Annotated in this window: 51 protein-coding genes and 2 tRNA genes (2 of these 53 only partly in view); 25 read left to right on the top strand and 28 right to left on the bottom strand. The window is 30.2% G+C overall.

Annotation, left to right across the window (positions count from 1 at the left end):
* The 6 genes in view from MHN29_RS01795 to MHN29_RS01770 are tightly spaced (at most 56 nt apart) and all read left to right on the top strand, a layout consistent with a single transcriptional unit that may run on beyond the window.
* Positions 1 to 451, top strand: the 3' portion of a protein-coding gene (locus MHN29_RS01795) for a TIGR02452 family protein (protein ID WP_235273311.1). 392 nt of this gene lie to the left of the window's left edge; 451 of the gene's 843 nt are visible here — the last part of the coding sequence; the start codon falls outside the window, past its left edge; the stop codon is at positions 449 to 451.
* Positions 448 to 954 carry an O-acetyl-ADP-ribose deacetylase gene (locus MHN29_RS01790; RefSeq protein WP_235273313.1) on the top strand — a complete coding sequence of 169 codons (507 nt, stop codon included), beginning with the start codon at positions 448 to 450 and terminating at the stop codon, positions 952 to 954. The genes MHN29_RS01795 and MHN29_RS01790 overlap by 4 nt, the downstream gene beginning before the upstream one ends.
* 1 nt (position 955) lies before the next feature.
* On the top strand, positions 956 to 1,423 hold the full coding sequence (locus tag MHN29_RS01785) for a macro domain-containing protein (RefSeq protein WP_235273660.1): 468 nt from the start codon (positions 956 to 958) through the stop codon (positions 1,421 to 1,423).
* 12 nt (positions 1,424 to 1,435) lie between these two features.
* The gene (locus tag MHN29_RS01780; RefSeq protein WP_235273315.1) at positions 1,436 to 1,987 is read left to right on the top strand and encodes an RNA 2'-phosphotransferase; all 552 of its coding nucleotides are present in this window, start codon (positions 1,436 to 1,438) and stop codon (positions 1,985 to 1,987) included.
* A 5-nt stretch (positions 1,988 to 1,992) separates the two neighbouring features.
* The gene (locus MHN29_RS01775) at positions 1,993 to 2,724 is read left to right on the top strand and encodes a metallophosphoesterase (protein WP_235273316.1); all 732 of its coding nucleotides are present in this window, start codon (positions 1,993 to 1,995) and stop codon (positions 2,722 to 2,724) included.
* Positions 2,725 to 2,780: 56 nt separating this feature from the next.
* The gene (locus tag MHN29_RS01770; protein WP_235273317.1) at positions 2,781 to 4,256 is read left to right on the top strand and encodes a nicotinate phosphoribosyltransferase; all 1,476 of its coding nucleotides are present in this window, start codon (positions 2,781 to 2,783) and stop codon (positions 4,254 to 4,256) included.
* 46 nt (positions 4,257 to 4,302) lie between these two features.
* Here MHN29_RS01770 and MHN29_RS01765 read toward each other — a convergent pair whose 3' ends face one another.
* The 3 genes from MHN29_RS01765 to MHN29_RS01755 all read right to left on the bottom strand — a co-directional run bounded on the left by MHN29_RS01765 (position 4,303) and on the right by MHN29_RS01755 (position 8,265).
* Positions 4,303 to 5,010 carry a hemopexin repeat-containing protein gene (locus tag MHN29_RS01765; RefSeq protein WP_235273318.1) on the bottom strand — a complete coding sequence of 236 codons (708 nt, stop codon included), beginning with the start codon at positions 5,008 to 5,010 and terminating at the stop codon, positions 4,303 to 4,305.
* A 250-nt stretch (positions 5,011 to 5,260) separates the two neighbouring features.
* Positions 5,261 to 6,223, bottom strand: coding sequence for a hypothetical protein (locus MHN29_RS01760; RefSeq protein ID WP_235273319.1), 963 nt, complete (start codon positions 6,221 to 6,223; stop codon positions 5,261 to 5,263).
* Between the two features lie 68 nt (positions 6,224 to 6,291).
* Positions 6,292 to 8,265, bottom strand: coding sequence for a YgiQ family radical SAM protein (locus tag MHN29_RS01755; protein WP_235273320.1), 1,974 nt, complete (start codon positions 8,263 to 8,265; stop codon positions 6,292 to 6,294).
* A 122-nt stretch (positions 8,266 to 8,387) separates the two neighbouring features.
* On the opposite strand from MHN29_RS01755, the gene MHN29_RS01750 reads away from it, so the two are divergent.
* Together MHN29_RS01750 and MHN29_RS01745 are read left to right on the top strand one after the other, a co-directional pair.
* Positions 8,388 to 10,247: a peptidase M61 gene (locus tag MHN29_RS01750; RefSeq protein ID WP_235273321.1), complete on the top strand. Its 1,860-nt coding sequence runs from the start codon at positions 8,388 to 8,390 to the stop codon at positions 10,245 to 10,247.
* Positions 10,248 to 10,331: 84 nt separating this feature from the next.
* Positions 10,332 to 10,892 (top strand): hypothetical protein, encoded by a 561-nt coding sequence (locus MHN29_RS01745; RefSeq protein WP_235273322.1) that lies wholly within the window; start codon positions 10,332 to 10,334, stop codon positions 10,890 to 10,892.
* A gap of 31 nt (positions 10,893 to 10,923) precedes the next feature.
* Here MHN29_RS01745 and MHN29_RS01740 read toward each other — a convergent pair whose 3' ends face one another.
* Complete coding sequence (locus MHN29_RS01740; protein WP_150900508.1) at positions 10,924 to 11,664, bottom strand: DJ-1/PfpI family protein; 741 nt, start codon at positions 11,662 to 11,664, stop codon at positions 10,924 to 10,926.
* 89 nt (positions 11,665 to 11,753) lie between these two features.
* Between MHN29_RS01740 and MHN29_RS01735 the strand changes: the two genes are divergently transcribed.
* Together MHN29_RS01735 and MHN29_RS01730 are read left to right on the top strand one after the other, a co-directional pair.
* Positions 11,754 to 13,682 carry a CocE/NonD family hydrolase gene (locus MHN29_RS01735; RefSeq protein ID WP_235273323.1) on the top strand — a complete coding sequence of 643 codons (1,929 nt, stop codon included), beginning with the start codon at positions 11,754 to 11,756 and terminating at the stop codon, positions 13,680 to 13,682.
* A gap of 2 nt (positions 13,683 to 13,684) precedes the next feature.
* Positions 13,685 to 14,539, top strand: coding sequence for a DUF3667 domain-containing protein (locus tag MHN29_RS01730; RefSeq protein WP_235273324.1), 855 nt, complete (start codon positions 13,685 to 13,687; stop codon positions 14,537 to 14,539).
* Between the two features lie 13 nt (positions 14,540 to 14,552).
* On the opposite strand, the gene aat is transcribed toward MHN29_RS01730, so the two are convergent.
* Together aat and MHN29_RS01720 are read right to left on the bottom strand one after the other, a co-directional pair.
* Positions 14,553 to 15,179, bottom strand: coding sequence for a leucyl/phenylalanyl-tRNA--protein transferase (gene aat / locus MHN29_RS01725; protein WP_235273325.1), 627 nt, complete (start codon positions 15,177 to 15,179; stop codon positions 14,553 to 14,555).
* A gap of 1 nt (position 15,180) precedes the next feature.
* Positions 15,181 to 16,560 (bottom strand): short-chain fatty acid transporter, encoded by a 1,380-nt coding sequence (locus MHN29_RS01720; protein WP_235273326.1) that lies wholly within the window; start codon positions 16,558 to 16,560, stop codon positions 15,181 to 15,183.
* 157 nt (positions 16,561 to 16,717) lie between these two features.
* On the opposite strand from MHN29_RS01720, the gene MHN29_RS01715 reads away from it, so the two are divergent.
* The 3 genes from MHN29_RS01715 to MHN29_RS01705 all read left to right on the top strand — a co-directional run bounded on the left by MHN29_RS01715 (position 16,718) and on the right by MHN29_RS01705 (position 19,242).
* Positions 16,718 to 18,274, top strand: a complete 1,557-nt coding sequence (locus tag MHN29_RS01715; RefSeq protein WP_235273327.1) for an NAD(P)/FAD-dependent oxidoreductase — start codon at positions 16,718 to 16,720, stop codon at positions 18,272 to 18,274.
* An 83-nt stretch (positions 18,275 to 18,357) separates the two neighbouring features.
* Positions 18,358 to 18,981, top strand: a complete 624-nt coding sequence (locus tag MHN29_RS01710) for a YqaA family protein (RefSeq protein ID WP_150900514.1) — start codon at positions 18,358 to 18,360, stop codon at positions 18,979 to 18,981.
* Positions 18,982 to 18,999: 18 nt separating this feature from the next.
* A complete protein-coding gene (locus tag MHN29_RS01705) occupies positions 19,000 to 19,242 on the top strand; it encodes a DUF1456 family protein (protein ID WP_150900515.1) in 243 nt (80 codons plus the stop codon).
* A gap of 254 nt (positions 19,243 to 19,496) precedes the next feature.
* Here MHN29_RS01705 and MHN29_RS01700 read toward each other — a convergent pair whose 3' ends face one another.
* The 4 genes from MHN29_RS01700 to MHN29_RS01685 are packed head-to-tail and all read right to left on the bottom strand — an operon-like array spanning position 19,497 to position 30,864.
* Complete coding sequence (locus MHN29_RS01700; RefSeq protein ID WP_235273328.1) at positions 19,497 to 28,253, bottom strand: LamG-like jellyroll fold domain-containing protein; 8,757 nt, start codon at positions 28,251 to 28,253, stop codon at positions 19,497 to 19,499.
* Positions 28,254 to 28,263: 10 nt separating this feature from the next.
* On the bottom strand, positions 28,264 to 28,812 hold the full coding sequence (locus MHN29_RS01695) for a hypothetical protein (protein ID WP_235273329.1): 549 nt from the start codon (positions 28,810 to 28,812) through the stop codon (positions 28,264 to 28,266).
* A gap of 5 nt (positions 28,813 to 28,817) precedes the next feature.
* A complete protein-coding gene (locus MHN29_RS01690; RefSeq protein WP_235273330.1) occupies positions 28,818 to 29,807 on the bottom strand; it encodes a hypothetical protein in 990 nt (329 codons plus the stop codon).
* Between the two features lie 7 nt (positions 29,808 to 29,814).
* The gene (locus MHN29_RS01685; protein WP_235273331.1) at positions 29,815 to 30,864 is read right to left on the bottom strand and encodes a hypothetical protein; all 1,050 of its coding nucleotides are present in this window, start codon (positions 30,862 to 30,864) and stop codon (positions 29,815 to 29,817) included.
* A gap of 535 nt (positions 30,865 to 31,399) precedes the next feature.
* On the opposite strand from MHN29_RS01685, the gene MHN29_RS01680 reads away from it, so the two are divergent.
* Entirely contained in the window at positions 31,400 to 32,014 is a 615-nt protein-coding gene (locus MHN29_RS01680; RefSeq protein WP_235273332.1) for a Crp/Fnr family transcriptional regulator, read from the top strand.
* A gap of 154 nt (positions 32,015 to 32,168) precedes the next feature.
* Entirely contained in the window at positions 32,169 to 32,780 is a 612-nt protein-coding gene (locus MHN29_RS01675; RefSeq protein ID WP_235273333.1) for a Crp/Fnr family transcriptional regulator, read from the top strand.
* Positions 32,781 to 32,854: 74 nt separating this feature from the next.
* Here MHN29_RS01675 and MHN29_RS01670 read toward each other — a convergent pair whose 3' ends face one another.
* Both MHN29_RS01670 and MHN29_RS01665 read right to left on the bottom strand, forming a co-directional pair.
* Positions 32,855 to 33,220, bottom strand: coding sequence for a DUF3127 domain-containing protein (locus MHN29_RS01670; RefSeq protein ID WP_150900522.1), 366 nt, complete (start codon positions 33,218 to 33,220; stop codon positions 32,855 to 32,857).
* An 8-nt stretch (positions 33,221 to 33,228) separates the two neighbouring features.
* Entirely contained in the window at positions 33,229 to 34,089 is an 861-nt protein-coding gene (locus tag MHN29_RS01665; protein WP_235273334.1) for a flavin reductase family protein, read from the bottom strand.
* 78 nt (positions 34,090 to 34,167) lie between these two features.
* Here MHN29_RS01665 and MHN29_RS01660 point away from each other — a divergent pair, with 78 nt between their 5' ends.
* The gene (locus MHN29_RS01660; protein ID WP_235273336.1) at positions 34,168 to 35,316 is read left to right on the top strand and encodes a HAMP domain-containing sensor histidine kinase; all 1,149 of its coding nucleotides are present in this window, start codon (positions 34,168 to 34,170) and stop codon (positions 35,314 to 35,316) included.
* A 7-nt stretch (positions 35,317 to 35,323) separates the two neighbouring features.
* On the opposite strand, the gene MHN29_RS01655 is transcribed toward MHN29_RS01660, so the two are convergent.
* The 3 genes from MHN29_RS01655 to greA form a co-directional block, all read right to left on the bottom strand.
* The gene (locus tag MHN29_RS01655; protein WP_235273338.1) at positions 35,324 to 35,512 is read right to left on the bottom strand and encodes a hypothetical protein; all 189 of its coding nucleotides are present in this window, start codon (positions 35,510 to 35,512) and stop codon (positions 35,324 to 35,326) included.
* Positions 35,513 to 35,528: 16 nt separating this feature from the next.
* A complete protein-coding gene (locus MHN29_RS01650) occupies positions 35,529 to 35,921 on the bottom strand; it encodes an HIT family protein (RefSeq protein ID WP_235273340.1) in 393 nt (130 codons plus the stop codon).
* A gap of 83 nt (positions 35,922 to 36,004) precedes the next feature.
* Complete coding sequence (gene greA, locus MHN29_RS01645) at positions 36,005 to 36,478, bottom strand: transcription elongation factor GreA (RefSeq protein ID WP_235273342.1); 474 nt, start codon at positions 36,476 to 36,478, stop codon at positions 36,005 to 36,007.
* Between the two features lie 107 nt (positions 36,479 to 36,585).
* Here greA and MHN29_RS01640 point away from each other — a divergent pair, with 107 nt between their 5' ends.
* From MHN29_RS01640 to MHN29_RS01620, 5 genes are all read left to right on the top strand, one after another.
* Entirely contained in the window at positions 36,586 to 36,996 is a 411-nt protein-coding gene (locus MHN29_RS01640; RefSeq protein WP_235273343.1) for a hypothetical protein, read from the top strand.
* Between the two features lie 65 nt (positions 36,997 to 37,061).
* Positions 37,062 to 38,219, top strand: a complete 1,158-nt coding sequence (locus tag MHN29_RS01635) for a 5-(carboxyamino)imidazole ribonucleotide synthase (protein ID WP_235273344.1) — start codon at positions 37,062 to 37,064, stop codon at positions 38,217 to 38,219.
* A gap of 2 nt (positions 38,220 to 38,221) precedes the next feature.
* On the top strand, positions 38,222 to 38,701 hold the full coding sequence (purE, locus tag MHN29_RS01630; protein ID WP_150900529.1) for a 5-(carboxyamino)imidazole ribonucleotide mutase: 480 nt from the start codon (positions 38,222 to 38,224) through the stop codon (positions 38,699 to 38,701).
* A gap of 81 nt (positions 38,702 to 38,782) precedes the next feature.
* Complete coding sequence (locus MHN29_RS01625) at positions 38,783 to 40,807, top strand: M3 family metallopeptidase (RefSeq protein WP_235273345.1); 2,025 nt, start codon at positions 38,783 to 38,785, stop codon at positions 40,805 to 40,807.
* A gap of 65 nt (positions 40,808 to 40,872) precedes the next feature.
* Positions 40,873 to 42,093 (top strand): carboxypeptidase-like regulatory domain-containing protein, encoded by a 1,221-nt coding sequence (locus MHN29_RS01620; RefSeq protein WP_235273346.1) that lies wholly within the window; start codon positions 40,873 to 40,875, stop codon positions 42,091 to 42,093.
* Here MHN29_RS01620 and MHN29_RS01615 read toward each other — a convergent pair.
* Positions 42,090 to 43,322, bottom strand: a complete 1,233-nt coding sequence (locus MHN29_RS01615; RefSeq protein ID WP_235273347.1) for a glycosyltransferase — start codon at positions 43,320 to 43,322, stop codon at positions 42,090 to 42,092. The genes MHN29_RS01620 and MHN29_RS01615 overlap by 4 nt on opposite strands.
* Before the next feature lie 114 nt (positions 43,323 to 43,436).
* Between MHN29_RS01615 and lpdA the strand changes: the two genes are divergently transcribed.
* Positions 43,437 to 44,837 carry a dihydrolipoyl dehydrogenase gene (gene lpdA / locus MHN29_RS01610; protein WP_235273348.1) on the top strand — a complete coding sequence of 467 codons (1,401 nt, stop codon included), beginning with the start codon at positions 43,437 to 43,439 and terminating at the stop codon, positions 44,835 to 44,837.
* Positions 44,838 to 44,911: 74 nt separating this feature from the next.
* On the opposite strand, the gene MHN29_RS01605 is transcribed toward lpdA, so the two are convergent.
* From MHN29_RS01605 to MHN29_RS01575, 7 genes are all read right to left on the bottom strand, one after another.
* A complete protein-coding gene (locus tag MHN29_RS01605) occupies positions 44,912 to 47,029 on the bottom strand; it encodes a peptidylprolyl isomerase (RefSeq protein WP_235273350.1) in 2,118 nt (705 codons plus the stop codon).
* 111 nt (positions 47,030 to 47,140) lie between these two features.
* Positions 47,141 to 48,433 (bottom strand): hemolysin family protein, encoded by a 1,293-nt coding sequence (locus MHN29_RS01600; protein WP_235273351.1) that lies wholly within the window; start codon positions 48,431 to 48,433, stop codon positions 47,141 to 47,143.
* Positions 48,433 to 48,630 carry a hypothetical protein gene (locus tag MHN29_RS01595; protein ID WP_235273352.1) on the bottom strand — a complete coding sequence of 66 codons (198 nt, stop codon included), beginning with the start codon at positions 48,628 to 48,630 and terminating at the stop codon, positions 48,433 to 48,435. The genes MHN29_RS01600 and MHN29_RS01595 overlap by 1 nt, the downstream gene beginning before the upstream one ends.
* Complete coding sequence (gene lptC / locus MHN29_RS01590) at positions 48,630 to 49,202, bottom strand: LPS export ABC transporter periplasmic protein LptC (protein WP_235273353.1); 573 nt, start codon at positions 49,200 to 49,202, stop codon at positions 48,630 to 48,632. Before lptC ends, MHN29_RS01595 begins: the two co-directional genes overlap by 1 nt.
* Before the next feature lie 9 nt (positions 49,203 to 49,211).
* Positions 49,212 to 50,525, bottom strand: coding sequence for a M48 family metallopeptidase (locus tag MHN29_RS01585; RefSeq protein WP_235273354.1), 1,314 nt, complete (start codon positions 50,523 to 50,525; stop codon positions 49,212 to 49,214).
* Between the two features lie 13 nt (positions 50,526 to 50,538).
* Entirely contained in the window at positions 50,539 to 51,807 is a 1,269-nt protein-coding gene (locus MHN29_RS01580) for a hypothetical protein (protein ID WP_235273355.1), read from the bottom strand.
* The gene (locus MHN29_RS01575) at positions 51,800 to 52,531 is read right to left on the bottom strand and encodes a type III pantothenate kinase (protein WP_235273356.1); all 732 of its coding nucleotides are present in this window, start codon (positions 52,529 to 52,531) and stop codon (positions 51,800 to 51,802) included. The genes MHN29_RS01580 and MHN29_RS01575 overlap by 8 nt, the downstream gene beginning before the upstream one ends.
* 108 nt (positions 52,532 to 52,639) lie before the next feature.
* On the opposite strand from MHN29_RS01575, the gene MHN29_RS01570 reads away from it, so the two are divergent.
* Positions 52,640 to 52,712, top strand: a tRNA-Phe gene (locus MHN29_RS01570).
* Positions 52,713 to 52,774: 62 nt separating this feature from the next.
* Positions 52,775 to 52,847 (top strand) — tRNA-Phe (locus MHN29_RS01565).
* Between the two features lie 172 nt (positions 52,848 to 53,019).
* Here the strand turns inward: MHN29_RS01565 and MHN29_RS01560 are convergent.
* Positions 53,020 to 53,997 carry an endonuclease/exonuclease/phosphatase family protein gene (locus MHN29_RS01560; protein ID WP_235273358.1) on the bottom strand — a complete coding sequence of 326 codons (978 nt, stop codon included), beginning with the start codon at positions 53,995 to 53,997 and terminating at the stop codon, positions 53,020 to 53,022.
* A gap of 103 nt (positions 53,998 to 54,100) precedes the next feature.
* On the opposite strand from MHN29_RS01560, the gene MHN29_RS01555 reads away from it, so the two are divergent.
* Positions 54,101 to 54,568: a hypothetical protein gene (locus tag MHN29_RS01555; RefSeq protein WP_235273360.1), complete on the top strand. Its 468-nt coding sequence runs from the start codon at positions 54,101 to 54,103 to the stop codon at positions 54,566 to 54,568.
* 62 nt (positions 54,569 to 54,630) lie between these two features.
* Here the strand turns inward: MHN29_RS01555 and MHN29_RS01550 are convergent, their stop codons facing one another.
* The 4 genes in view from MHN29_RS01550 to MHN29_RS01535 are tightly spaced (at most 2 nt apart) and all read right to left on the bottom strand, a layout consistent with a single transcriptional unit that may run on beyond the window.
* Complete coding sequence (locus MHN29_RS01550) at positions 54,631 to 55,146, bottom strand: gamma carbonic anhydrase family protein (protein WP_235273362.1); 516 nt, start codon at positions 55,144 to 55,146, stop codon at positions 54,631 to 54,633.
* Between the two features lie 2 nt (positions 55,147 to 55,148).
* A complete protein-coding gene (locus MHN29_RS01545) occupies positions 55,149 to 55,511 on the bottom strand; it encodes a hypothetical protein (RefSeq protein WP_235273363.1) in 363 nt (120 codons plus the stop codon).
* A gap of 2 nt (positions 55,512 to 55,513) precedes the next feature.
* On the bottom strand, positions 55,514 to 56,245 hold the full coding sequence (locus MHN29_RS01540; RefSeq protein WP_235273364.1) for a LytTR family DNA-binding domain-containing protein: 732 nt from the start codon (positions 56,243 to 56,245) through the stop codon (positions 55,514 to 55,516).
* Positions 56,246 to 56,247: 2 nt separating this feature from the next.
* Positions 56,248 to 57,671, bottom strand: the 3' portion of a protein-coding gene (locus MHN29_RS01535; RefSeq protein WP_235273365.1) for a histidine kinase. Its footprint extends 799 nt past the window's final position; only the last 1,424 of its 2,223 coding nucleotides appear in the window; its start codon lies off the right edge, out of view; it ends in the stop codon at positions 56,248 to 56,250.

Here is a 57,671-nt window from a genome sequence, read left to right as displayed (position 1 = left end):
ATTTTACACAACTCATAGAAATATGAAATCATGTATTTATACAGACAGTATGATTCATAGCCCTAATATACCTGTGTTTAGAGATCGAAACGGTAACCTAATTCAAAATTATGCCACTTGTGGTTTTATCACTTCGGCAGCTGTAAATAAAGGCGTCATAAAATTAAAAGAACAACATTTGTTAAGCTCTATTTCTAACATCATGGATTTGAGAATTGAAAAATTACTATCTATATGTGCTAAAGAAAACTATGAAACATTAATACTAGGTGCTTGGGGATGTGGAGTTTTTCAAAATGATCCTAAAACTATAGCTACTTTATTTTATAAACATCTAAATGGTAAATTTAAAAACCATTTTAAACATGTTGTTTTTGCTATCTATTCTAAAAACGAAAAGTTTATAAATGCTTTTAATAACGTTTTTGATAAAGAAATTGTCAAATCATGAAAATTAAATTAATAAAAGGAGATATTACTAAAATAAAAGTGGGTGCTATTGTAAATGCAGCAAACTCAAGTTTATTAGGTGGTAGTGGAGTTGACGGAGCAATACACAGAGTTGGTGGTTCATCTATTTTAGAAGAATGTAAGCAAATAAGAAATAAACAAGGAAAATGTAAAACAGGAGAAGTGGTTATTACAACTGCTGGTAAACTTCCTGCTAAATATTTAATTCATACCGTTGGACCAGTATATAATGGAGGACAGAAATCAGAAAAAGAAATATTAACTGATTGTTATAAAAACAGCATCCTACTTGCTAAAGAAAAAGACTTAACTTCTATTTCTTTTCCATGCATTAGCACAGGAATTTACCGTTTTCCAAAACTTTTAGCTGCTGAGATAGCTATTGAAACTGTTAAAAAGAATCCAATAATTGAAGAGGTAATCTTTGTCTGTTTTGATGAAGAAAATTATAACATATATAAAAAATTGTTAGACCATGAATAACATTATTCATTATATAAAAGGAGATGCAACAAAGCCAAAAACAAACGGTAATAAAATTATTGTACATATATGCAATGACATTGGAGGATGGGGAAAAGGATTTGTCATGGCAATTTCTAAACGTTGGAAAAAACCAGAACAAGAATATCGTAAATGGTATACATCACAAGAAAATTTTGATTTAGGTGAAGTTCAATTTGTTCAAGTTGAAAAGGATCTTTGGATTGCCAATATAATTGGCCAACATAAGATAAGAAAAGATGAAAACGGTAATGCTCCAATTAGATATGAAGCAATACAAAAAGGTTTAAATAAAGTTTGTACAAAAGCTAAAGATTTAAACGCTTCTGTACATATGCCTAGAATTGGTTGTGGTTTAGCTGGTGGTACATGGGACAAAATAGAGCCTTTAATAAACCAAGAATTATTAGAAAACCAAATTTATACTACCGTATACGATTTTGGTTAAAAACAAATAATCATGAATGAAAAAGAAACTAAAAGAATTAGTAAATTTTTAAGCTTATTATTAAGACATAAACCAGAAAAAATAGGTTTAATATTAGATAAAAATGGCTGGGCATTAGTTGATGAACTTCTTATTAAATCAAAAAAATCAGGAATTTTATTTACAAAAGAAGATTTAGATTATGTTGTTATGACAAATGATAAAAAACGTTTTTCTTTTAGTGACGACAAAACTAAAATAAGAGCTAGTCAGGGGCATTCAATTAAAAATGTGGAAGTTTTAACCGAAACACAAACTCCTCCTCCATTTTTATATCATGGAACTATTGCTAAATTTATTTCATCAATAAAAGAAATTGGTTTACAAAAAATGAACAGACAACATGTTCATTTAAGCCTAGATAAAGAAACAGCCATAAAAGTTGCAAGTAGAAGAGGAAAACCTATAATTTTAACCATTAATACTGATGAAATGTATCAGAAAGGTTATAAATTTTATCTTTCTGATAATGGTGTTTGGTTAACAGATAATGTACCACCGCATTTTATTCAGTTTAAAAATTAAAACTAATGAGAACACTTGCAATAGGAGATATTCATGGGGGATTAAAAGCTTTGCAACAGGTACTAATTAAAGCTAATGTAACTACAGAAGATACTTTAATTTTCTTAGGAGATTATGTTGATGGCTGGAGTGAATCTGCTCAGGTAATTGAATTTTTAATAGAACTATCAAAAACGCATCAATGTGTATTTGTAAAAGGAAATCACGATTTATGGTGTGAAGATTGGTTAAGAACAGGAAAAGGTGAAGCAGTTTGGGAAATGCACGGAGGTAATGAAACTAAAGAAAGTTATTTACATTTTTCAGAAGAAGAAAAGCAAAAACATATAACTTTTTTTCAGCAAATGCTTCCCTATTATTTAGATACTAAAAATAGATTATTTGTTCATGCTGGATTTACTTCTATGCATGGTATAGAAAAAGAGACCTTCAAAATGAACTATTATTTTGATAGAACATTATGGGAAATGGCAATCACCATGGATAAAAGAATAGAAAAAAATTCAGAATTATATCCAAATAGGTTAAAACATTACAACGAAATATTCATTGGGCATACACCTACAACTCGTTATAGTAGTACACTTCCAATAAATGCTATTAACATATGGAATTTAGATACAGGTGCCGCATTTACTGGTTCTCTAACAATTATGGATATTGACACCAAAGAATTTTGGCAAAGTCAACCCGTAAAAGATTTATATCCTGATGAAATTGGAAGAAATAAATCTTAAAATTTTGCAGGAATAATTTAATTTGCGTAATTTTGACGCAAATTAAATTATTTACTATGAATCCATTATTATATACAGACGGTTATAAAGTAGATCACAGAAGGCAATATCCTAATCAAACAACACTAGTATATTCAAACTGGACACCTCGAAAAAGTAGAATCAATGGAATTGAAAAAGTAGTTTTCTTTGGGCTACAATACTTCATCAAAAAATATATTCTTCAAGACTTTCAAACAAACTTCTTCAACAAGCCTAAAGAAGAAGTTTGTAAACAATATAGCAGACGCATCAATAATTATTTGGGAGAAAACCAAGTAGGTATTAAACATATTGAAAACCTGCACGATTTAGGCTATATCCCAATGGTTATAAAAGCATTACCCGAAGGTACTGAAGTACCTATAAGAGTACCAATGTTTACCATGTACAATACCTTACCAGACTTTTTTTGGTTAACCAACTATTTTGAAACACTATTATCTACTACAGTCTGGTTACCATGCAACTCTGCAACAATTGCCAAACAATACAGAAAAATTTTAGATCAATATGCACAGGAAACTTCTTCAACTCCTGAATTTGTAGATTGGCAGGGTCATGATTTTTCTATGAGAGGTATGGCTGGATTAGAAGCTGCTGAATTAAGTGCAGCTGGTCATTTACTTAGTTTTACTGGAACCGATACCATTCCTGCTATAGATTTCTTAGAAACTTATTACAATGCTAATGCTGACGAAGAATTAATTGGAGGTACCGTTGCTGCTACAGAACACTCTGTAATGTGCATGGGAACAAATGATAGAGAACAAGAAACCTTTAAACGACTAATTACTGATGTATATCCAAATGGAATTGTTTCAATAGTTTCTGATACTTGGGATCTGTGGAAAGTTCTTACTGAATATTTACCAAACTTAAAAGAAGAAGTACTTGCTCGTGATGGAAAAGTTGTAATAAGACCAGATAGCGGAGATCCTGTTGATATTATTTGTGGAAATCCGAATGGAAAAACCAAAGAAGAACAAAAAGGCGTGATAGAACTACTTTGGGAAACTTTTGGTGGTATAACTAACGAAAAAGGATATAAAGAGTTAGACAGCCATATTGGAGCTATTTACGGAGATAGTATAACTATTGAAAGAGCTACTCAAATTTGTGAACGTTTAAAACAAAAAGGCTTTGCTTCTACCAACATAGTATTAGGAATTGGTTCTTTTACGTACCAATACAATACTAGAGATACTTTTGGATTCGCAATGAAAGCTACTTATGGGGAAGTTGACGGAATAGGAAGAGAGATTTTTAAAGATCCAATTACTGATGATGGTACAAAAAAGTCTGCCAAAGGTTTATTAAAAATAACTTTAGAAAACGGAGAATACAAATTATACGATCAAGTAACTTGGGAAGAAGAACAACAAGGAGAGTTAAGGGAAGTATTTAGAGATGGAGAATTAATTATTGATGAAAAGTTAAGTAATATTAGAGAAAGAGTACAAAATTTCACAAATGAATTAGCAACTATATAACATTAAAAAAGGTTGGAAAATATTCCAACCTTTTAGTGTAGCTTTATTATAAAAGTTCTGATAAGATTTTTTCAAACCCCCAATACTTTTCAACTATTTTAGGAAATCCTTCATCAATAGTATACTTTCCATTACTATAAGAAAGTCGGATGTATTGAACACCTCTAATCATATAAACTTTTCCATTTGGTAATTTAGAAATAGCGTCAATTCCTAAACTAAATAGTTCAGGCAAATCAACACCTTCCCAATTATCAGTTAAGTTTTTAGGATATCCTTTATCAACTGTTGTTGCAGAATCATCTGAATAACGATAGTACATATTATTTTTAAATACATAAGTATGGTTATCATACAATGTAGCCATAGCGTCAAAACCATTTTTAAACTCTTGGTCTATGTCTCCCCATTGGTCGCCTATCGGTTTTGGGAATCCTTTATCCATTTTACTACAGCTTATATCAGAATACCTAATATAATGAGGTCCACTAGTTACATAAGTTTTTCCATTAGGTAAAGTTGCCATTGAATCAAATTTATCTGCAAAACTTCCAGCAGCATCTGTAAAACCCCAATTAGGAACTATTGGCTTAGGGTATCCTTCGTCTATTATACTGCCCGATGCATCTGAATATCTCACATACTTATTCCCTATAGTTAAATAAGTATATGGATATTTTCCATCTTTATTACTATTAGGTATGGTATTTAGGGAACCAATACCGTCAAACTCATTGAAATCAAAGTTTTTCATTTTACTAAGTTTTAAATTTAAAATTCGGTTGTTTACAATCTAAAAAACTGATAGTAGCTACTCAATCGAATATGCTTTTAGATTATTATTGTTGATTAGATTTTAATCTAATATCAAGGTAATTATCAACTAAATTAACTTTGATGTAAAATGTTGTGAATAGACTTTTAACTGTTGTGAATGGTTACAAAAATTGACATAAAATCATATTTATCTGAAATATGTTATAAAAAAGTAACTCAAAATAAATTTATTTAATTTTAGTAGAGGCTTCTCCTATTTCTTTTTCTATATTTTCAAGTTCTCTTATATAAAATGAATATTTATTCAACTCTTTAGTTTCAACGTACACATGCATTGAACTTAAACTTTCTCGAGCTTTAAATAATTTGTTTGATAAAGTATTATGAAGCTCATGAGATAACTTAGTTTTTTCATTATTCGCTAAAACTAAATTATTCTTTTTCCTTTGTTGGATAATCAAACATATAATTCCAACTATCAATATAAATAAACTTAAAAATCCAAGTTTTAAACTAATATTTTCTTGACTTGAAACTTCATTTTGAAGATTTAGTTTTTCAGTTTTTAAAAGAGATATTTCTTTATCTTTTTTAGTACTTAAGTGGTTATACCTATCTGCTTTATTGGTAATTTCAACTTTTTCTTCTACCAACTCATCCTTTAAATTGATATATTTTTTTAAATACTCTTTAGATTCTTTATTTGAATTTAAATTCAAAACCTTTTCTATAATTTTAAACTTAATACTATTATCCTCTAGATCAACAGCATAATCAAAGGCTTTCTTAGCATGTTTATCAGCTAAACTATAATTATTTGTTTTCTGATAATAATCACTAATATTTAGATGTATAGAACTTAACCCTCTAGCATTATTCAACTTTTCTCTAACTCTTAAAACTTCTTCATACTTTTTTAAAAGTCCTTTTGTTTTTCCTAAAGCTAAACTACTTACAGCATAGCCTTCTAAAAAATTGGCATACTCCTCAGTGTAGATATTTTTAAGATCTGGTATTTTTAAAGCAATACTAAAATCTTTAATAGCTCTTTCATGCTTACCTTCTTTCTGGTCTGAAAGTGCTTGACTTAAAAGTTGTTTTAAAACCCAGGGGTTTGAATCAGTTTTATTTTTATCCTGACTAAAAGTAATATTAGAAATTAATAGTAGTGAAAGTAAAATATATCGCATTTTCATAACAAGTTTGCTCTAAATATAATTGTTTAAAGCCTATTATAAAAATCTATAATATCAATTACCTACCTTCTTCTCTTTTTAAAGCCTTTACCTTTACTCCCTTTCGATTTATTCCTAGAATTTCTAGATTTAGGATTAAAAGTTGTAACAGCATCATCAAAGGTATTTCTAGTTTTACCAGCTTTATTTTTTCTCCAAGAAGTATCCTCAGGTAATAATTTTTTCAATAAATCATTACGTCCAACCTTCGTTAAAGTATCTTTAATCCACTTACGATTTTCCTTTTTATACCAAAAGAAAAACTTGTGTTGATCTTCTTTCTCCTTTTTGGTTTTAGGAGTTTTTACTTCTTTTAAAGTATATGGGTGATATCCACTATAATAAATTACCGTAGCAACGGTCATAGGAGTTGGAGTAAACCCTTGTACTTGCTCTAACTGAAATCCCATATCTTTGGTTTCTGCAGCTAAATTTGCCATATCCTCAGCTTCACATGCTGGGTGACTAGATATGAAATAAGGTATTAGTTGAAGTTTTAATCGCTTCTTTATGTTAATACGATCGAACCTATTTTTAAATAAATGGAAATATTTAAATGATGGTTTACGCATTAATTTTAAAACTGGATCAGAAGTATGTTCAGGAGCTACTTTTAAACGTCCAGAAACATGATTCGTCATTACCTCTTCCGTATAAGCATCTAACTCTTTCGGATCTGCATTTTTATTAAACTCAGGCACTAACATATCATGTCGAATACCACTTCCTATAAATGATTTTTTCACTTTTGGATGTGCATCTACCGCCTGATATAATTTTGTTAATGGTTTGTGTGAAGTATCTAAATTACTACATATAACCGGCGAAATACAAGAAGGTGCCACACACTTGTCGCAAATAGACTGTACTTTACCTTTCATCTTATACATGTTTGCAGAAGGGCCACCAATATCAGATAAATAACCTTTAAAGTCATCCATCTTAGTAACTGCATCAACTTCTTTTAATACAGATTCCTGACTTCTACTTGCTATAAACTTTCCTTGATGTGCAGAAATAGTACAAAAACTACATCCTCCAAAACATCCACGGTGAATATTTATAGAAAACTTAATCATTTCAAACGCAGGAATAGGTCCTCGTTTATTATATTTTGGATGTGGCAAACGAGTAAATGGTAAGTCGAAAGAAGCATCTATTTCTTCTTCAGTCATTGTTGGAAATGGCGGATTAATCATCAACTTTTTATCTCCAACTTGTTGAAAAATACGACGTGCATATAATTTATTAGACTCCTGCTCTATTACTTTAAAGTTAGAAGCATATGCCTTTTTATCTTTCAAACAAAGTTCATGAGAATTTATTTCTACATCTTTCCAATTCTTGTTTTTTGGTATTTTCTCTCCTTCTTCAATAAGAACTGCTGTTTGTTTAATAGTTCTTAAACTAGAAAACGGTACTCCTTTTTGTAATAGCTCTACTATTTCACGCAAAGGCTGCTCCCCCATTCCATACACCAACATATCTGCCTTAGAAGTTTCTAAAATAGTTGGTAATAATTTATCAGACCAGTAGTCATAATGAGTTACACGACGTAACGAAGCTTCTATACCTCCAATTAATACGGGTACATCAGGAAACTTTTCTTTTAAAATTTTAGAATATACAGAGGTAGCATAATCAGGTCTAAAACCTTTATCTCCATTTGGAGTATATGCATCTTTATCTCTTCTACGCTTACTAGCTGTATAATTACTTACCATTGGATCCATACATCCTCCAGTAACTGCGAAAAATAATCTAGGAACTCCTAATTTTTCAAAATCTTGTAAATTATCATGTACACTAGGTTGTGGTACAATTGCTACCTTTAACCCGTAACTCTCTAATATACGTCCAATTACTGCAGGACCAAATGATGGATGATCTACATATGCATCTCCACTAAAAAGAATTACATCTAATTCTTCCCATCCTCTTAACTTAACCTCCTTATTTGTAGTAGGTAACCAATCTGAAACTCGTCTAATTCTCATGCCGTTGCAAAGGTACGATGTTTTAATCGATATTACATATCATAAAAAGATGTTAAATAAGTAACAAAAACTGTAACATAACGTCTTTTGTAGATACTTATCAACTATAACAAAATACAATCATGAAAAAAATCATATTAGGAATAGCTTCGTTAGCACTATTAGCTAGCTGTTCGTCAACAAAAAAGCTTGCAGAAAGTAAGCCTTTAATAGAAACTACGATTGACATTACCAATGTAGTAGACGATAGAGTTAAAGTAGAAATAAATCCACAAAAAATAAAAGAATCAACTGTTGTATATCAAATTCCAGCTATAGTTCCTGGTACATATGCCATGAGTAACTATGGACAATTTGCTACAAATTTCAAGGCATTTGATTATGATGGAAATGAATTAACGGTAAAACAATTAGATCAAAATTCATGGCAAATTGATAACGCTACCAAAATGGATAAGCTATCTTATTGGGTGGATGACACTTTCGATTCTGAAGTAAAGCATGGAATTTACGTGATGGCTGGAACTAACATTGAAAAAGACAAAAACTTTTTCATAAACCTTCCTGGTTTTGTTGGGTATTTCAAAGGAAAAAAAGAAACTCCTTACCAAATTACTGTTGTACACCCATCAAACTTATATGAAACTTCTTCTTTAATTAATAAAAACACTACTAAAGAAGATAATACTAAGGATGTTTTTGTTGCTTCTAGATATGATGAAATATCAGACAACCCTATTATGTATGCTCCATTAAACTCTATTAGTTTTAATGTAGATGGTATTGATGTTACTTTAGCTGTTTACTCTCCTAACAATGTGCATTCTGCAAAAGATATGGAAGCAGATTTAAAGAAAATGGTGCAAGCACAAAGTAATTTTTTAAAAGGATTTAAAACCACTAAAGAGTACAATATTTTATTATACTTATTTGACCCTAAAGTTTATAACTGGAGTAGTTTTGGAGCTTTAGAGCATCTTTCTTCAACTACAGTTGTATATCCAGAAACTTACACTAAAGAACAATTAGCAGATGGTATGATTAATGGAACTATTTCTCATGAATTTTTCCATATTGTATCTCCATTATCTGTACATTCAGAAGAAATTCATAACTTTAACTTTAATGAGCCTAATATGTCTAAACACTTATGGATGTATGAAGGTATTACAGAATACTTCGCTAATTTATTCCAAGTAAATCAAGGATTAATTACACCACAAGAGTTCATATCTAAAATGCAAGGTAAAATTTCTACTTCTAAGCGTTTTAAAGATGATATGTCTTTTACTAAAATGAGTAAAAATATTTTAGATAAAGAATATGCTGCGAACTATTCTAATGTATACATGAAAGGAGCATTAATTGGAATGTGTTTAGATATTATTTTACGTGAAGAAACTGATGGTAAATATGGTTTACGTGACTTAATGAGAGATTTATCTAACAAATACGGACAACACAAACCTTTTAAAGATGATGAAATTATTGCTGAGATTGTAAAGATGACAAACCCAAAAGTTGGTGCATTCTTTGCAAATCACGTAGAAGGAGCTACTCCAATCGATTATACTAAATATTTAGATAAAGTAGGTGTAAAAGAAGCTACAAAAACTATGAACTCTGCATACTTTATTGATGCTAAAGGACAACCTTTTATTTCAGTAAATAAAGACAAAAAAATATTTTTCACCCCAAGAACTAACTCTGCGTTAACTGCTTTAGGAATAAAAGCAGGAGATATCTTAGAAGCTGTAAATGGAGAAAAAGTATCATTAGCAAATATTCGCCCAGTAATAGGTCAAACAATGCAATGGAAAGCTGGAGATAAAATAGCTTTAGAAGTTTCTAGAGATGGAAAAATACTGAAACTAGAAGGAGATTTTGTACAACCAACTTACGAAAGTTCTAGCTTAGTGTTAGAAGAGTTACCAGCAAACAATGCTAAAACAACTTTAAGAAATGCTTGGTTAAAAAACTAATAACCAAATCATTTACAAACTAAAAGCTGCCAATTGGCAGCTTTTTTTATTTTTCTATATTTGAAGAAATCAACATACATAACCATGAAAAAAAACATATTGCTTTTAATCGCATTAATTACTTCCCTTTACTCTTACTCTCAAATAAAAAGTGATAAAATTACACCTCCTCAAGAAGGCAAATCTGTAATTTATTTTTTAAGAACAACCTCTTTAGGAGCTCTAATGAATATTAGATACTTTAATAAAGGAGAATATCTAGGTCGATTCAATGGTAGAAACTACATAAGATATGAATGTGATCCTGGGAAAACTTACTTTTGGATTAAAGCTGAAAATATTGATGTTTTAGAAGCAACTTTAGAATCTAATAAAATTTATTTGGTTGAAACCAATGCTGTAATGGGAGCATTCTCTGCTGGCGCTAAATTTAAAATTGTAGATTTTAACAGTAAAAAACAGGTAAAAAGAATAAACAAATTATTAGCAAAGAAAGATGCCAAAAAGTTTAGTGATGAAGAATTGAACAAGCAACGAGAAAAAATGGAAAAGACAATTCAAAAAAGTATGAAAAAAGTCCGTTCAAAAATGAAAAAGGGAAAATTTAAAACTTTAACTGGCACGATGAATTATACAGCTGAATAAAAAAGGAGAGCTATTAGCTCTCCTTTTTTATTTAATCATTCAATATTATATGTGGAACTTTATCAACATCCCAATCAATAACCAACCCTCCAGCTAAAGACTTCGCAATTTCTTTTCCATATAAATATTCACATAAATACAAAGCAGCTTCAAAAGATTTTGCACCCCCAGCCGAAGTAATATATTTTCCATCGTGAACAAATAATACTTCACTCATTATATCTAAATTAGGAAACATAGCTCGCATTTTCTCAATATCAGATGGAAATGTTGTTGATACTTTTCCATTTAAAACTCCAGCTTTAGCCAATACAAAAGCGCCATCGCAATGAGAAGTAACAAACTGAGCTTCTTTATCAACTTTTTTCACAAAATTAATTAATGCTTCATTTTCTAAATCGGTATCTAAATGATGTTCAGCACTAGGAACAACCAAAATATCTATTTTAGGCAAACTATCTTTTAGATAATTAAAATCAGGTAATATTCGCATGCCTTCAAATGTTGTAATAGGCTTATCTGTATCAGCCACAGTGAAAACATTCATCGGTTTAATTCCTTTTCTAAAAATAGTATGTTGAAAAATATCAAACGGAGCTGTCAATTCTGTATTAAAGGTTCCATCCATAATTAAAAAAGCAACATTATATCGATCTGGCTTTATTTCAGGAAATACTTTTTTTGTGACTACTTCTTTTGTTGTTTTTTTGGCTACTGTATTAGTACATCCTAATAACATTAAAATAGAAATACTTAAAACTAAAACTCTCATAAAATATATTTTAAAGCTAAAATATTAAATATTCATAGTTAAACCGCATCAGTTTTTTATATTTACCTCCTAAACAACCAAATAACGTTATGAAACTTTACTTAAAGCTATTTTTAGCTGTTTTACTTACTTCAGTAAGTTGTACTAAAAAAACAACGCCTAACAAACCTAAAACTTCAAAAAATGATTCTTTCGTAAAAGACAATTACACAAAAAAAGAAGTACGTATTACTATGCGAGATGGAATAAAGTTACATACAACTATCTATTCTCCTAAAGATACTAGTAAAACATATCCAATATTATTACAACGTACACCTTACAGTTGTAGACCATATGGAGAAGATCAATTTAAAAACAAAATTGGTCCTAACTTAAACTTAATGAAAGAAGGTAATATTATTGTTTATCAAGATGTTCGTGGTCGTTGGATGAGTGATGGTGTTTATGATAATATGCGTGCTTATATTCCTAACAAATCAGAAAAACAAGCCGATGAAACTACCGATACTTACGATACTATAGATTGGTTGGTAAAAAATGTAGCGCACAATAATGGAAAAGTGGGTACTTGGGGAATTTCTTACCCTGGACACTACTCTACTGTGTCTACTATTGATGCACACCCTGCTTTAAAAGCAGCATCTCCACAAGCTTGTATTGGTGATTTCTTTTTTGATGATTTTCATCATAATGGAGCTTTCTTATTAAGCTATTTTAAAGTAATTCCATTGTTTGGAACCTATAAAGATCAACCAACAGATTCTGCTTGGTACTCTTTTGCTGATATGAAAACACAAGATCAGTATCAATTTTTCTTAGACAAAGGTCCTTTAAAAAACTTAAATAGTTATTTTCAATATGATAAGTTAGATACAAAGTCTCCTGGTAGTGAAAATAATATCGATGATTTCTTTTGGAAAGAAATTGTAAATCATCCAAACTACGATTCTATATGGAAAAGTAAAGGAATTATTCAACACTTAAACAAAGTTCCTTCAACAGTAGCAACAATGGTTGTTGGTGGTTGGTTTGATGCTGAAGATTTATATGGTCCATTAGAAACTTATAAAAACATAGAAAAACACCAACCTAACAATTATAATACTCTTGTATTTGGTCCTTGGGATCATGGAGGATGGTCTAGAAACAAAGTAGCTAATAAAGTAGGAAACTACTATTTTGGTGATTCTATTTCTTTAAAATTTCAAAAAAATGTAGAAACTAAATTTTTCAATCATTTCTTAAAGGGAGATGGTTCTAAAAATAGTGGTTTACCAGAAGCTTATGTTTTTGACACAGGTAAGAAAGAATGGAAATCATACGATGTTTGGCCACCAAAAAACACTCAAAAAGAGACTTTTTATTTATCAGAAAATCAAGAATTGACTTCTACACAAAACGGAATAGAAAAAATTAATTTTGTTAGTGATATCAAACGTCCCGTTCCTTATTCAGAAGATATTAAAACTGTATTTACACCTCGTAAATATATGACAGACGACCAGCGTTTTGCTGCTAGAAGACCAGATGTATTAGTTTTTGAAACTGATGTATTAACTGATGATTTTACATTAGCCGGTGATATTTTAGCTAAATTAAAAGTAGCTACTACGGGTTCTGCTGCCGATTGGATTGTTAAAGTTATTGATGTACATCCTCACGATTTAAAAAACGACAATAAAGAAATGCAAACACATTTAAAACTAAGTAACTATCATATGATGGTACGTAGTGAAATAATGCGTGGTCGTTTTAGAAATAGCTTTGAAAAGCCAGAGCCTTTTATTCCTAATAAAAAGACTTCTGTAAACATTAAATTACAAGATGTATTTCACACGTTTAAAAAAGGGCATAAAGTGCAAATTCAAATCCAAAGTACTTGGTTTCCTTTAATTGACTTAAATCCTCAAACATATGTAGACAATATTTACAAGGCTGACGAGAAAGACTTTAAAACACAAACACATACGGTATTTACCGATTCATCTATTAGTTTAACTGTTCTTAAAGAATAACTATGAATTGTAAAAACTGTAATGAAGTTTTAGAGGTAAATGATCACTTTTGTGATAACTGTGGGGCGAAAATAATTAAAGAGAGAATTACTTTTCGTTTTTTAATGGTTGAATTATTTGCTGTATTAGGTTTTGATAGTTTGTTTTTTAAAACTTTGAAAAAGACACTTCAAGCTCCTCAAGATGTATTAAATGAATATATGAATGGTGTAAGACGTAGATATGTAAATCCTTTTGCTTATTTAGCTGTGGGTGCTGCTTTGTCTTTAATCATTTATAATTTTTTCTCTGAAGACTATATAAGGATGCAAGGGAGTCTTAACGAATCGCAAGTAAAGGAAATTAAAGAGACTGCTAATAAAGATCTTTCAAATGTTAAAAATCTATCAGAAAAAGAATTAAGGAGAATTAAAGCCCAACAACAGATAGCTAAAAAACAAATTCAATTTATGAATGGTTGGGTTGGATTTGTTTTGAATAATTTTAATATAATGACTTTTTTATTCCTTCCTTTTTATGCATTAATGAGTAAACTTACTTATCCTAAACCCTATAATTATGGTGAGCATATAGTAATGAACGCATACATACAAGGAACAATGATGTTTATTTCTATTATTACTTTCTTTTTAGCAATGCTTATTCACCCAGTTGTTTTTTCGGCTAGCTTTTTCTTAACAATAGTATATTATCTTTATGTTTTTCATAAACTATTTAAACATAATTTTTGGAGGTCATTTTTAAAACTACTTAGATTTATTCTTGTTCTAATTTTATTAGTTATTATACTTGCGATTATTGGAGGAATAATCGGACTTATAATTGGTAAGTTTTTCCCTTCAGTTATTCCTTCTTAAAAATATATTTTATTTATTTTAAATATTTTAGAAAGTCTTTTCTTTCTATTTCATGAGCACCTAAACTAGCTAGGTGCTCATTATATACTTGACAGTCTATTAATTGATATCCACAATTTTGAGCTAAATGAATAAATGCTACTTTACTCATATTACTCGCTTTACTGAACATACTTTCGCCACAAAAAACTCCATTGTTTAAATCAATTCCATACAAGCCTGCAACCAACTCATCATTTACCCAAACTTCTATAGATTTTGCATGGCCTTTTTCATGTAAGTTTATATAGGCATGTTCCATTTCATTAGTTATCCAAGTTCCAAATTGGTCTTTTCTATCAATATTTCTGCAATTAAAAATTACATCTTTAAATGCTTTATTTTCAGTAACTGTATAATTTTCTTTTCTCAAAACCTGTTTCATCGATTTTGATACTTTGACATTTTCTGGAAATAATACCATTCGTTGCCATGGTGAATACCAAATAATAGGTTCCCCTTCATTATACCAAGGGAATATTCCGTTTTGATATGCATAAACCAAACGTTCTAAAGACAAATCACCACCTATAGCTAAAAGTCCGTCTTCTGTAGCTAACTCATATGGTGGAAATTCTATTTTATCGGAAAGCCAAATCATACTAAAACAATAATAAACCTAATAAATAAACAGTACTACCAACTACCATAGCTATTAATGTATAGGGTAATATTTCTTTTGCTTTTAACTTAGTAATTCCTAATAATGGTAGTGCCCAAAATGGCTGTAACATATTTGTTATTTGATCGCCATAAGCTAAGGCCATAATTGCTTTAGGTAAAGGAACACCTAATTGTAATGCACTTTCTACTACTATAGGACCTTGTACTACCCATTGTCCTCCTCCACTAGGCACAAAGATGTTTACCAATCCCGAACTAAAAAAAGTAAAAATAGGTAAAGTAGTTGCTGTTGAAATAGACACAAAAAAACTAGAAATTAAAGTTACCATTCCTGTGCTTTTCATAATTCCCATGATCCCAAAATAAAGAGGAAATTGAATTAATATCCCTGATACATCACTGATTGATTCTCCAACTGCTTTGCTAAACTTTTTTAAGCTTCCATGCAACATAATCCCTAGCCCTAACATAAAAAAGTTAATTAGATTCGGCGTTATTTTTAATTCTTTAATTTCATCAAAATATCGATATGAAAATGCTATTAAAATCAAAATTCCAAACACATAAGCTAATACTTTAGATGTATCTAATTTTTCTGCTTTTGTTATTGCTTTTTCATCGACATCCATTTTATACTCTGGTAAATCTATTTTAGTTGGTGATGCTTTTTTTCCTAAGAAATAAAAAGTACTAGAAACCGCTAGTAATACGATTAAAAAAATAAGCAAATTCCACCAGCTAAATACAGTTTGAGAATAATCTATAATATCAGGTATTTGGGCTAAAACACTTTCTGATGATATCGAACTCATGATACCTTTAATGTGTCCGTTTTCATTAATTTTTATAGGTGCAGATCCTGAAATTCCTCCATGCCATACCATTAAACCTACATAACCAGCAGCTCCTATAATTGGATAATTTAACTTAATATTATTCTTTTGAGCATGTTCGGCTACTTTACGAGCTAAAAGCGCTCCAAAAATTAAACCTAATCCCCAATTAAAAAAAGCAACTAACATCGTCGTACAACTAACAATAGCCGCACTATTTGCTGTATTGGTACAATATTGCGTTACTCTTAAAATTAAATTACTCACAGGTTTACTTAATACTAGTACATGTCCTAGTACTAATATCAGCATCATTTGGTAAGCAAAGACCAATAGATTATTACTCCAAACACCTTTTTCCCAATACTTTAAAACTTCTAAAGAATAATTCCCTACAGAAACGTCAATAGGTTTGGTAAATATTAAGGCTAAAATTAATGTGACTAAAGTTAATAGAATAGCAATGGTAAAAGGAGATGGTAAGTATTTTTTAAATACGTTTTCGATAACCTGAGTAATCTTCATAAAACTAAGTTTGTTTTGCTAAAATAAACAAATCAAGCAAACTTTATTAAGGCATATTTTTATGACTTCAGGATGCTCTTGTTCTATAATAATTTCCACTTATGAGTATTTTATTTCTCTTTTAGCGAGTAAATCAAAATTTACCTAGCTTTGCAGCATGGTAAAAGAACTTCAACTACGAGTTAATTTAATAGAAGAAAGAAAGGAAGATATCTTAAAAAAGAAAGCTTCTAAAAAGTTAGAAATTAATATTGCTTCCATCACAGCAATAAAAGTTCTTAGAAAATCTATTGACGCCCGTAAAAAAGATGTTATTTTCAATTATAAAGTAGCTGTTTATATTAACGAACCTTTACCAGAAACTCCTGATTATGTTTTCGATTATAAAGATGTTTCTAATGCAAAAGAAATTCATATCATTGGTTTTGGTCCTGCAGGAATGTATGCTGCTCTTCGTTGTATTGAATTAGGTTATAAGCCTATTGTTTTAGAACGTGGTAAAAATGTACAAGATCGTCGTAGAGATTTACGTGCTATTAATCAATTCCATGATGTTAATGAAGATTCAAATTATTGTTTTGGTGAAGGTGGAGCTGGGACTTATTCTGATGGAAAATTATATACACGTAGTTTAAAGCGTGGTGATGTTCGAAGAATATTTGAAAATTTAGTATACCATGGAGCTACTGAACAAATTTTGATTGATGCTCACCCACATATTGGAACTAACAAGCTTCCTAAAATTATAAAAAACATACGTGAGAATATTTTAAAATACGGTGGTGAAGTTCACTTTGATTCTCGAGTTACCGACTTTATTATTAAAAACAATAAACTACAAGCTATTCAGTTACAAAATGGTACTGAAATGACTGTAAACTCAGTAATATTAGCTACTGGGCATTCAGCTAGAGATATTTATGAGTTATTACATAAAAAAGACATTTTATTAAAAGCTAAATCATTTGCAATGGGAGTTCGTGTGGAGCATCCGCAAGAAATTATTGATCAAATTCAATATAGCTGTACCGGTCAAAGAGATGAATTATTACCAGCTGCTGCATATAGTTTAGTTCATCAGGTAAATAACCGAGGGGTTTATTCTTTCTGTATGTGTCCTGGTGGTTTTATTGTTCCTGCAGCTACTGCAAATGGTGAAGTTGTTGTAAACGGAATGTCGCCATCTCGAAGAAATAACAAGTTTGCAAATTCTGGGATTGTTGTTGAAATTAACGTTGATAAAGACTTACCTAAATATGAAAAGTTTGGAGTACTTAAAGGGCTTCAATATCAAAAGGATTTAGAAAAATTAGCGTTTAATGCAGGTGGTAGAACTCAAGTTGCACCAGCACAACGTTTGACAGATTTTGTTGAAGGTAGATTTTCACACTCTTTAAATGAAACATCCTACCAACCTGGACTAAATTCTTCTCCGATGCATTCATTACTTCCAAAATTAATTGGAAGTCGATTACGAAAAGGCTTTGCTGCCTTTGGTAAAAAAATGCATGGATATTATACACATGAAGCGAATATTATTGGGGTTGAATCTCGTACCTCATCTCCTGTAAACATTCCTAGAAAAGATAACTTAGAACATCCGCAAATAGCTGGTTTATTCCCTTGTGGAGAAGGTGGAGGTTATGCTGGAGGTATTATTTCTGCTGCCATGGATGGAGAACGCTGTGCTGAAGCTGCAATTGCTAATTTATAATTAACAATATTTCTTTGATTTATCTGTAATTACCTTGTATTTTTGCCCCTTCCAAAAGACTTTAGAAAATTAAGTAAAAGAAAGTGGAGAAAAAAAGAAAGAAAAAAAAGAATAAACCTCACGTTAAAAGACTACATACCTACTACCAACGTACAGGTTTTTATATGTTTATATGGGAAAGTTTGAAAAAGGCTTTCTGGCCAATAGTGGGGGCAGTTGTAGGTATATATTTATTTAATAAATACGTTTATAATATTAATGATGGTTTACAAGCCATGACCGAAACTTTTTCTAGGCTTGGTGTTTTAGTTACCTTCTTTATATCTGAAACAATCTTAGGATTAATTCCGCCAGAAATTTTTATTGCATGGTCTAAGAAAACTGCTAATCCAGTTTTAAACTTATCTATTTTAGCAACTTTATCATATTTTGGAGGTCTTACAGCTTATTTTATTGGTAGAGCTTCTTTAAAAATTGAGTCTATTAGAACTTATTTAGAAGTTAAAATGGCTAAAAACCTTAAAAATACTAGTAAATGGGGAGGATTTTTAATTCTTGTAGGAGCATTATTGCCTTTACCTTTTGCTATTAGTTGTTTAACAGCTGGTATGATTAAATATCCTTTTAGAAACGTAGTACTATTTGGTTTATTCCGTTTCTTGCGTTTTGCCATTTACGCATGGGCAATTTTTAAAATGGTTAACTAATTAATATATATTACTATTATGGGTGGATTATCTAACAATGATGTTTTTAAAAAATTGAGAGTAGCTCATAAACTACGAGATACTGATATTATTGAAATTTGTGCTTTAGTTGACTTTAAAGTTTCTAAAAGTGAATTAGGAGCTTTTTTTAGAAGTGAAGATCATCCAAAATACATGGAATGTGGAGATCAAATTTTGAGAAATTTTTTAAATGGTTTAATCATTCATTTAAGAGGTCCAATGCCTGAAAAGAAAAAATAAAAACAATAAAAAACCTTCTGATAATCAGAAGGTTTTATTTTTCCCCTTAAATTCCCCTTCCAGTTAAAAACTGGACGAAGATGGTACAAATATATATTGATGACTTAGATAAAAAAACGGGATTTCCGCAATAAAAAATGCAGATTTCCGCAAAATGCAAAATTATTTACATAAGCTATTGATAATTCCATTTAAAAGCATTAAAAAGGGGCTGTCTTAACAGCCCCTTTACTTTTTATTAAAATTTGGAATATTTATTTAACAATTAATTTACGTTTCTCTCTTTTTCCATTTACTCTTAACTCATAAACATAAACACCTGTTTGAAGTTTACTTCCTCTTACTTGACCATCCCAATTTACTTGGTGTTTAACATTACCTTTTACTTTTCCAGCTATAAAAGTATGTAACTTTTGGCCTAATAAATTATATAAACTAAGATCTACATATCCATCTTTAGAAATACTAAAACTAATTTGAGTATATGAATCGATTGGATTTGGTACATTTTGAGATAATGATAACTCATAATTATTACTCGATACATCTTCTCTAGATTTTAATGTAAATTCATAAGGAACATTCATATTTCCTAACGTTTTATCTACAATAAACTCTTCTATATTATCTAAATCAAATAAATTAACTCCATCATATAGTTTGAAACTAACTTCCTCTTGGTTATTACTTCCAACTCCAATATAATAATGATATTCGTTATTAATAAACTCCGATTTAGAAACTCCTCTTAATTCACCATTAACAAATGCTAAAATAGTTTGTGCTTTTGATGAGTCTAAATTTTCATCAGCTATTACACCATTCAAATACATAAAGTTAGCATACTTATTAATATCTATTTTAAGATCTAAGTCTTTATATGACGGTGTTTCTTCTAACTTACTTGATAATTCTTCAACAGTTTCTACTTTAGATTCAGCATTTCTAGCCATTAATCTTGCCTCTCCACTTTTAACAATACCTGAGTAATTAATTGCTCCAGCATTTTGCGATTTAAAGATATAACCTAATCCAGGAGTTAAGTGTGTTAAACTACCTCTCCATCCTTCAGAAGTTGAATACTCTGCAAACAATCCTCTTCTTTCAATTCTATCTCCTTCACTAACGTTTGTTGATGTAAATGATCGTAATGCATATCCTGTACGCTGTAAATCATTAGGATAAAATGGAATCGCATTTCTTGTGCTTCCACCGTTTATAGTTAAGTTAGTATCTAAGTTAACTGGAACACCACTTATTTCAATATATTTAACATCTTCGTGTGTAGGTGCTACATTTACTAAATAAGCTTTTGTTACATCAATTTCTGTTAATCCTCCAGTAAAAATATTGTTACTTCCTAATACCGCTACTTTATTCTCTAATAAATCAAGAATTTGAGAATTAACTGGTAGTCCTTTAATCGATGTTAATGATAATTTATTTGATGCTTGGTTATCTTTTAAATTAAAACTTAACTCTTGATATCCTGATACTACTGGTATTCTACGAGTAACTTTATTTCCTACTGTAAACTTTACAGGAGCTGAATTTGACCCTATTGTAGCATTTGAATTAAAGCTATAGTTCTCAACAATACCTTCATACTCGGTACATTCTGAAGCATCCCATACTTTAAAGTTTAAAGCAGCTGTTTCTCCAATATTTCCAAATACTGTTAAGTCTACCAAACCATTTGCTCCTACTTTTGCATATCCTCTTATTTGATTTCCTACATAAGCTTTTACAACATCGTTTATATCTACAGAGTTTTCTGAGTTAATAACTAAATTACCTTTCATATTCATTGAGAATGGATAATTGTTTTCAAAACCAGCCTCAACTGTTGGTTCTGGACATTTAACCGTAACCTCAACCCTAAAGCTTTCAACTCCTAATTTTACACCTGTATTTCTATTACTAGTTTTAATATAGATTGTTGCTGTATGAACTCCTGGATTTAGATAATTCTTAACCTCAAACTCCAAGTCTCTATTTGTTTCTGTAGCTCTAATTATATTTAAAGCATCTTTATCTGGGTTTGCTCCTTTGTTTACACTAAACCAAACTGGTAAATTTTCAAAAGTATAAGCTACATCTACTCCTCCTTCTTCATTTATTAAATCTACATAATCAATTGTTGTTGCTTCTCCTTGATTTTGACTTATTGAAATATTATTATGACTCCATTTTAACTTACTTCTATTTACAATAAAGCTCCAAGATGTTTTATCTATTTTATTTCCTAATGGATCTTCTAATTTTTTATCTTTTACAAAGACCGTTAATCTCGCTCCTTCTACAAACTCTAAATCTGAAATCTTCATATTAAAATTAATAATCGTATTATTTTCAGACATTGTTGTTGTAAACTGAATATCATCAACCATTTTTGTTTTATCTAATGGTGCAGCCTCTTCATTAGTAACAAAATCAATTCCTACAGCTGTTGTTCCTTTAGCCGTTCCTGTAAAATCTTGAATTGCTTCATCTGGTTCTCCATCTACTCCTTGTTTTGCCAATGTATTATTATTAAATACAAAATATGCTTCCAAGGTATCTTCATTACCTAATAATTGATTTTTAAAATTACTAGCTATTTCTAATGGTGTTCTAGCCGATTGCCACAGTCTCATTTCATCTAAAGATCCCACAAAAGAATCTGATAACACCATAGGAGAAATTACTAAATTCTCTGTATTGGTTTCATTTCCTATAGTTGAAATATTTCCTGAACCAACTTCTCCACCATTGAAATAAATAACAGCATTTCCATTAGTTTTATCATATACTACAGCAACATGTGTCCATGCAAATGGTTGAATTCCTCTAGTAGATTTTACACCATCATTTGTTATTATTTTACCATCTGGCATTAATGAAACATGATAGTTTTCTCCTTTTTGAATAATTGGAATGTTAGTTCCTGAAGGATACTTAGATGGATTTACCCACATCTCAACTGTTAACTTATCCTCTAAGTTAAATTTATCATTATGAGGAATTGTTATTAAATCGGCAACATTATCTAGTTTAACAGAAGTTAATGGTTTTGGTACACCTCCTAAAATCCCTCTCATTGCTAATGAATTTAAGTTTACAGTAGCTGGGTTTATAGGTGCTGAGAATTTTGCTGAAATAGTTCCTGTTGTAAAAATTCCACCATCATCTGGTGTTGTTAATACTAACTGAGGTGCATCTCTGGCAATCTTTCCTTTTACAAATGGTGTAGGATTCTTTCTATTATTAGGATTATCTGATCCTCCATCGCCACACACTGGTACAATTCTAAAGTTGTATTCTCCATTTGTTAATGCAGATACATCCGCACTATACTCTACTTGATCTGTTTTAGAATTCAAGTGCGCTTTTAAAGTCTGTAGATTTAATTTCTTTAAAATTTTAGGTGTGTTATTTCCTTTAATAGTATACTCTAAATCTACTGAGAAATCTTTATCATCTGGCATTCCTTTTAACTCTGGAATTCTAAATGTAAAATCTAATTTCTTTTTATCAGAACCATTTACAATCCAATCGTCCTGTGGAGCATCTGCTGTAATTTCCTCTACACAAGCCCCAGTAAAGTGAGCTGTTACTAAGATTTCTGCATAAGGTTTAACACCTACTTCATTATATTCATCAACTCCATATGAACGATATCTATCTCCTGTTTGCTCACATTCTGAATACATTTGTATTTTGATATTCTCATATGATATTTCAGAAGGAGCATCAGTTCCTCTTGAGATTCTTAACTGTGCTTTAATTTCATTCTTAACTCCTGTTGGTGAACTCGGATCTAAATCGAATACAAATTTTGAAGATGTTGTTGGTTCAAAAATAGGCGACTCATTTAAATTCACCACAGCTCCTAATGGATTTGAAGCTCCAGCCATACCTACTATATAAGTTTTTCTGGTAGCATCTTTTGCAATTTGCGTATTTCGTAATGTTAAGTTAAATAAAACTGACTCATCACCAGTTCCATAACCTACTACTTTATCTACAATTAATTCTACTCCTTCTCTAGGTACTGTTCCTGATTCAAATGGACAAGAACTTCTTCCTCCATTTGTCAAAAACATTGGAGTATCATATTCAGGGTCTCTTCTTATTAATACATCAAAATGATCTCCTGCATCATCATCATTTAAAGTAAAACTATCTACTCTATTGTTTCCGTTTTCATCAGTATCTGTTCTACTATTAAAGTTATGAACTTTTGTCTGGTTTTCTAACGTAAGTCCTACTCCAAAAACTGTAAAATCTGTTGAAAAACTAACTCCTACGTATGGTCCTCCACTAAACGAATTTCCTGTACTTTTTGTTTTCCCTCTAGATAATGTATAACTAATTTCTGTTAATGCATCAAAAGTAATACGTTGATCTAATGCAGATGCATTTAATCCTGCTCCACTTTGTTCTACATCATTATCGTTAGTAAGCTTTTTAGTTGTTGAACTAAAGTTTGGTGCACTATCAAAATATGCTTTCGTTCGCTTATCATGATTCTTTTTAATAATAGCATTCCATCTAGAAATTTGATGTAAATAATTAACTATATCCTTATCTTCTCTATCTTTTGGAGTACTTGCTAATAACTTTTCTAAAGTCCCTTTTAAATCTAGATAATCTCTGTCTTTAGGTGGACTTACTATGTTATTATTTTTATCATATTTAGCTATTGCTAATTGATATAAATTAGGTATTACGATGTCATTTAAACTTTGTTTTGTATAAGCAAATGGTGTAATTGTAGATGGTTTTGCTACCTTACTTGAGCTTTCTACTACTGGCGAACATCCGTTTAACTTTAATACTTGCCCTGTTCCAAACGTAATTACCTTAGAAGTACCTATAAATACATCGGCATCTTCACCTACATAAGTTGGATCTGAAGGTGTTGAAATGGATTTTTCTAAGGTTACTGTTTCAGAATTACCACTATGTCTTACATAATCGAATTTTCCTCCTATTAATCCTTTAGTATCACTACTTGTTTGAAGTGCTGGATTTACAAAACCTGCCACAGTTCCAACTCCTAATGGCGCTGCAACAACTCCTGTTAAAATTTGTTTTTTAAACTTTAATTTAGCTCCAATTGAATTGTCTATTTCTAAACCAATTCCATTTTCTGCTGAAAAAGAATATGAATAGGTAGCTCCTTTAGCTAAAGTTGCAGAACTGTTATCTCCTGGAGGATCGTGTAATACAAATCCTACTTGTGGTTCTACTAATGTAAAATCTGAATTTCCTTGACGAGCTCCTAAAATAATTGCTTTTTTAGTTACTGATGCAGTTCTTCCATTATGACTTGCTGAGATTAAAAAGTTTCTTGTATGATCTCCTAAAAAGTTTGGCGATGATACTTGTGTAATGATTTCTAACAGTCCCTTACTTAAAGTAGTTCCTGATAAATTACTATCTGATAAAATAGCATCTCCTCCAAGTGTTACCTCAGCTCCTTCAACTACACATTTATTTGCTCCATACCTTTCAAAAACACTAACATCCATTTTAAATCCATCATGAGAATTAAATGTATAGCTTCCATCACATGTACTATTGATTTGCTCTCCAACATAATCTCTCATATTACCTACATCTCTAACACCTGCCATGTCAAACTTAAATAACTCTATTTCGATTTCTATAGGGTTTCTAAATTCGAAATCATAAATTACATTACTTCTACGTAAATCTATAATAGGGCTATCTAATTTTCTATTACTATCAACATTGGTAATCTCTACTCTATATTGACCAGGTAATAAATCATTTACTGTAAATACTGTTGCATTATTATTAAAGTTTGCTACACTAATTGTTTTTTCAAACTTTGGAGACTCAATATCTGTACGGACTATTTTTCCTGTCCAAGCTCCCACACTATTATTACATGGAACTACTATGTTTCCTATAAAACTACGACGCGTAGTATTTTCAAAATTCACATTTTGTAAAGGCTCTTCTAAAACTACTTCATAACTATTTCCTTTAGGGTTTAAGCTTTCATTGGTAGCCTTATATGTATACTCTACTTCTCTAACATATTGTTTATGCGTAGTATTATCAAACTTACATCCTCCTTCAAACTGTAAATAGTTATTTTCTAAATCGCTAGTAACTAAATTAATTGCTTTAGTTCCATACTTTTGATCAAAACTATACGATAATGTTAATTGAGATTTTTCTGTTGTAAGATGTTTACCTTCTCTTATCTTAACAATATCTTCTTCTTCAAGTGTTGTAGTTCTATACTCTAATAAATCTAGATGTGATTTTGAAAAGTTAACATACTCACCTGCTTTTTCTTCTGCTCCTACTACTAAACTACCAGCTATAGCTAAGCTACTTAAAGCTGTGTTCTTCCTCTTATTATTTACATAAAGCGACATTGTTCCTTTTGCCTTGTCGAAATTTATACTGAAGAAAGAAAATTGTCCTGGACTATTTGTTGGCAATGTTTCCGATAACTTTACTTCAGTTCCTTTATACACTTTTAACGTTGTATTATTAACTAACTTTAAACTTAAAGTTCCCCACTGCAAAATTGTTTGAACTGCTGGAATTTCCTCTTCTGTATTTGTTCTTAAAAATGGCCTGATGAAACCTGACCAAACAAAACTTTCTCCTTCATTAGTAATAGATTTAGAAGAACTAGCATATCCTGTTTTTCCATCAAAAGCTAAACTTCCTTCATTTAAACGCTCTTCATTTGCTAATGATAATCTAGCGCTAGGTGTAATAATATGTTTTCCAGGAGCTGTTTTAATAGCATAAGTTCCCGTATTATCTGTAGTAACTTTAGCATCTTCACTACTTTGAATTACTGAACCATCTACCTCAATTGAAGTTCCTCTAATTACTGGATATAATTCTTCTCCTACTTTGTACGAAATAACTCCAGTTACTGGTAAACTAGATACATCGTTAAAGTTTACAGCTGTAACCTCAGCACCATTTAATCTTCTTGGCACACCTACCAATCTGTTTTTTGGTAAAAATTCAAATCTTGGTTTTGATGGTGTTACTGTATATTCAAACTTATTATCGTTATTTGTTACACCTTGAATTCCGGTATTTAATGTATTAAACTCATAATTTCCAGTTTCATTGGTATATGTAGCATATGTTATTTGTGGCTGTTCTTCTGCTGCTAAATGTTCTAACTCACTTTCAGTTTCTGCTATATACTGTCCTCTTCTTGTTGGTGAATAGTTAAATGCTTTATGTGTATCGTTAAAATCAAAACGATAATAAGCAAATAAACCTTCTACATCTCCTCCAATTATATGATTTGAATATTTACTTATCTCTAATGCTGTTCTTGGTCTATCCCATAAACGAACCTCATCTAAATAATACGTTACATTCACTGTTTCATTTAAAGAAAATGCATTTACACTACTTAAGTTCAAGTTTAGTAAAGTAGCTGTACTAGCATTATCAATAGGATTTCCATCTTCATATAACGTTCCACCAGAAGCACTAAATACAAATGCATAATGATGCCAATTTGCATCTGATGTTCTTGTTCCTTCTAAGTAATTAGTACCATTAACTTTTACTATTATTTTATTTCTCTGAAGAACTAACTCGCTATTCCCTACTTTTAAAATCTTATTTTCTCCTTCCGATGCAGTAGGAGTTTTATACCAAAATTCTAATGTAGCGCCTCCTTTAGCTTTTCTAAAGGCATCAATATTTTTTATTAATAACGGCTTTTTTCCTTGTACAAATTTTAAAGCTCCTCCTGGGTTTATATTTCTATCTGCAATTGCTTCTACTTTTGCATATTTCGTAGCTACATTTGACGATGTTTCAATGATTCCGCTTACTTTTCCATTTGGCAATACAAATCCTACATCTTTTCCTGATAATGTTGTAGCTCCATTTTTTTTAGCTTCAACTGTGTATTCGTATATTTCGTTTGGTAAAATTCCTCTATCAACGAAAAACAAAGACTCTGAGGGACTTCTTGTTTCTGTATCTTTTAATGAATGTACTACTGTACTCGTAGTTCCAGCTCTTAAGTTTCTTCTTTTTACATCATAAGCCTCAACATTTCTTACATGTTGCCACTCTATTAAAATACCGTTTGTACCTGATAACAATGGATTGTCTATACCATTTCCATCACTTGCTCTAACAATAATTTTATTCAAGTTTAATATAGGATGTGCTATATCTGATCCTATTCTTCCTATTGCATTTGTTTTTAAATTTGATGAAAATTCTGCCTCTTTTACTAAATTATCATCTGGAAAATATTCATATAATAAATTTTCCCATGAGACAGAAGTTAAAACATTTCCTCCAAAATAATCTTCATTTTTATAGTTAGTATTGGTATAAACTATTTCTAAACCATTATTTTTTAATTCTGATAATGAGTTTTGAGTTTCTTTATAAAAAGTTCGATACTGTTCATCTTTTATTTGATTTTTACTCTTTACATTCGACCAACCTCTATATTCTGCTAAAAACAAATCGGTTTTCTTATCACTTGAAAAATATAATTCGTGTACATCAAAAGTAAGTTGGTTATTAAAAAAGTATTCATCACCATCTATATATACTCTTAATTCATTGAATTCTTTATCTAAAGTAATAGCATAATGATGCCATGTATTTTTAAATAATTTATCACTAAGTAATAAGTTTCCTACCTGTTCATTATCGCCTACTTTTAAAGTAACTTTATCTTCTTCAACACTTAAAGTAAACTCTTTAGTACCTGTTTCTAAATTTGAAAATTGCCAATTTACAGCTTCAGTATTCCCTGAACTTGCTGTATTATGCATTCCCCAAAACTCAATGGTTGCTTTTTTATTTATTCCTTTATCTAACAAACTTTTTAAGCTTGTTTCCGGATTAAATACCCTGCTATACTTTCCCTTACTTTGTAATTGTAGTACTGCCAAATCATACGATTGTTGAGCGTGTACAAAAGAAAAAGAATGCAATAATGCTATGATTAAATAGCCTAAAATTTTATTTTTTTTCATCGTTATTATTTTAAAGTACGTTTGCTAATTTTTCTATGGTAAATCGGTATTGATCACCTACTTTTTTATTCCCAACTAACAACTGATTTTCAGAATCTTTAAATACATTTACTCCAATGGTATTGTTATCCATCTGTACTAGTCCTTTGGTAGGATTATTTAAAGGAGAAATTAAAACCTTACCTGTTCCAGCAAATTGAATTTGCCATGTATAATCATTTAGTTGTTCTGGATTTTCAATAGTTGAAAAAACTATTTCATTCGAAGTATTATTAAATTTTAAAAAGTATTTTTTCTGCTTTGCTGAAGCAATTAAAACCTTTCCTTTTTCTAACCTTTTCAAAATAAAAGATTGTAAATAACCATCCTTTTTATTGAAGTCAGAGCTTGATTTCTTAATTAAACTTATAGAATTGTTTGAAATATTATGGAACAAAACCATCTCATTTCCATCTACCAATTTGGTATTGGTAAACCTATATAACTCTATATCTTGAGCAATAGTTATCCCTGCACCTATGAAGAATAGGCACAAAAACAAAATAAATTTGTTTCTCATTTTCTTTATTTATTTTTTATTGATTTTATAGCTTCTTTTATAGCTGTCAATTCTTTTAACAACTTCTCTATTTTTTCTTCTTGAGCTATTGTGTGTAATGTAAGTTCTTCCACTTTTTCTACTAAAACTGTGTTTACTTGTTTTATATCCATTCCATTGGCAAGTACTTCAGCTTCAGATGGCATATTTGGTAAGTGCTTATTTTCTTTTATATAAGTAGCAACTTCTTTCAAAGGCATTAACTTATAATCTTTAGAAAAAACATAATCTGGAAACGATCCTACATTTAATACCACTCTATCTAAAGTTAAAACTCCATTTTCTAAAGATGCCATTTCATTATTACTACCATTAATAAAACTTATCTTTTCATTGGTACCATGCCCTAAATTAAGTCGACCTGTAGTTTGGTTATAAGAAACACTTCCTAATGTACCTTGTTGAAACTGGACATTATCAGATGTAATTCTTTGATTAAACACTCCTGTATTAATTGTTAAAACACCATCGTGAATCTTTGCCATTTCACTATTAGCACTGTTTCTAAAAGAAATAATATCATCTCCATTATTATCTACATCTGGATGTAGTATTATTGGTCCCCAGCTTTGATATTCTCCACCATCTACTCTCACATTTTTATTTTTTATGTGAATTCCTTCTGTTGGAGTTATACCTATACCTATTTTTGAAAATTTACCAGTGCCAGACACCTCAAAATCAGAATAAACATTTGTCTTTTTGTAAAAAACTGCTGACTCATTAAAGTTTACTCTATCAGAAAAATGAGTAGGCACATAAAACCTATTATATCCTGGGTAGAATGCAGCCATCTTTTTGTTTGCTGCATAAAATCGTATTCCTTCATAATATGTAGGATCTGCGTCAGTATCAGCTTTTATATCTATTCCACGAACAGTTCCAATTACATGCTGAGCTTGTGCAACACTAATTCCAAACAATAACAAACCTGTTAGCGTAATTTTTTTAATCATTCTGAAACTAATTTTTGGTTGAGTTATATTGTTGCTCAATTTTTGATAATCTTTCTAAAAGAGCTTGCATCTTTTTTTCAGTCTCTTTTGATTTCTTTTCAACTACTTTCAATTCATTTAAAAGTGTATCTATTTTTTCTTCTTGTGAAATTGTATGCAACGTAAGCTCTTCTACTTTTTCTACTAAAACTGTATTGATTTGTTTTATATCCATTCCTTTAGCTATTACTTCAGCTTCTGATGGCATATTAGGTAAATGTTTGTTTTCTTTAATATAAGCAGCAACTTTCTTTAAAGGCATTAACTCATAGTCTTTTGAAAAAACATAATCTGGAAACGAACCTACATTTAACACAACTCTATCTAAAGTTAAAACTCCATTTTGTAGAAATGCCATTTCGTTATTACTTCCATTTAGGAATGTTATTTTTCCATTAGTACCATGCCCTAAACTAAGTCTACCTGTACTTTGTGTATAAGAGACACTACCTAAATTACCTTCTGTAGCAGAAATACTATTATTAAAAACTCCTCTATTAGTTGTTAAGACGCCATCATGAATCTTAGCCATCTCACCGTTGGCACTATTTCTAAAAGAAATAATATCATCTCCTGTATTATCTACATCTGGATGAAATATTAACGCTCCCCAACTCTGATACTCACCATTATCAACTCTAACGTTTTGATTTTTGACATGTATTGCTTGTTGTGGAGTAACACCAATACCTATTCTTGAAAACGTACTATTTCCTGAAGCACTTAAACCACTATTAAAGTTTGCTGCTCTTGCAAAAAAAGCATCGCCATCTGCATAAAAACGTCCTTTGGCTCTTAACTCTCTATTTGCTTTAAAGTTTACCTCTGAAATGTTACCTGTTGTAAACGACCTAAAGGTGGTTATTGTTCCACCTCCTACTCCTCCGTTAATAAATAATCCTTCGGATCCTTGATGACTTCCATCTGTATCGAAGTAAATAATGTGTGTACTTCCTTGTGCTTTCATATTGAAGCTAGCTAGTAATAATGCACCTAGCAAAAAAATTGTTTTTTTCATTAATCTTTATTTTATGGTTATTAATTTTAACTAACACTTAGTTAATTTCAAGTCCACAAAATTGAGATAACAAAAACCATTTGATTTAACAGAAGTCACGATTTGACTTGTATCAAAAATTGATTTACATCACATGAAGCATCTGTCTATAAGATATTCACTAGTAATTTCAACTAAAAGAGTTACCAAATTCTAGCTTAAACAATTCAGGTAGTATTTTTTTAATATAAAATTAACATTTATTTAACATTTTACACTAAATTCGTCTTTATTAGAATATTAATCCCCTAAAAATTAATACTTATGAATAAAAAATTACTTTCTTTTTTTCAAAATAAAACAAGCAAACTATTGCTAAGCCCTTTCTATTCCTAAACTATAAGTAATACTTATGCCTTATAAGTATTTAGTATGAAGAAAATATAGGGTTTTCTTTTTACGCACTGTTTAAAATATATTGTAAGAACACAATATAATTTACTACTAAATAACCGCTTATAGATTTAAGCAATAATTAATTGTAAAATAATTTATAATGATTTTAAAGTCCCTCATCAATTGTAAAGAATCAACAGTTAGATTAATTCAATCTACTGCTATAAAAAAGAAATATATCACCGGTGATCCTATCTTATTAAAAGATGTACCTATTAATCATAGTGCTATTATAATTAAAGGTGTTTTAAAAGCACATTTAGATCAAGATGATAGCTCACTACTATTATACCATATTTCACCGAAGAACAACCCACTGATAGTGTTAATGAACATGACAGAAAACCAAGCTTCTCCTATTTCTATAACTGCAATAGAAGATAGCACTTTGTTATGGGTACCAAACGATAAAGTTGCAGAATGGGAAAGTAATTGCTTGTCTTTTAAAAAAGCTATTATTAACTCTAGTGAGCACAACATTAGTACTATGGTTTATAGGCTTCAAAACCTACTAACACATTCATTGGAAAACAGGTTATTTTATTACTTAAAAAATAAGTCTAATATCTACGAACAAAAAGACATTCGTATATCTAGAGCTGAAATTTCTTCAGACTTAAAAACTCCGAAAGCTTCAATTTCTAGAGCCATAAAACGTTTAGAAAATCAACATAAAATTATTGGAAAACCTAGGTCTATACAATTAGTTGTATAAACTTACATTTAAAATAAATTACTATTTAACAGAGGTTTGTAAGTTTTAATTTCAAGCCTCTAAAAGTCTACTACCCCTTAATTATTTCAAATAAATGCTAACTAACTATTAATCTAGGATACTACCTAGGTTAGACAATCAACAAACTAAATTTATGCTAAAAAATTTACCACTGTCTAAAGAGGTAATCGACCTATTGAAAAACTATGGAACAATATTACACTACGAAAAAGGATATTTATTACAAGACTGCAATCGTTTTGATGAAGGGGTTTGTATTTTAATTTCTGGAATCGTTAAAATGTCTGTCAAACACAATGATAAAAAAATACTATTGTACCATCTAGATTGTAGTAAGCCTATAATTATAAACTATACCAATACTCCAAATATGTCTTCAGATGTAATTTGTAGTACTGTTATAAAAGATACCACTATTTTAAATATTCCAAATGATTTATTTTTAGAATTGACAAGTACCTATATTGAGCTTAGAGATTTTATGATTACTTCTTTTCAGTTTCATTATATGAACATTATAAACAAAACTCAAGAAATTAGTAATCAAACATTAGAAGAACTCTTGCTTAGTTATATAAAAACAAAATCTCGATTATATAAAAGTACAGAGATTAAAATACCTCTTTTAGAAATATCTGAAGATTTAAATTTTTCAAGAGAAGCTATTTCAAGAGGTTTAAAAAACTTAGAAAACAATGAGAAAATCATTCGAAAAACTAGATCTATAATATTATTAGACAATTAATTATCTAAAACAAAAAACCTATGAATGAAAATTCATAGGTTTTTGTATATAACACCTTATTTAACTTTTTTATATTAAAAAGGTAAATCGTCTGGTTCGTTAGCTGATAAATCTGGAGCTGGTTCAAATTGACCTGCAGGAGGTGTACCTTGAGGTGCAGATTGTGCTAAGTTTTCTATTCTCCATCCTTGAATAGAATTGAAATATTTAGCAACTCCTTCTGGGTTAATCCACTCTCTTCCTCTTAAATTAATAGATACTTTAACATCTTGACCAACTGAAAAGTTATTTAAAACATCACATTTATCCTGTACAAATTCAATTAAAAGCATTTGTGGATACTGCTCATCTGTAGTAACAACCATTTCTCTCTTTCTAAATCCACTAGCCCCAAATGTTTGAGTTTCGTTAATTAATTTAATCTTCCCTATAACTTCCATATTCTTATCTATTTAATTAAAAGTACCTTCCACGCACTTTCTACATCATTTTTTTGTAAATAATCTTGTGCAAATGTATGTCTTTTTTCAATTGAAAGCGAAATATATTCTGGATGTTCTTTACCAAAGTTATTAACAGCTTCTTCGTTTGGTAGCTGCTCTACATTCCCTAGCATCCCTAAATTATTCCCAGTTAAAACAGTACTATCTCTTATTTCTTCTGGAATTTGATCAACTCCAATTCCTAATGTTGAAATAGGTTTAGGTATTTCAAAAAAACCATCTCTCGCTCTTGAATAGTAACTACCTCCTGCTCTTGCTACTAAATCTATTTTATGCTGATCTATACTTCCATCTTCAGCTATTACATTTTCATTTACATGAAGTTTAACTACTTCACAAACAATTAAATTTCCAGCTCCTCCTTCTGTTCCTGTATAAATAATATCGGTTACTTTACATTCAAACTGAACTGGTGATTCGGCTACGCGAAATGGTTTTACCTTATCTGATGCTAGCATGGTAAGTCCTGCCTTTTCAAACTCATTAACTCCTTTTGGATACATTGTACTACTCAATGACATTTGTTGTACCATGTCGTAATTAACTACGTTAATAACCACTTCTCTTGTTTCTTCCGCATTATCTAAAGTATGCTTTGTTTTATTTCCTCTCACACTTCTAGCTGGAGAGAAAATCATCATAGGTGGATTAGCTCCAAAAACATTAAAAAAACTAAATGGTGATAAATTTGGATTTCCGTCTTTATCCATTGTACTTGCAAAAGCAATTGGTCTTGGTGCAATAGCTCCAAGTAAATAACTATGTAATTTTCCTGTAGGTAAATCTTTAGGATCTAATGATAACATGCTGTTTTTTATTTTTAATGTAAATATACTACGGTTTTACAAATTAAGTTATTATACAGAATAGTTTATATTTGACTAATGACTTTTTTTAAGAATACTTATTGGGTTAAACGGATTGCCATTTTCATATCCCTTTTAATCGTTTCATTTATTTTGTGGAACACTTATATTTTCTTTCAAAAATTTAAAGAAGAAGAGCGAGGTAAAATCGAAATTTATGCAACTGCTATTAAAGAACTTGCCTCTAATCCTGATTTGAATGACAATACAAATCTGATAAACAAAGTTTACGAAACTATTGAAGACATCCCAACTATTCTAGTTAATAAAGATGGAAGTATCAATTTATATAGAAATTTAGATTCTATAAAATCTAAAAACCCTAAGTACTTACAAAAGCAATTAACTATAATGAAAAGTCAAAATGACCCAATAGTTATTGAATATTTTGGCTTTACACAATATCTTTATTACAGAAACTCAGATTTATTATACAAACTTAAATACTATCCATTAGCATTACTTCTTATTTTAGGGCTTTTCTTAACTATTATTTACATGGTTTATAAGTCGAGTAAGGTAGCCGAACAAAATAAACTTTGGACAGGTATGGCCAAAGAAACTGCTCATCAAATTGGTACGCCTTTATCTTCTTTATTAGGTTGGATTGCTATTTTACGTACAGAAAATGTTGATGAAGATTATATTATAGAAATAGAAAAAGATGTTGATCGCTTAAGTACTATTGCTAATCGTTTTTCTAAAATAGGTTCTTTACCAAAATTAACAGCATATAATATTGTTTCAACTACTGAAACTGCTTTTAATTACTTACGTTCAAGAAGTTCTAAACAAATTAATTTTACTTTTTCTTCAAATAAAGACGAAATTATAACTCAGTTAAATGCTGAATTGTATGGTTGGGTTATAGAAAATTTAGTAAAAAACGCTATCGATGCAATGCAAGGAAAAGGTAGTATTTCTTTAGAGATAAAAGACACCAATAAACTTGTAAAAATTATAGTATCAGATTCGGGAAAAGGAATCCAAAAATCACAATTTAAACAAATATTCAAGCCGGGGTTTACAACTAAAAAACGTGGCTGGGGATTAGGATTGTCTCTATCTAAACGAATTATAGAAGATTACCATAACGGAAAAATATCGGTTTTAAAATCAGAAATAGGAAAAGGTACTACTTTTGAAATTCAATTAAATAAAATATAATTTATTCTTAAGCTTCTTTCTCTATTCTTTTCTTTTGAGATAGGCCAAATAAAATTCCACCTATTATCCAAATAGGTAATGATATTAAAACCTTTTTTGTTGTTATTGGCTCTTTGGTAAAAAAAGGAAAAATAAAATTCATCATTACAAACATTATTCCTCCCCAAATTAAACCAGTTTTCATCCACTTTTTCATAAGCTTTTATATTTATTTATTCGAAATTACTTGAAATACCTGCTGCTAATTCTATAAATTCTTCGTTAGATAATTTTACTTTTTCAATAAACTGAATATCGCTCATCGCATTTAATGGAATTAAATGTACGTGTACATGAGGTACTTCTAAACCAATTACACTCATTCCAACACGTTTACATGGTATTGTTTTTTCAATCGCTTTTGCTACTCGATAAGAAAAAGACATCAATCCATCATACTCTTCTTTAGATAAATCGAACAACTTATTTTCTTCTCTTTTAGGAATTACTAGAGTATGCCCTTTAGCATTTGGGTTGATATCTAAAAAAGCAAAATAATTTTCATTTTCTGCTATTTTATATGATGGAATTTCTCCTGATACTATCTTCGTAAAAATACTAGCCATAATTTTATATTTTGTATGCTTGTAAAAATAAAAAAAGTGCTGCAAAGGCAACACTTTAATTTAGAATAATATTTTTAGAAAGATTAACGAGAAATCTCCATAATTTCAAATTTCATAATTCCATTAGGTACTTTAATCTCTGCTATTTCTCCTACTTTTTTACCTAATAATCCTTTACCAATTGGTGAGTTTACAGATAACTTCCCGTTTCTTACGTCTGTTTCAGAATCGGCAACTAAGGTATAAGAAAACTCCATACCATTAGCTGTATTTTTTATTTTAACAACAGAGTGTATTAATATTTTAGAGGTATCTAATTGGCTCTCATCAATAACACGTGCACTAGCTACTACATTTTTTAATTTAGCAATTTTAAATTCTAATAAAGATTGCTCTTCTTTAGCAGCGTGGTACTCTGCATTCTCACTTAAATCACCTTTATCACGAGCATCTGCAATTTCTTGAGACACACGTGGTCTTTCAACTTGCTCTAAATGAGCTAGCTCTTCTTTTAATTTTTTTAATCCTTCTTCAGTATAATATGATACTCCACTCATAACTTATAAATTTAAAAATCTCACACCGATAGGAATGAGATTGTATAACAAATGTACAAAATATTTGTAAATTCGTAGCGTTACATTTACAACTCTATTTAAAAACAATGAAAAAATTATTTTATCTATTTATTCTCTTAATTAGCTTAGGCTGTAGCGATAATACGCCAGTAAACAATTGTTTTAATGGAGTAACTATAAATTCTATAATCGATTTAACACTACCTGAATTTCAAGGTTTATTAGTACCTAGTGGAAGTTCTCAAAATATAATTCAAGGTAGGAATGTTTATATTTTTAGAACAGGTAATACTGGTTATAGAGCTTTTGACAGGCAATGTCCAGAAGCTACTTGTAATTCTCTAATGACATTTGATGGTATTCATATAAAATGTCCTTGTGATGATAAAAAATACAATTACTTAGCTGGTGGAGCTCCAATAGATAACTCTGGCTGTAATGCTTTAATGTATTTTGTTACACAAATTAACAGCACACAGTTAAGAATATCTCGTTAATTCTATTTGTACTATTATTAAGATTCTTATTTTTGCGTTAACAACAACACAATAAAATATTTATCTTGAAAAATTATTTTTCTTCAGATTTTAAATTGGGCGTTCTTGGTGGCGGTCAATTAGGAAGGATGCTGCTTTCCGAAACTCAAAAATTTGATATTTACACGGCTATTTTAGATTCCAACAAAGAGGCACCTTGTGCTCGAATTTGTAATGAATTTCATCAAGGAGATTTATTAGATTTTGATACAGTTTATAATTTTGGAAAAAAAGTAGATGCTTTAACCATTGAAATTGAAAATGTAAATATTGATGCCCTTGACAAACTTGAAGCAGAAGGTTTAACTATTTATCCAAAACCATCTAACTTAAGAATTATTCAAAGTAAAGCACGCCAAAAAACTTTTTACACAGACAACAACATACCTACTGCTAGTTTTTCGCATTATGCTTTTTTAGAAGAATTAAAACATTCTTACGAAAACAATATTATTGAATTCCCTTTTGTATGGAAAGCTGCTCGTTTTGGTTATGATGGAAACGGAGTAAAAGTAGTTCGCAATTACGAAGATTTACAGTCATTACCAGATGGTGAATGTATTGCCGAAAAATTAATTCCTTTTAAAAATGAATTGGCAGTAATTGTTGCTCGAAATTCTGATGGTGAAACAAGTACTTATCCTGTAGTAGAAATGGAGTTTCATCCAGAGGCAAATCAAGTAGAGTATGTAATTTGTCCTGCAAGAATTGATAACAACATAGCCGAAAAAGCTCAAGAAGTTGCTTTAAAAGTAGCTAATGCTTTTGAATTCGTTGGTTTACTTGCTGTAGAAATGTTTTTAACTGAAAATGATGAAATTTTAGTTAACGAAGTCGCTCCTAGAACACATAATTCTGGACATTACTCAATTGAAGCTAGTTATACCAATCAATTCGAACAACATTTAAGAAGTATCTTAAATCTTCCTTTAGGAAACACAGAAAGTAAAGTTGCTGGTATTATGGTTAACTTAGTTGGTGCTGAAGGTTATACAGGAGAAGTTGTGTACGAAAACATTGAAGATATTTTAAAAATAGATGGTGTGACTCCACATATATATGGAAAGAAAATCACCAAACCTTTTCGTAAAATGGGGCACGTAACTATTGTAAATGAAGATATAAATAAAGCGAGAGAAATCGCTCAACAAGTAAAAGAAACTATTAAAGTAATTAGTAAATAATTATGGTAGGAATTATAATGGGAAGTGATTCAGATCTTCCAATCATGCAAGAAGCAATTGATATTTTAGAAAGTTTTGATATCCAAATAGAAGTAGATATTGTTTCTGCTCATAGAACTCCAGAAAAATTAGTTGACTATTCAAAAAATGCACATTCGAGAGGAATAAAAGTAATTATTGCAGGAGCAGGAGGAGCTGCTCATTTACCTGGAATGGTAGCTAGTATGAGCCCTTTACCTGTTATTGGTGTTCCAGTAAAAAGTAGAAACTCAATTGATGGATGGGATTCTGTTTTATCAATCTTACAAATGCCAGGTGGTGTCCCTGTAGCTACTGTAGCTCTTGATGGTGCTAAAAATGCAGGAATTTTAGCAGCACAAATTATTGGAGCTTCTGATAAATGTGTATTAGATAAAATTATAGCCTACAAAGAAGGCTTAAAACTTAAAGTTGAAAAAGCTTCTGAAAGAGTAAAAAAATAAGTAATTTAGTACAGTACATATATAGAAACCTCACAGATATTAGATTTGTGAGGTTTCCTTAATTATTAAAATGAATTTTTCATGACAAAAAATCCGCTATTACAAGATTTTAATACAGCTCCTTTTTCTAAAATAAATACAGATCATTATAAACCTGCTATTAAAAAAGCTATTGAATTAGCTAGAGATGAAATTAATGCTATTGCTGAAAATCCAGAAAAAGCTACTTTTCAAAACACTACTGAGGCCTTAGATTATACTGGTGAAAAGTTGGATAGAGTTACCTCTATTTTCTTTAATTTAAATTCAGCTGAAACCAATGCTGCTATTCAAGAAATAGCTAAAGATATTTCTCCTTGGTTAAGTGAATTCAAGAATGATATGATTTTAAATGAAACTTTATTTAATAGAGTAAAAGTAATTTATGATCAAAAAGACTCTTTAGAATTAACCCCTGAGCAAACTATGTTATTAGAAAAACAATACAAAGGTTTTTCTAGAAATGGGGCTAATTTAAACGAAAATGAAAAAACAGAATTACGAAAATTAGATGCTGAACTAGCCAAATTATCTTTACAATTTGGAGAAAATGTATTGGCTGAAACCAATGCTTTTGAAATGCATTTAATAAATGAAGAGGATGTTAAAGGATTACCTGAAAGTGCAAAAGAAGCAGCTAAAGAATTAGCTAAATCAAAAGAAAAAGAAGGATGGCTTATCACATTAGATTATCCTAGTTATATCCCTTTTATGACGTATGCTGACAATAGAGAACTTAGAAAAAAGTTAGCTATTGCAATGGGGAAAAAAGGATTTCAAAAAAATGATTTCAACAATGAAGAAATTGTTTTAAAAATAGTAACACTTCGACACAAGCGAGCTAACTTATTAGGCTATAAAACTCATGCTCACTTTGTTTTGGAAGAACGAATGGCTGAAAATCCAGAAAAAGTATTAGATTTTTTAAATGAATTATTAGAGAAAGCAAAGCCTGCAGCTAAAAAGGAATTTGAAAACTTAGAAACCTATGCTAAAAAATTAGATAATGTTGATCAACTTCAAAAATGGGACTCTGCCTATTATTCTGAAAAATTAAAAAAAGAGTTATTTAGTTTAGATCAAGAATTACTAAAACCTTACTTCAAATTAGAAAATGTAATTGATGGAGTTTTTGAAATCTCAGGTAAATTATTCGATTTACAATTTGAAGAAATCGACTCTATTGATAAATACCATGAGGATGTAAAAACCTATGCTGTATCCGATTCTAAAGGAAATTTCATTTCTCATCTTTATGCTGATTTTCACCCTAGACCAGGAAAAAGAAATGGAGCTTGGATGACCTCATACAAATCGCAACAAATTAAAAAAGGAGTTAACGAAAGACCACAAGTTTCTATTGTTTGTAATTTTACTAAACCAACAGAAACCAAACCTTCATTATTAACTTTTAATGAAGTTACTACGCTATTTCACGAGTTTGGTCATGCTTTACATGGAATGTTAGCTAACACTACTTATAATAGCTTATCTGGAACATCAGTTTCTTGGGATTTTGTAGAATTACCTAGTCAAGTTTTAGAAAACTGGTGTTACGAAAAAGAAGCTTTAGAATTGTTTGCAAAACACTACGAAACAGGAGAAACTATTCCTATGGAATATGTTACTAAAATTAAAGAATCTGCTAGCTTTCATGAAGGTATGCAAACTTTACGTCAATTAAGCTTTGGTTTATTAGATATGAGTTGGCATGGTGGAACTTCGCCTCAAAATATTTCTTCTGTAAAAGACTTTGAAACAAAAGCATTTTCTGAAACTCAATTATATCCTAATGTAGCCGAAAACTGTATGAGTACTGCTTTTTCTCATATTTTTCAAGGAGGTTATTCTGCAGGTTATTATTCTTATAAATGGGCAGAAGTTTTAGATGCGGATGCTTTTGAGTATTTCTTAGAAAAAGGAATTTTTGACAAAGAAGTTGCTAATAAATTTAAAGATAATGTACTTTCTAAAGGAGGTACAGAAAAACCTATGGATTTATATGTTCGTTTTAGAGGAAAAGAGCCTAAACCTGACGCATTATTAAAACGAGCTGGGTTGATTTAACACTAAATAACATTACTTCTTTTTAAAGAAAAAAATAAGTCCCTATTTTTATAAAAATTTATTTTATGAAAAAGGGATTTATTCTTTATTATCTATTTACTTTTATTTCAATTTATAGTTTTTCTCAAACTAAAATTTCGGGAAAAGTTATTTCAAATGACAATGAAAATATAGAAGGTGCATCTGTGTATCTTAACAACACTACAATTGGAACTATTACCAATAGTAATGGTGAGTTTCAATTAAAAGCTCCTAGAGGAAACTATACACTTGTAATTTCTTTCTTGGGGTATAAAGTTGAGCAAATTCCTATAACTACTTCAAACAATCCTATTTCTCTTAACATTACTCTTAAAGAAGAAGATACTTTGTTAGATGAAGTTGTTGTTCATAAAACTAAGTATGATGATGATTGGAAATATAATTTAGCTCGGTTTAAAGAAACATTTTTAGGAAGAACATTTTTAGCCGAAAAATGTATAATTCAAAACCCTAAATCACTACACTTTGAATTTGATAGAAAAACAAATAGTTTAACTGCATTTGCAAAAGAGCCTTTAAAAATAAAACATAAAGGTCTTGGATATTTGATCACTTACGATTTAGTTCATTATGAAATAAAAGGTAAACAATTATTTTTTAGCGGATATGCACGTTATGAAAACTTAAAGAAGTCTATTAAAAAGAAATGGAAACAAAATAGATTAAAGGCCTACAACGGTTCTCGTATGCATTTTTTAAGAAGTTTACTTGCTAAAAACTTAAAAAAAGATGGTTTTGTTATAAACCAATTTAAACGAGTTTTAAACCCTGAAAGACCTTCGGAAGAAAAAATACAAATGGCTCGTGAATTAATTAGTCTACACAACAATAATATTAATCTTTCAAAAACAATAACGACACCGAAAACCCCATTGGATAGTGCTTTAGTTACTCTTAGAAAAAGCCGATTAACCAAATACAGAGATTATTTATACAAAAGAAATGTCCCTTACAAAGACATGATTGAACACATTGAAAACAAACCTTTTTTAAACTTTGAAAACTACCTTTCTATTACCTATACTAAAGAACCTGAAGAAGATAAATATTTGATTGGTATGTTTGGAAGACGTAAAAAAGCTTCTGGTGTACAAACATCAAATATTGTTTTATTAGAGAAAAAATCTCAAATTGAAAATTCTGGAATTTTATTAAATCCACATGCAATTTTCAATGAAGGATATTGGGCTTTTGAATCTTTTGCTAATATGCTTCCACTAGATTATCAACCTCCTAAAAACTAATTCTTATTTTTTTCTTCAATCCACTTACTCATATATTTTGTTGCTTTAAGTGTTTGATGTTGCAATAAGCTACCTAAAAAATTATGCGTGCGATGAGTGTCCAAATTCTTTTGAAGTTCTTCAATTCGGTTTAGAAAAAGAAAACCTATTTTTTCTTTGTCATAAATTTGATTTATGATGTCAATTCCTTTTTCCTGAGACTCTTTCCATACTTTTTGGTTAGAATAAAGTAATACTGCTTTATTAGAAAACTCGTCCAAATTTGATTCAACAAAACCGTTCCATGATAAATTTTCATGCATGCCTTCTGCTCCGATTAAAGTTGTTACAGATGGTGTCCCTGTAATCATAGCTTCCGTTAGCTTTCCTTTGATACCCGCTCCAAAACGAATAGGTGCTAAAACTACTTTAGAATTACTAATCACTTCAATTGCATCCTCTGCAAAACCTTTTACTAAAAAACCTTCTTGTGGTTTATTTAATTGCTCTATTTGTTGTGTTGCATAAGCTCCATAAATATGCATTTCTGCTTTGGGTAATTCTTTTCGAATCTGTTTCCATACATGATTTTTTAATTCTAAGACTGTATCTACATTTGGAGCATGAAAGTAGTTCCCTATAAAAACAAAATGGTTTCTTTCTTCAAAAGACTTCCAGTCTTTTATTTTATTATCATCTATTCTATCTAATAGAAACGGAAGGTGGTACAATAAACGTTCATCTATTTTAAAAATTTCCTTAAGCAATTTCATTTCATAGCTTGAAATAATCAAAGTTAAATCGCATCGTAAAATAGATGCAATCTCTCGCTTAGCATCATCAGAATTCAACAATGCATTGTTAGAAAACTCTTCTCCTTTTTTTAACTGTTTATGACGTGTTTTTCGCAAGAAATGTAAATCTTCTGTATCTAATAATCGTAAAGATTTTGGGCTATTTTCTGCTACACGCCAACCAAATTGTTCTTCCATCATAAACCGATCGAACATAACAATATCTGGTTGTAAGCCTTCTATGAATTCATCAAAAGAAGATGAATTTAGCTCAATTGAAACTTCTTCAAGTCCTATATTCGTTAACTCAATTGAATTTTCGGTTTTTTGGGCAGGGCTACCAAAAAGAATTTTATAATCTTGATTTTTAAAAACCTCTATAAGCTGTAACATTCTATTTCCAGCTCCAGTGGTTTTTTCTACCCAAACATACCCAATTATTAAAAGTGTTTTCATATAATTTTCAAAGGTATAACAAATAGAATAAAACAAATCTAAAAACCTTTACTGCAAGTCAGTTAGATTGTGTAATTTTGTAGTTATAATTCTGAAATACAAAATATAAAACAGATGAAATACGATTTAATCGTTATTGGTTCTGGACCAGGTGGATATATTGCTGCCATCAGAGCTTCTCAATTAGGTTCTAAAGTTGCTATCATTGAAAAATACTCAACTTTAGGTGGTACATGTTTAAATGTTGGATGTATTCCTTCTAAAGCATTATTAGACTCTTCTCACCATTATTATGACGCTATAAAACATTTTGACGAACACGGAATTTCTGTTGAAAATCCTACGTTTGACTTTGGTAAAATGGTTGCTCGTAAAGCTAATGTTGTAGAGACTACTACTGGAGGAATCAAATATTTAATGGATAAAAATAATATTGATGTTTACGAAGGTTTAGGTTCTTTTGAGGATGCTACTCACGTAAAAGTTAGTAAAAATGATGGTACTTCAGAAGTTATTGAAGGGACAAATATCATTATTGCTACTGGTTCTAAACCATCTACATTACCTTTTATATCTATTGATAAAGAACGTGTAATTACTTCTACTGAAGCTTTAAAATTAAAAGAAGTTCCAAAACATTTATTAGTTATTGGTGGTGGAGTTATTGGATTGGAATTAGGTTCTGTTTATAAACGCTTAGGTGCTGATGTAACAGTTATCGAATATGCTCCAACAATTACTCCTACTATGGATAAAGATGTTTCTAAAGAACTTACTAAAGTTTTAAAGAAGCAAGGAATGAAATTTAACACTAGTCACGGTGTTACTTCTGTTGAAAGAAATGGTGATGAAGTTGTTGTAAAAGCAACTAACAAAAAAGGAGAAGAAGTTACATTTACTGGTGATTACTGTTTAGTATCTGTTGGACGTAGACCTTATACTGAAGGTTTAGCTTTAGATAAAGCTGGTGTAAAAGTTACTGAAAGAGGTATGGTTGAAGTAAATGACCATTTACAAACAAACGTTTCTAATATTTATGCTATTGGTGATGTAGTACGTGGTGCTATGTTAGCTCATAAAGCTGAAGAAGAAGGTGTTGTTGTTGCTGAATATTTAGCTGGACAAAAGCCTCACATTGATTATAACTTAATTCCTGGTATTGTATATACTTGGCCAGAAGTTGCCGCTGTTGGTAAAACTGAACAAGAATTAAAAGATGCTGGTGTTGAATATAAAGCTGGTAAATTCTCAATGCGTGCTTTAGGACGTTCTCGTGCTAGTGGAGACATTGATGGATTTGTAAAAGTTTTAGCTGATAAAAATACTGATGAAGTATTAGGTGTTCACATGGTTGGTGCTCGTGTAGCTGATTTAATCATGGAAGCTGCCGTAGCTATGGAATTTAGAGCTTCTGCTGAAGATTTAGCTCGTATTTGCCATGGACATCCAACGTATTCTGAAGCAGTAAAAGAAGCTGCTAAAGCTGCTTGGGATGGTAAACCATTAAACGCTTAATAAAAAAGCTTTAAAACATATTAAAAAAGCCGAACGAATATCGTTCGGCTTTTTTATATTGTATTTTATTATCCTTATTGGATTCCGTAGAATGAACTTATGTTATCTTCTATATTTGAAGCTTTTTTAACAGCTTCATACATTTGGAATGTCTTATTCTTTCTCTCGTTAGCTAAACGCTTTCTATAAGTATCGTAATTTGGTAAAGCAGTTGGTAACTCTCTAGACTCAACTTCAAAAGCAAAAACTCCTTTATCTCCTGATACATTCTTTATTACTTGCTTTTCTTTAGCATTTAACATTGCTCCTACAACTTTAGGCTCATAACCTACTCCTGCCAAAGTTGGTGAATTTAAATTAACGTCTGCAGCGTTTCTTACTATTACATTTACAGACTTAGCAATATCAGCTAATGTAGCTCCGCTAATTTTATCCTCTATCATTTTAGCTTTTCTTTCGTTCATTAAAATAGGACGAACTCTTGAAATTGCTTTGTCTACTGGCATTAAACCTTTTTCAGTTATTCCTGTTAAAACAGCTACTACATATCCTCCTTCTATATCAAAACGCTTAAAGCTTCCTTCATTTACATCATTTCCAAAAGACCAAGTAATAATCTCTCTTTCATTACCAACTCCTGGAACTACTTCATCTAAAGATTTTAAACCTACAGCTGGTGAAGATGTTAAACTCTTCTCTTTTACAGCTTCATCAAAGTCTTTTCCATTAGCTAACTCTAAAGCAAAAGTTTCAGCATCTTGGAAAATTGCATTCTCTGTTGCTTCTGAAGCTTCTATCTTACGTCCAAAAGTTACTAACTTAACAACTGGTTGGAAATTCTTTTGACCATCAATTTTAATAACGTGGAATCCAAATGGAGATTTCACTACTCCCATGTCACCTTCTTTTCCTTCAAAAACAAAGTCTCTAAAGCTAGGTACCATTCTGTTATAGCTAAACCAATCGTAAAAACCTCCTTTTTCTGCTGATCCTTTATCCGAAGACATTTCTTTAGCTAAATCCGCAAATTTAGATTTATTAGCTTTTACTACTGTTAATAAACTATCTGCAGTTTTCTTAGCTTCTTCTTCTGTTTGAGTAACAGTTGCTGCTGCACTTGTAGCTCCAACAAAAGGAATTAATATATGACTTGCTTGTGCTGAATCTGGTAATTGAATTACTTTAGAAATTTTAGAAATTTTGAAGTAATCAGCATCTTTATATGGTCCGAAAACATCTCCTTCTTTACCATTAAAAATTTCTTCAGCAATAACTTGTGGTACTTGTACTTTAAACTTATAGTTATCATCTAAAGCGATATCTGAATCGTTTTCATCTAAAAACTCAACATAATCAGTAGCATTTTTTAATCCCTTAATTACAACTCCTCTGTTATCAGAATCGTTAATTAACTTAGCTACTTCTTCTTTAGTTGCAGCTTCATCTCCTTCAGTTGGTTTAATATCAAACTTTACAAATTTAATATCTCTTGAAGCTTCAACTTGAAATTCATCTTCATGTTTTTTGATGTAATTTGCAACATCACTCTTTTTAAGTACTACTAAACTATCAGCTATTGTAGTGTATGGTACATAAACAAACTTAGCATTAACTTTAGTGTTTTCTATTAAATATTGAGCCTCACCTTCTTTTAAAGAAGCTCCTAAACCAGCAGCCACTAAATTGTCGTAAGTTGTTTTCTCAATATTATTTTTTAAAGAAGTCATATAGTTTTGCCAAGCTTTCCACTCTTCACCATTTGCATCTTTAATAGTTGCTAAAAATTCTTTTAATTTATTTTTATCGAATAATCCAGAAGTTTGAAATCTAGGGTCATTCTGTAATGCTGGAGAATCATAAAGAGCAGTCATAATATCTTCGTCTCCTACAGTAATACCAGCTTCCTCTAATTGAGTTTGGTAAATTTTTTGTCTGATTAAGTTATTCCAAACAGTTTTTGCTGCTTGCATTTCAGAAACTCTATTTCCAGTTTGCGCTTTGTATGCATCTAAAGCTTCGGCAAATTCTTGGCGCGATATAGTTTCACCATTCACTTCCCCTACTTCATTTACTTTACTTGCATTAAAAAAATCTGATATTGTAGATGGGTCTAAAACAAATGCAAAAAGTGCTAAACCAATTACAAGAATTAAGAACATTGAGCGTTCTCTAATTTTCGATAAAATTGCCATACGTAGTTTATTTTATTAACAGTGTGCGAAAATACAATTTCACATTAAATAATGCAATGTTTTTTTTAGCTGTTTTTGAGGTAGTTTGCTACTTGAGGCTTAAATTTCTGTCTACTCTTCTTTATCGAGTACTTTCAAATAAATAGTATCAATTTTAGTAGCACTTGCGTTCAATATTTTTATTTGAAACTTATCTACTTCTAAAATTTCTTCTTGTTTTGGTATTGTTTCTGTATAATTTATGATGAAACCACCTAAAGTTTCGTAAGCTTCTTCCTTAGGTATATTTAAATCATATTCTTCGTTTAAATAATCAACTTCTAATCTTGCTGATAAATTAAACTCTTCCTCATTTAATCTTTCTTCTAGCAATTCTTGATTATCATGTTCATCTTCAATTTCTCCAAATAATTCTTCAACAATATCTTCTACAGTTATAATTCCAGATGTTCCTCCATATTCATCAACAACTACAGCAATACTCTTTCGTTTTTTCATCAAACTATTCAAAACATCGTTTATAATCATTGATTCTGGAACAAACTCTACTGGTAACAATATTGATTTAATTGCTCTGGGTTTTTTAAACAATTCAAAAGCATTTACATAACCAAGAATATCATCTAAAGAGTTTTTATAAACTAAAATTTTAGATAGACCTGTTGAAATGAACATCTTTTTCAAGTTACTTACAGATTCATGTATATCAACTGCCATGATTTCTGTACGTGGCACCATAATTTCTCTTGCTTTTACTTTATGAAACTCTAATGCATTTTGAAAAATTTGAATTTCGGAATCAACCTCTCCTTCATCATTTCCTCCATCTAGTTGCTCTGAAATATAATTCCCTAATTCTTCTTTACTAAATTCTGTTTGCACTGCATCTTCTTTTGCTTTGAAAAATACACGTAAAAAGAAATCAGAGATTTTTGTAATAACCCAAGTTATTCCATAAAAAATCAAGTAAAAAACATAGGCTGGTATAACAAATACCTTTAGCATTTCATTTGCATAAATTCTAAAGATAGCCTTAGGTAAAAACTCTGCTGTAACAAGTATTACAACAGTTGATATTATTGTTTGAGTAAGTAAACTTAAATCGTCTAGTAAATAATTTATAAACGATATGTTTGTAGGTAATAGTGATTGAAACCAAGTCATTAACAATTGCCCCATAAAATAACTATAAATTACCAAAGCAACATTATTTCCTACTAACATAGTGGTAATAAACTTAGATGACTTTCTAGTTAATTTTGCTAAAATTTTAGGCAAAAGACCTTCTCTCTTTTTTTCTAGCTCAATATGTAGTTTATTGGCAGAAACAAAAGCTATTTCCATACCTGAAAAGAAGGCTGAAAATAATATAGAAGCTAAAATTATAATGACTTCAATTTGCATTAACGCTGTTGATTTCTATTTTCTATTTTTCTTCTAAAATGTCTTTTAAAGAAAAAGATTAAAGTAATAAAGATAGCAAATCCAAACATAATAAGTGCGCCTTCTTTATCTGAACTCCATTTTAAAATTCCTTCTACTAGAAAAATTACCCCAACAACAAGGTATCCGTATTGTAAATACTTCCAAAGTGTATTCATTATATATCTTTTTGATTTACTTCGATATCTCCTGTGATATCTTTTGCTATATGTTTTGACAAATCTTCTTTTGACTCAAAACCAAACCCATTAATAATTGCATTTGGTGTTGTTAACCTAAAGCCATCTTCTGTAAAAAAGTAATGTTCTTTTTGGTCCCAAAAAAGCTGATTTGTTTCTAATTTAGTATTCTCTGTGTGGTTTATTATCACTACATTTCCTCTTATTTCAGAAACTTTTGTTTTGTTATAAGTCAGAGCATAATTCCCTGTGATAGTAACCGAATCTTTTCCTGTTTTATTTATTGATACTATTTTTATCCCCTTTGGAAATTCATTGTAGGGATGCTCTTCTCTATTTGAAAAATCAAAAAAAACAGGTGCCTTAGTTTTTGAAGTTATTCTACCAGAATCTTTATGTATATGATAAATATTTTTAGCTGTACCCATAGGTAAATTTTTATCCGCTAAAAAGTCTCGTACTTCTTTTTTTGTGTTTGTACAAGAAAAAAACATTGCTACCAAACAAATGGCAGCAATGCTATTATATATATTTACTAAAAATGATTTCATTTAAATCTATTAAGGAATACGAACAGTTTCGCCTATCCAACACCCAATTTTATGACTACCTCCAGATGAAACTCCTTTTTGGAAAATTAACTTCTTAGACGGTACATTCTTTTTATAACTAGAAATATATCTTCCCGCTCCACATCCTGGGTCAACTCTCTTCGCTTTTAACGCTTTATTTAAAGCTGCTACATACACCATTCTTTTTTCAAATTCATCACTACCACAAGAGTTAGCACTTTTTTGGTATAAACTAGCTATGAATAAGTATGCTTTCCCCATATTTGGATTGTATTTTAATGCTTCGTAAGCTAAAGCTCTCGCTCTACTTCCACTAGCACTTTGAGCTTCTCTTAATTTATATTTCGCTTTCTTAAACGGATCAGTTTCTAAGTCAAATGCTTTCTTTCTCATTTGAGCAGCTCCACCTTTATCTCCATTTTTAGCTAAAACTCCTGCTAAGAAATTGTAAGCATCTGCAGATTGTGTTGCTTCCGCATAAGCATTTGCTAACTTTTCGAATAATGGATCAGATTGACATCCTTTGTTGTACATTCTTGACACAGCTCTCTTTAACCAAACTCCATTCGCTTTGTTAGCTTCAAAATCTCTAGTATAGATAGGTATTAATCTATCACAAGTTGCTAATTTAGAAATAATTGCATCTAACCCTCCTTCAACCATACCTAAGGCTGATGAATTCATAGTATAAGCTCTTAACAATCTTTTCTCTTTTGCTCCAATAGTTCCCATTGAATCTTTTTCTTGTAAAGCTGGTAATTTCTTACTGTAACCATCTAATTTTTCTTGTACAGATTCCATTACATCATCATACGTATCGAATACTACTTGAGGATTTGTATCTTTATTCTCTTCTGTTACAGCTTTAAAATATCTGAAGATATTTTTTACCCCCATATCTTTTGGAGAAATACTGTAAGCTTTCTTTAAAAGAGCAATAATCTCAGCCTCAGTTCCTATTTTATTTTTAATTAAAAAAGTAGCATAGTCATTATGAGCCTTTGCAGCTCCTTTCACAGGAAAATTAACAATTCTTGTTTCATACACTTTTTTTGCTAAAACTGGGTCTTTTAATTTATCCGCTACTTTTGCTCCAATTTTGTAAATATTAACCGATAATTTAGGGCAATTCGTTAATAAATATTCTAAACTAGGTTTAGCTTGCGCATATTTTTTTGTATTTGCATCTCCTTTAAAAAGGTTATACTTTATGTTACACTCTTGACTTGCCTGCGCTTTAACACCATTTACGGCTACAAACAAAAATAATCCTGTAAGTAAATACGTAAGTTTTTTCATCATTTATCAGTTTTTATTAATCTATTTGTCGTTTTTTAAACCAGTTGATATCGTTCAAAGATAAACTTAATCTTATATTAAAATAGTTTTCTTTTATTAGGTTATTGCTAGTTGTTCCTTTTTGACCATATTCAAACCCAATATTTAAATTTGATACTTGTCTTGGTAATGGCAATCCTAGACCAACATTTATGCCAAAGTCATTGATTGAAGTAAATTGATTATTTGTCTTAACCTGCAATCCTGTATTCTCTATACGTAACCCAGCCCTATAAACAACTCTATCCCAATAACTTGAAATAGAATTTATTTTCGGAATATAAAATCCTCCTAAAGAAAATTTATTTGAACTTTCATATTTATATGCTCCTCCATTTGCAATAATAGCACTAGAAGTACTTAAAGCACTTTGGAATTGTTGATTAACTCCAACATACCATTTATTTTCTTTTCCTAAACCAAATCCAAAAACACTTTTTAGAGGTACATTAAGATCACCATTAACAGTTCGGTTATACAATTCGTCTTTAGGAATCTCTTGACCTGCATTAGAAAACACCAAAGAATACATTCTTTCACTACCATTTGCTGATAAATCACTTTCTACAGTAACAGATGCTCCAGAATATAAATTCAAACCATTTTTAAGTTCTCTCTTATACTGAGCTCCAAATTTAAATTGACCTCCTCTTAAACTTGTCTTTTCTTCTTGTTTTGTTGAAAAAGCAACATTTGTTCTTTGATTTAATACACTATTAGTAAGGTTTCCAAATATAAATCCTGCTTCTATTCCTAATGATAAGCCTTCAAAAGCGTACATTCCAAAACTGGCATAAATTTTACTTGCTCCTCCTTCTCCTCTAAATAAAGTAACATTATTAGGATCTTGGTTATCTAATAATGAGTATCCTACAGATGAAAATGGTTGTAATCCTAAAGATAAACCTGCTTTTTTCCCTACTGGAAATCCTAAAGCTATATAACGTAAATTTGTAGAATTTCCTGTTTGAGACTGACTACCTTCTTTTATTGTTAAAAAACTTAAACTTCCTCCTATACCATAAGTAGCAGTTCTAATATCTGCATTAGATGCAGGGTTTGTAAAGTTTAGACGACGTGTGTTTTTTAAAGCAACTCCAATTCCTCCCATAGATGCTTGCTCTACAGTTACTGCTTCAAAACTTTCACCTATTCCAAAATAAGAGTATGGTGACGCACTATTTCTTTGTGCTGTTATTGTTATTGTACTAAACAGAAGTACCCCTGATAATAATCTCTTAATCATTCGCTATATTGTATGTCAAAATAGTATGTAACCCTTCCAAAACAAAATTTGGATGGGCAAATATGCCACTTTTTAATTGTTTAGCCAAGAAATATGTATCTCCACCTGTTAAAACTACTGTTAAATCTTGATACTCATCTTCATATTGCTTAATAACTCCACTTATTTCATTGCAAATTCCATTCACAATACCAGAATGTATTGAAGTATTTGTATCCTTTCCAATAAAGCTTTCAACGTTATTAGGTTTTAATAACGGTAATTTAGAAGTGAAATTATGTAAAGCTTTGTATCTCATATTCATTCCTGGTGATATAGCACCTCCTAAATACTCTTTTTTATCATTAATAAAATCAAAAGTAATACATGTTCCTGCATCTATTACCAATACATTTTTTTTAGGATATTTTTTAACTGCTGCTGAAGCCAAGGCAATTCTATCTACTCCTAATGTTTTTGGTGAATGATATAAATTACTAAACGGTACTTTTGTTTCATTATTTAAAAAAATTGGGTCTAATAATTCGACTATTTGATCCCGTTCTGAGTCTGAAAAATGGGCTACTGAAGATATAATAGCCCCTGAAATCTTAAATTTTGAAATAATTTTTTTCAATTCTGAAATAATTTTTTCTTTTTCAACAATAAAAACTTCTCTCAACGTATTTGTTTCAAAAACAGCAACTTTAACTCTTGTATTTCCTACATCAATAATCAAATTCATATCTATAAATCTTGGTTTTCAAATTTACGTTACATTTTTTTAAAACAATTACTTTGTATAATTAAAAAACCATTGTATATTTGCATCCGCTTAACGAAAGTAGCAACTGGTGCCTTAGCTCAGTTGGTAGAGCAAAGGACTGAAAATCCTTGTGTCCCTGGTTCGATTCCTGGAGGCACCACTATTTAAATTTTAACTTTAGTTATAATTTTTATACGTTTGTTACTTAAATAAGCTTTAACTGGTGCCTTAGCTCAGTTGGTAGAGCAAAGGACTGAAAATCCTTGTGTCCCTGGTTCGATTCCTGGAGGCACCACCGTAAACCCGAACATTCGTTCGGGTTTTTTATTTAAACTTATTTTTAGAGATTAATTCTTCTCGTTTTAAAACTAAATTAAGAACCTATAATAAAATCAAATAACTCAAAATTTGATAGAACATAGTTTACACAATAAAAAAACTCGAAGTTTTCACTACGAGTTTTATTTTTATTTTAATCTAAATTTCATCTCAACAGGTAAATGATCTGATGCTTCTCCAAAATCATTCAAGACTTTACCCTCTACATAATCAATACTGTCTTCTGTATAAAAAATATAATCTATTCGCTCATACAAATCTCTAGTATCGAATGTATTTTCTGGATTTTGATTGTTAAACGCTGCATTACCTATACCTTCTTCTTTAAACATCTTCTGGATAATTGCTTCTTGATCTCTAGCTCTTGAATTAAAATCTCCTAATAAAATTGTTGGATAGCTATTTTTATATCTCTTAAAAACGTTTAAAACATATTCAAACTGACGAACTCTTGTTGGTTTATCAAATGCTTCTAAGTGAATGTTTATTATTATTACCTCTTTTCCTTCTATTATCACCTTAACTACTTGCACTAACCTATCTAAATACAAAGCATCTCTATAAAATGGACTATCAGGAACTCTTTCTAAAACAATACGCTCATAATCTTTTAACTTATACTTACTCAATATTGATTGACCTGATACCACTTTTCCAAAATGCATACTTGGTGGCCAATATGGGTATGGTAAATAGCGCTCATCCCAATTTACTCCTCTAGCAATATAATTATAACCTAGTTTAGAAAACTCATCTTCTTGATTAACTTCATAAGATCTTGATGCATTATAATCTATTTCCTGAAAAGCTATAATATCTGGCTGTACTTTATTTAACTCTTCTTTTACTTTCTTTAAATTAGTATCAAATAATTCTTTAGGTTTTGCTATTGGTAAATTATTTGTCATTCCACTCAAATAACCAACATTATAAGTAACTATACTATACACAGAATCATTATCTATACTTTGTGGATATTTATTTTCAATTAATTTTGAATATTCTTTTGCTTCCATGGTTGGCGATGAAGCCCAGAAGAAAAAAACTATAAACATTACAGCAACTAAAACAAGTAACCTTACTAAAACTCTGATTATATTTTTCATAAAATTTTAAAGAAATGTTAAAAACGTATTTCAAATTTAAACTTTTTTAAAGTAGCATAGTCATAGATGTGTAAATATTTAAAAAACTTAAAATTTTATAAAGATGAAGAAATTAATCGCACTATTTGTTTTAGCTATTGGATTTAGCCTAACAACTCAAGCTCAAAAAGGGAAAAGAGGTGATTTTGAAAAATTAACTGTAGAGCAACAAACTGAATTAGCTGTTAAAAAAATGACTTTAAAGTTAGATTTAACTGCTGCTCAACAACGTAAAATTAAACCTTTACTTGCTGAAAAAATAGCTAAACGTAAAGCTATGCACGAAAAAAGAAAAGCAATGAAGGAAAGTGGAAAAGAAAGAAAAAAATTAACAGCCGATGAACGCTTTGCTAAAAAAAGTGCTATGCTAGATGCTCAAATTGCTTTTAAAGCTGATATGAAACGTATTTTAAACGAAAAACAATACGAAAGATTTGAAAAAATGGCTGCTAAAAAGAAGCACAAAGCAAAGAAAAAAATGAAGCGTAGAAAGTATAAGAAAAAACATCATAAAAATGATGATGATAAATAAAACTAATTTGTAGTAGTAGTTTTGATTGAAGGCCCAGTTTTGGAAACAAAACCGGGCTTTTTTTATTCTTTAAACCAACTTGAATATTTTACATAATTATTGGCTATTCTATCTATTTCTCCGGATATTAAATCTTTAGAAATATCTTTTACTTTTTTGGCTGGAACACCAGCATAAATACTTCCACTTTCTATTCTAGTATTTTTGGTTACTACAGCTCCAGCTGCAATAATTGTGTTGGATTCAACAACGCAATCATCCATAATAATACTTCCCATTCCTACTAAAACATTATCATGTATTGTACAGCCATGTACAATTGCATTATGCCCAATAGATACATTATTACCTATTGTTGTTGGAGATTTTTGATATGTTGCATGAATTACCGCTCCATCTTGTACATTTACTTTATCTCCCATTTTAATATAATGAACATCCCCTCTTATTACCGCATTGAACCAAACACTACACTCTTTCCCCATCACTACATCTCCAACAATTGTTGCATTTTCTGCTACATAACAATCTTCTGGTATTTGAGGCGACTTTCCATTTACCGGTTTTATAATTTTCATTTTTATTCTAATACTTTTGGATTAAATATAACTGTATTTTTTTCTATAGTAACTACTACATATTCTTCGAGTGGTATTCCATTTGAATAATAACCATAATTCTTATTTACAAACTCGTTATTCATTTTGTAACTCAAATTATAACTTCCATCTATCGGAGGAATATCAGACATATCAACTACATACATAGACTTTTGATATGGCTTTAAGGTTATATTTTTTAATGGTTTTTCTGAATTCGGAACAATACTTAATGAATCTATGACAAATTCTGTGTTATTAACTATTTCGAATTTAACTTCGCTTCCATAAAAGTGACAAGAAGCAAAAACAACTATTAAAATTAATAATGTAATCTTTTTCATTTCTATTTAAAATATGATAATAGGTTCGCTTTTTTTGATGATGAAACCATAATTTCTTGTCCATTGGATAAAATTACGCTTCCTCCTTTGCCTTTTTTATATTTTACAATCATATTCACATTTACTAAGTACGATTTATGTACTCTGGCAAATGAGCTTTCTTTTAATAATTCTTCAAAATATTTTAAAGTCTTACTAACTAATTTTTTAGAGTTTAAAAAATGTATTTCAGTATAATTGTCATCTGCCTTACAAAATTGAATATCATTTATATCAATAACTTCAAAGCCATCTTGTTGCGGTATTGTTATCTTTTCTGAGGCTAGATTATTCTTTGGTAACAATACTGTATTTTCTAATTCTTTTTCTCTTTCTTTTATCTCTGTTACTAAACTTACCGCTTTTATTAATTCATCTATTGAAATAGGCTTTAATAAATAGTATGTGGCTTGATTGTTTAATGCTTCAATTGCATAATGATCATAAGCTGTTACAAAAATAGTTTCGAATGTTTGATTGTTTATTCTATCTAGCAAATCAAATCCATTTCCATATGGCATTTCTACATCTAAAAACACTAGATCTAGCTCATTACTTTCAATTAATTTTTGCCCGTCATCTATATTACTTGCCTCTCCTACTAATTGAACATTTGGACAATACTTTGAGAGATAGTTTCTTAATATATCTCTTCCAATTACTTCATCTTCTATTATAATTGCTTTCAATTTCATTGCTAATTTCTTTTTAAAATCATTTCTACTTTTGTTCCTGTTTCATCTTCTAATAAATCGGAAATAGAAACAGCTATTTTATCTTTATACATATCATTCAAAATAGCTATTCTATTTTGAATTGTACTCATTCCTTTTGACTTCTGTTTTAGTTGGTGCTTAGTTTTCATTTCCTTTGATTTCTTTCGTCCAACTCCATCATCTTTAATAGTTATCAAAATACTTTCTTCATCATACTGAACCATAGAAATTGTTAAGTTTCCTTTCTCTTTTTTGTATCGAAGTCCATGCCAAATTGCATTTTCTATATAGGGCTGCAATAACATTGGAGGAATCGTATAAGTATCTAATTTTATTTTCTCATCAACTGAAATTAGATATTCAAATTTATCTTTAAATCGATTGTGTTCTAGCTTTACATATAACTCTAACAATTCTATTTCTTTTGTTAACGGAATAAAATCTTCGTCGGAATTTTCCAATACCGAGCGCATTAACACTGAAAACTCTGACAAATATCTATTTGCGCTACGCTCATCATTTACCGCTATAAAATTATTTACTGAATTTAATGCATTAAATATAAAATGAGGATTCATTTGTGAACGCATAGATTTTAATGCTAATAAATTATTTGCTAGTTTTTGTTCTTTATTGGTACGATGCATAAAATAGGCTAATAAGCACATTAATAAAATCCCTGCTAATAATGAATAAATGATTACTTCTTGACGTTTATTACTTTCTTGAGTTATTTGTTGATCCTTATAGGCTAAATCTATTTTATTTTCTGCTAGCTCTTTGTCTTTTTCTAAACTTGATATTCTATTTTGACTCTCTGCTATTCTCCTACCAAAACGTTTGATTTGTTGTATTTCCTGTTCTTTTCTAGAATATAGTGTATCTACTAATTTCACATAACTCTGATAAGCTTCCAATGCTCCTTTATGATTTCCTACTGATTCTAAAACTTCCGAAAGTTTACGAGTTGCATCCTTTTGAATAACAATATCTTCATTCTTATTAGCTTCTTCAATACTCTTTTTTAAATAAGGAATTGCTTCGTTATATTCCTCCTTTAAAATATATGCATTCCCTATCTTGTAATTTATTTTTTGAGAAGTAATCGAATCAACCTGTAACTCCTTATTTTCTTTGTCAATTACTATATTTTCTGCGTTTTTTAAACTCTCTTTCCTTAAATCAATTTCATCATCATAACGCTGAGTTTGATTGTAATAATCAGCAACTTTTTGTTGTACCTTTAATGAATTCATCGGAAATGCTAAATTAGCATATGCTAAATCTAACGAGCTTTCAAATAATGAATCTGCTTTTTTCTCTTCTCCTAACTTAACATAAACTTCTGCTAACCTAGCATTTAAATCTGTTATTTTAGATTTTATTTGTCTTTCCTGAGCTATAT

Origin of the sequence: Tenacibaculum sp. Cn5-46 (assembly GCF_022347705.1) — a bacterium.
GTDB lineage: Bacteria > Bacteroidota > Bacteroidia > Flavobacteriales > Flavobacteriaceae > Polaribacter > Polaribacter aiptasiae.
The sequence above is the reverse complement of the archived record's forward strand: the minus strand, read 5'-3'. Positions and strand labels throughout refer to the sequence as shown.

What these genes read in the sequence shown, in the direction of transcription:
- MHN29_RS01550 (WP_235273362.1), bottom strand. Translation starts at nt 55,146, where the DNA reads ATGAAAATTATAAAACCGGTAAATGGAAAGTCGCCTCAAATACCAGAA.
- MHN29_RS01705 (WP_150900515.1), top strand. Translation starts at nt 19,000, where the DNA reads ATGGGTGGATTATCTAACAATGATGTTTTTAAAAAATTGAGAGTAGCT.
- MHN29_RS01760 (WP_235273319.1), bottom strand. Translation starts at nt 6,223, where the DNA reads ATGCGATATATTTTACTTTCACTACTATTAATTTCTAATATTACTTTT.
- MHN29_RS01555 (WP_235273360.1), top strand. Translation starts at nt 54,101, where the DNA reads ATGAAGAAATTAATCGCACTATTTGTTTTAGCTATTGGATTTAGCCTA.
- MHN29_RS01545 (WP_235273363.1), bottom strand. Translation starts at nt 55,511, where the DNA reads ATGAAAAAGATTACATTATTAATTTTAATAGTTGTTTTTGCTTCTTGT.
- MHN29_RS01690 (WP_235273330.1), bottom strand. Translation starts at nt 29,807, where the DNA reads ATGATTAAAAAAATTACGCTAACAGGTTTGTTATTGTTTGGAATTAGT.
- MHN29_RS01620 (WP_235273346.1), top strand. Translation starts at nt 40,873, where the DNA reads ATGAAAAAGGGATTTATTCTTTATTATCTATTTACTTTTATTTCAATT.
- MHN29_RS01655 (WP_235273338.1), bottom strand. Translation starts at nt 35,512, where the DNA reads ATGAAAAAGTGGATGAAAACTGGTTTAATTTGGGGAGGAATAATGTTT.
- MHN29_RS01615 (WP_235273347.1), bottom strand. Translation starts at nt 43,322, where the DNA reads ATGAAAACACTTTTAATAATTGGGTATGTTTGGGTAGAAAAAACCACT.
- MHN29_RS01770 (WP_235273317.1), top strand. Translation starts at nt 2,781, where the DNA reads ATGAATCCATTATTATATACAGACGGTTATAAAGTAGATCACAGAAGG.
- lpdA (WP_235273348.1), top strand. Translation starts at nt 43,437, where the DNA reads ATGAAATACGATTTAATCGTTATTGGTTCTGGACCAGGTGGATATATT.
- MHN29_RS01790 (WP_235273313.1), top strand. Translation starts at nt 448, where the DNA reads ATGAAAATTAAATTAATAAAAGGAGATATTACTAAAATAAAAGTGGGT.
- MHN29_RS01585 (WP_235273354.1), bottom strand. Translation starts at nt 50,525, where the DNA reads ATGATGAAAAAACTTACGTATTTACTTACAGGATTATTTTTGTTTGTA.
- MHN29_RS01715 (WP_235273327.1), top strand. Translation starts at nt 16,718, where the DNA reads ATGGTAAAAGAACTTCAACTACGAGTTAATTTAATAGAAGAAAGAAAG.
- MHN29_RS01685 (WP_235273331.1), bottom strand. Translation starts at nt 30,864, where the DNA reads ATGAAAAAAACAATTTTTTTGCTAGGTGCATTATTACTAGCTAGCTTC.
- MHN29_RS01660 (WP_235273336.1), top strand. Translation starts at nt 34,168, where the DNA reads ATGACTTTTTTTAAGAATACTTATTGGGTTAAACGGATTGCCATTTTC.
- MHN29_RS01695 (WP_235273329.1), bottom strand. Translation starts at nt 28,812, where the DNA reads ATGAGAAACAAATTTATTTTGTTTTTGTGCCTATTCTTCATAGGTGCA.
- MHN29_RS01665 (WP_235273334.1), bottom strand. Translation starts at nt 34,089, where the DNA reads ATGTTATCATTAGATCCTAAAGATTTACCTACAGGAAAATTACATAGT.
- MHN29_RS01600 (WP_235273351.1), bottom strand. Translation starts at nt 48,433, where the DNA reads ATGCAAATTGAAGTCATTATAATTTTAGCTTCTATATTATTTTCAGCC.
- MHN29_RS01765 (WP_235273318.1), bottom strand. Translation starts at nt 5,010, where the DNA reads ATGAAAAACTTTGATTTCAATGAGTTTGACGGTATTGGTTCCCTAAAT.
- MHN29_RS01560 (WP_235273358.1), bottom strand. Translation starts at nt 53,997, where the DNA reads ATGAAAAATATAATCAGAGTTTTAGTAAGGTTACTTGTTTTAGTTGCT.
- MHN29_RS01675 (WP_235273333.1), top strand. Translation starts at nt 32,169, where the DNA reads ATGCTAAAAAATTTACCACTGTCTAAAGAGGTAATCGACCTATTGAAA.
- lptC (WP_235273353.1), bottom strand. Translation starts at nt 49,202, where the DNA reads ATGAAATCATTTTTAGTAAATATATATAATAGCATTGCTGCCATTTGT.
- MHN29_RS01720 (WP_235273326.1), bottom strand. Translation starts at nt 16,560, where the DNA reads ATGAAGATTACTCAGGTTATCGAAAACGTATTTAAAAAATACTTACCA.
- MHN29_RS01780 (WP_235273315.1), top strand. Translation starts at nt 1,436, where the DNA reads ATGAATGAAAAAGAAACTAAAAGAATTAGTAAATTTTTAAGCTTATTA.
- MHN29_RS01670 (WP_150900522.1), bottom strand. Translation starts at nt 33,220, where the DNA reads ATGGAAGTTATAGGGAAGATTAAATTAATTAACGAAACTCAAACATTT.
- MHN29_RS01595 (WP_235273352.1), bottom strand. Translation starts at nt 48,630, where the DNA reads ATGAATACACTTTGGAAGTATTTACAATACGGATACCTTGTTGTTGGG.
- MHN29_RS01625 (WP_235273345.1), top strand. Translation starts at nt 38,783, where the DNA reads ATGACAAAAAATCCGCTATTACAAGATTTTAATACAGCTCCTTTTTCT.
- MHN29_RS01700 (WP_235273328.1), bottom strand. Translation starts at nt 28,253, where the DNA reads ATGAAAAAAAATAAAATTTTAGGCTATTTAATCATAGCATTATTGCAT.
- MHN29_RS01775 (WP_235273316.1), top strand. Translation starts at nt 1,993, where the DNA reads ATGAGAACACTTGCAATAGGAGATATTCATGGGGGATTAAAAGCTTTG.
- MHN29_RS01750 (WP_235273321.1), top strand. Translation starts at nt 8,388, where the DNA reads ATGAAAAAAATCATATTAGGAATAGCTTCGTTAGCACTATTAGCTAGC.
- MHN29_RS01580 (WP_235273355.1), bottom strand. Translation starts at nt 51,807, where the DNA reads ATGATTAAGAGATTATTATCAGGGGTACTTCTGTTTAGTACAATAACA.
- MHN29_RS01605 (WP_235273350.1), bottom strand. Translation starts at nt 47,029, where the DNA reads ATGGCAATTTTATCGAAAATTAGAGAACGCTCAATGTTCTTAATTCTT.
- MHN29_RS01740 (WP_150900508.1), bottom strand. Translation starts at nt 11,664, where the DNA reads ATGAGAGTTTTAGTTTTAAGTATTTCTATTTTAATGTTATTAGGATGT.
- greA (WP_235273342.1), bottom strand. Translation starts at nt 36,478, where the DNA reads ATGAGTGGAGTATCATATTATACTGAAGAAGGATTAAAAAAATTAAAA.
- MHN29_RS01745 (WP_235273322.1), top strand. Translation starts at nt 10,332, where the DNA reads ATGAAAAAAAACATATTGCTTTTAATCGCATTAATTACTTCCCTTTAC.
- MHN29_RS01575 (WP_235273356.1), bottom strand. Translation starts at nt 52,531, where the DNA reads ATGAATTTGATTATTGATGTAGGAAATACAAGAGTTAAAGTTGCTGTT.
- MHN29_RS01755 (WP_235273320.1), bottom strand. Translation starts at nt 8,265, where the DNA reads ATGAGAATTAGACGAGTTTCAGATTGGTTACCTACTACAAATAAGGAG.
- MHN29_RS01650 (WP_235273340.1), bottom strand. Translation starts at nt 35,921, where the DNA reads ATGGCTAGTATTTTTACGAAGATAGTATCAGGAGAAATTCCATCATAT.
- MHN29_RS01540 (WP_235273364.1), bottom strand. Translation starts at nt 56,245, where the DNA reads ATGAAATTGAAAGCAATTATAATAGAAGATGAAGTAATTGGAAGAGAT.
- purE (WP_150900529.1), top strand. Translation starts at nt 38,222, where the DNA reads ATGGTAGGAATTATAATGGGAAGTGATTCAGATCTTCCAATCATGCAA.
- MHN29_RS01640 (WP_235273343.1), top strand. Translation starts at nt 36,586, where the DNA reads ATGAAAAAATTATTTTATCTATTTATTCTCTTAATTAGCTTAGGCTGT.
- aat (WP_235273325.1), bottom strand. Translation starts at nt 15,179, where the DNA reads ATGATTTGGCTTTCCGATAAAATAGAATTTCCACCATATGAGTTAGCT.
- MHN29_RS01680 (WP_235273332.1), top strand. Translation starts at nt 31,400, where the DNA reads ATGATTTTAAAGTCCCTCATCAATTGTAAAGAATCAACAGTTAGATTA.
- MHN29_RS01730 (WP_235273324.1), top strand. Translation starts at nt 13,685, where the DNA reads ATGAATTGTAAAAACTGTAATGAAGTTTTAGAGGTAAATGATCACTTT.
- MHN29_RS01735 (WP_235273323.1), top strand. Translation starts at nt 11,754, where the DNA reads ATGAAACTTTACTTAAAGCTATTTTTAGCTGTTTTACTTACTTCAGTA.